A 53,697-nucleotide genomic window follows, 5' to 3' on the forward strand; every position below is an offset into this window, starting at 1 on the left:
CAACGCCCAGGAGCAGGAAATGCGCGAAGGCGCACAGATGCGCGCGGCACGCTGGGCCCTGGACGACCGCGACGCATCCGACGCGCTGCGCCGCCTGGCCGAACTGCCACAGGGCGCGGCACGCCGCACGATCGCGCTGCGCATCCGCCTGAAGGCATCGCGCCTGGCAGGCCAGACATCGACGGCGCTGGACACGGCGCGCCTGCTGGCCAAGCACCGCGCCTTCTCGCCCGCGGCCGCCGCCAGCGTGGTGCGCGGCCTGGTACTGGAGAGCATCAACGAGGCACGCGACACCACGCAGCTGCAGCACTTCTGGCTGTCGCTGGACACGGAAGAGCGCGCCATGCCCGAGATTGCGCTGCCGGCCGCATCGCGCCTCATGGCCCTGGGCGGCGAGGCCGCCCAGGGCCGTGCCTGGCTGCTGCCCGTGTGGGAGCGCCTGCTGTCCCACGCAGGCCCGCGCAGAGAATCCCACCTGCCGCGTCTGGTCCAGGTGCTGGAGCCCTGCCTGGACGGCCTGGACGGCGCCTGGCTGGCTCGCATCGAGGCGGCCAGCAACGCCCATCCGCGCGAAGCCCGCCTGCAATACCTGGCCGGCATGGCATGCGTGCAGCGCCAGCTCTGGGGCAAGGCCCAGCAGCTGTTGCTGCGCGCAGCCCCCCACCTGCAGGAAAGCGCACTGCGCACCCGCGCCTGGCAGCGCCTGGCCCTGATGGCCGAGCACCGCGGCGATGCCGATGCAGCGGCTGCCGCCTGGAAGCAGGCAGCGCAGGCCGTGGTCGTGCTGCCCGCCGATCCGACCCGGCCCTGAGCCCTCCGCGCGGCACGGCGAGCCTTCATCTTTTTTGAATCGAGCCGTCAATACCGCTGAACTCTTTTGGATTTGCCGCTTCCTACACTGCACGTTGTCCGCAGTGCACGAAGTCCACGCAGAGCGCACCGCACCCTTTCTTGCCATCCAGGGCCCCTTTGCAGGGGCCCTGAACGGTTCCAAAGCCTGCCGCCATCCATGACAGAGTCCTCAGCCCGCGCCAACGCGCCAGCAAAATCCTCCTCCAAAGCCACGCGCTACAACGGCGTGGCCATGGCTGCCCACTGGCTGCTGGCCCTGGGCCTGATCGCCGCCCTGGCCCTGGGCTGGTACATGACAGGCCTGCCGTTCTCGCCCTCGCGCCTGAAGCTCTACAACTGGCACAAGTGGCTGGGCGTCACGCTGTTGACGCTGAGCCTGCTGCGCCTGGTCTGGCGCATCACCCATCGCCCGCCCGAACTGCCCGCCGCCGTGGCCCGCGCCATGCCCCAATGGCAGCACTGGGCCCACAACGGCACCCACCACGCCATTTACCTGCTGTTCTTTGCCGTGCCCCTGCTGGGCTGGGCCTACAGCTCGGCGGCCGGCTTTCCCATCGTCTTCCTCGGCGTGCTGCCCCTGCCCGACTTCGTGAGCGCAAGCCCCGAGCTGGCCGAAACCCTCAAGCCCCTGCACGGCTGGGCGGCCTGGGCCCTGGTCGCGCTGATCGCCATGCATGTGGGCGCCGCCCTCAAGCACCAGTTCATCGACCGCGACGGCCTCATCTCCCGCATGCTGCCGGGCCGCGCCTGAGTTTTCTCCCCCAGCCAGGGCCTGCGCACCGCGCTGCGCGCGCCCCAGCCATCCCCGATCGAATGTTTCCCGACCCCCAAAGGAGTCCTGCCATGCGCTTTTCCGCCACGCTGACCACCATTGCCCTGGCCGCTGCGGCCCTGACCTCCCAGGCGGCCCTGGCCGAGCAAAAGCTCGTTCCCGCCCAGAGCGCCGTGAACTTCACGGCCAAGCAGATGGGCGTGCCCCTGCAGGGCCACTTCAAGAAATTCGACGCCCAGGTCCAGTTCGACACGGCCAAGCCCGACACCAGCAAGATCCGCTTCACCGTGGACACCGGCAGCGCCACCATGGGCGCCAAGGAAACCGACGCCGAGCTGCCCAAGGCCGATTGGTTCAACGTCGCCAAATTCCCGCAGGCCGTCTTCGACTCCACGGCCGTCAAGGCGCTGGGCGGCGGCAAGTACCAGGTGGACGGCAAGCTCAGCATCAAGGGCCAGGTCCAGAACGTGAGCATTCCCGTGCAACTGGCACAGTCCGGTACCACGACCACGGCCACCGGCACGCTGCCGCTCAAGCGCCTGCAGTTCAAGATCGGCGAAGGCGAATGGGGCGATACCTCCATGGTGGCCGACGAGGTACAGGTGCAATTCAAGCTGGTCCTGACCGGCGTGGGCAAGCTGTAAGCGGCACTCTTGCCCAGGATTGGCCGTTTTCTTTTCCGTTTCGTGCAACCCCAACCTAGGAGTTCTTTCATGCGCACTTCCGTGTTTGCCCTGGCCATTGCCGGCCTGTTCGCCACCGCTGCCCAGGCGGCTCCCGCAACCTACGCCATCGACCCGACGCACACCTTCGCCACGTTCGAGATCGACCACAACGGTGCCTCGACCAACCGCGTGCGCTTCGACAAGAAGAGCGGCACCGTGGAATTCGACCGTGACGCCAAGGCCGGCAAGGTCGAAGTCGTGCTGGAAATGGACTCGCTGAGCTCGGGCACCGCCGCCTTCGACAAGCACCTCAAGAGCGCCGACATCTTCAACGTGGCCAAGTTCCCCCAGGCCAAGTTCGTCTCCGACAAGTTCGTCTTCGACGGCGACAAGCTCAAGGAAGTCACCGGCCAGCTGACCATCCTGGACAAGACCCAGCCCGTGACCATCAAGGCCAACAAGTTCACCTGCTACCCCAACGCCATGCTGCAAAAGCGCGAGACCTGCGGCGGCGACTTCGAGGCCGTGATCGACCGCACCGCCTTCGGCGTGAACTACGGCGTGGACTACGGCTTCCCCAAGCAAGTGCGCCTGGTGATGTCCATTGAAGCGGTCAAGCAGCAGTAAGACCGCGCTGGGCAAAGCGCCTTTAGGGGCGTCGGCACCCAAGGCCCGTGAACCGGCACCCCGGTCACGGGCTTTTTTGCGTTGCGGATTGGGTCTGCCACTGACTGACCACGCCCGCCAGCCTGCGCACCCCTTGCTCGATGGCCTGCGGCTGCAGGCTCGCATAACCCAGGACCAGCCCGGCGCAGGACTGGCGGCGATGGGCATCACCGGCCGCATAGAGCGGCGAGATGGGGCGAACGCCCACGCCGCGCTCTCGCGCCAACCGCACCAGGGCAATCTCATCGCGCTGATGCACGGCAGGCACCCAGGCCACCACATGCAGGCCGGAGGCCGAGCCTTCGACCTGCACCGCGCCCGGCAGGTGCCGCTCCAGCGCCTGCAGCAATGCCGCCCGCCGGCCTTCGTTGCGACGGCGGGCAGCGCGCACATGGCGCTCGTAGCTGCCGTCGTCGATCAGCGCGGCCAGCACCAGCTGGTCCAGGCGCGGCGCATGCCGGTCGGCCAGCCGCCGGGCTTCCCGGAACACGGGCACCAGGGACGGCGGCAGCACCAGGTAGCCCATGCGCATTTGTGGGGACAAGGCCTTGGAGAAGGTGCCGACATGGATGACGCAACCCACCTCGTCAATGGACTGCAGGGCGTCGATGGGGCGCAGCCCGTAGCGGAATTCGCCGTCGTAGTCGTCTTCCAGAATCCAGGCACCCGTGGCGCGCGCCCAAGCCAGCAGCTGCTGCCTGCGGCCTATGGGCAGCACGCCGCCCAGCGGAAACTGGTGCGAGGGCGTGACATAGGCGAGCCGCGCCTGGCGCCCGGACAGCGCCGAGGTATCCAGGCCCTGTTCATCGACGGCCATTTCCTGCAGGCATGCGCCCTGGGCCTCGAACACGCGGCGCGCCATCAGGTAGCAGGGCTCTTCCATCAGCACGGTCTCGCCCGGATCGACCAGCACGCGCGCGCACAGGTCGATGGCCTGCTGCGAGCCCTGCACCACCACGATCTGATCGGCCGAACAGACAAGCCCCCGCGCCCTTCGCAGATAGCCTTGCAGCGCCATGCGCAGCGCCGGCTCGCCTTCGGGCGCGTCGTAGGACAGGGAAGACTGGCGCTGCACGATGGCGCGGTTGTAGGCACGCCGCCAGGCCAGCGTGGGAAAGTCATCAAAGGCCAGGGCGCCGTACAGAAAGTCGATCACGGCAGGCCCTTCATCCCCGGCGCGAGCGGGCTGGGCCTGCGCCAGCGCATCCACGCGCCGTCCATAGGAAGACAGGCGGGATCGGCAATCCTGCGCCGCAGCCGCAATGCGGGGCGCGCGGCTGCGCTGCTCCGCGCCAGCTGCCACGCGCGCCCGGGCGCCCTGTGCAGTCTCCAGATAGCCCTCGGCCGCAAGCTGCTCGTAGGCCGCCGTGACGGTGGTGCGCGACACACCCAGGTCCAGCGCCAGCGCGCGGGTGGAAGGCAGGCGCGCGCCCACGGCCAGGCTGCCGTCGGCCATCTGGGATTTCAGCCATTCGTGGATGCGGCGGGCGCTGGGCGCAGCCCCGGCATTGGCGGCGAAATGGGATTTCAACTGGTCTTCCAAAAAATCACGAAACTGGATTTTTCATTGTGCCAGGGATGGTGGATAGTCCTGTTTCCCCCGATGCCGGTCCACCGTTGCACCAAGCTCCATGTACACGCCCGCCCATTTCTCCCTCACCGATTCCGGCAGCCTGCACGGCCTGATCCGCAGCCACCCCCTGGGCACGCTCGTCACCCAGGCCAACGGCGTGCTGGACGCCAACCACCTGCCGTTCCTGCTGGATGCGGCCCCAGGGGAGATGGGCACGCTGAGCGCCCATGTGGCCCGCGCCAATCCCATCTGGCAGCAGTGCCGCGACGGCGCCGAGGTGCTGGTCATCTTCCGTGGTGCCCAAGGCTATATCTCGCCCAGCTGGTATCCAAGCAAGCACGAGACGCACCGCCTGGTGCCCACCTGGAACTACGAGGCCGTGCATGTGCACGGGCAAATCAGCATCCATGACGACGAGAGATTCGTGCGCGGCCTGGTCGGCCGGCTCACCCGGGTCCATGAGGCATCGCACGCCCAGCCCTGGAAGATGTCCGACTCGCCGCGTGAATTCATCGACGGCATGCTGCAGGCCATCGTCGGCCTGCAGATCCGCATCACCCGCCTGGAGGGCAAGGCCAAGCTCAGCCAGAACCGGCAGGCCCGCGACCTGGAAGGCGCCATCGGCGCGCTGCGCGAGCGCGGACAGGAGCCGCTGGCCAGCGCCATGGATGCGGCGCCGCGCATCTAGCGCCAGCCACCCTCACACAGGTTGCCACCCACCGATGTACACCTCCACCTTCACTTTCGCGCCGGGCGAATACGACGCGCAGTTCCATGCCCTTGACGGCCGGATCGCCGCGATCGCCCGCGCCATCCCCGGCTACCTGGGCGAAGAGGCCTGGGAGAACCCCGCCACAGGCCTGGTCTCCAACGTCTACTACTGGCAGACCTGGGAGGCGCTGCAAGAGCTGATGCGCCACCCTGCGCATATCGAGGCCAAGCGGCAGCAGGCGCGCTGGCTCAAGGGCTACCAGGTGGTGATCGCCCAGGTGGTGGGCAGCTACGGCGATGGCGGGATAGCGCACCCGCTGACCACCGCTGCGCAAGGCACTGCGCACCCGGCTCGCTGACCGGACCCGCTTTTGGCCCGATGATGGCGGCCATGCGATGGCGTTTTGATCCTGTTTCCCTGGTGTGGGCGGTGGCCCTGTTTGTGCTGCTCGTGCTGCTGGCCACCGTCGGCGCACGCTGGGGCTGGGTGCGCAGCTTCTTCGGCGACGTGTTGGCCGTGGCCTGGGTCTATGCCGTGTTCAAGACCGTGATCGCCGCGCGCGTGCTGACGCTGGCATCGGCCGCACTGTGCGTGGGCCTGCTGGTGGAGCTAGGCCAGTTCCTGGCATCGACCTTCCAGTTGCACATTCCCAACCGCGCCTTGCGCATCGTGCTGGGCAGCACGGCCGACTGGTGGGATGTGCTGGCCTATGCGATGGGTTTTGCAGCCGTGCTGGTGGTGGAGGCTGCGTTCCGTGGCCGCAGAGCCAGGCCTGTGCTCTGATCAGGCCCGTACAGCGCAGCCACCGGCCTTGAGCACCCGCTTCGTCGAGGCCGGATACCGCTCCAGCTTGTCCGCCGGCCGGCGCGGCCTGGCCACCAGCTCGCCACCGCAGTTGGGGCAGGCGCCGTGCAGCACATGATCCGCACAGCCGGCACAGAACGTGCACTCGAAGGTGCAGATGCGGGCCTCGGCAGACTCTGGCGGCAGGTCCTTGTCGCAGCATTCGCAGTTGGGTCGAAGCTCAAGCATCGGTGCACTCCGGGTGTGGCCCATGAAGACTGGCATCCTAGTGGATGTGCTCTGCCGGGGAGCGGTCCTCGCGCTCCATCTGCAGCGTCGTATGGTGCAGGTCGAAGCCGGCCTGCAGCCTGTCCTCGATATCGCGACGCACCTGCTCGCCGTCCGCGCCGGGCAGCAGCACCACATGGCCGGTCAGCATGGGCTTGCTCTGCGTGACCGCCCACAGGTGGACATCGTGGATCGCTGCCACGCCTGCCGTGCCCGCAATCGTCTCGCGCACCGCCTGCAGGCTCATCCCCGAGGGCACGCCTTCCAGCAGGATGTTGATGCACTCGCGCAACAGGGTCCACGTCCGCGGGAACACCATGAAGCCGATGCCCACGGCCACCGCCGAGTCGATCCACCGCCAGCCCGTCAGCCAGATCAGCGCAGCACCGGCGAGCACGCCGATCGAGCCCAGCATGTCAGCCCATACCTCCAGGTACGCGCCCTTCACGTTCAGGCTCTCGTCCTTGCCGCCCGACAGCAGGCGCATGGAGATCAGATTGATCACCAGGCCCGCGGCCGCCACCGCCATCATGCCCAGGGACTGGATTTCCGCAGGTGCCGACAGGCGGCGGTAGGCCTCATACAGGATGTAGAAGGCCACTCCCAGCAGCACCAGTGCGTTGACGGCGGCGGCCAGGATCTCGAAGCGCGCATAGCCGTAGGTGCGCAGCAGGTCGGCTGCCTTGCGGCCGGCGCGTATGGCCACCAGGGCCAGCAGCAGCGCCATCGCGTCGGTCAGCATGTGCATGGCGTCGGAGATCAGGGCCAGGCTGCCCGTGACCATGCCGCCGATGATCTCCACCACCATGAAGGTGCCGGTCAATCCGAAGGCAAACCAGAGACGGGATTCCGGCAGGGCGCGCACGTCGCCGTGCTGATGGCTGTCGCTCATGAGGTTCCTTGACTTGAAAACGGTTGTGAACAGAGGGCCGCCGCATCCATGGCGACCATGGCAAGCGGGGGGATCGGACCTCGATGAGAAAGCGTGAAGTGACTTGAAGGTCAAGTGCTGGCGGCAACTCGGCACCGCAGGTGGCCCGGACACCGCAGCGCGCATATCCCTGCATCCATCGCAACATTTCATTTAGGTAAATTGATTACGAATAGTAGAATCAAGACATCCACCAAGGAGACATTCGATGAACACAAGCGCCCGTCCCGACCTGTCCACACTGCCACCGCCCGCCGCCGTGCAGCAGCTGCACCACTACGCCTACAAGGCCCGCGATGCCGAGGAGACCCGCCACTTCTACGAGGACATCCTGGGCCTGCCGCTCTACCACATCATCCAGAGCGACTACGTGCCCAGCACGGGCGAGTACTGCCCCTACACGCACTTCTTCTTCCGCCTGAAGGATGGGTCGTTCATCGCCTTCTTCGACATCGGCGACGACGAAAAGGCCCTGCCCTCGCCCAACACGCCGCTGTGGATCAACCACATCGCCTTCCGCGTGGACACCGTCGAGGAACTGGAGAACACCAAGGCCCGCCTGGTGGCGCATGGCATCGAGGTGCTGGGCGTGACCGACCACCACATCTTCAAGAGCATCTATTTCTTCGATCCCAACGGCATCCGCCTGGAGCTGTCGGCCCAGCTGGCCGACGAAGTGCAGATGGCGCGCGAAAGCACCACCGCCCACGCCCGCCTGAACGAGTGGACGGCACGCAAGGAGCAATGGCGCAAGGAACGCGCCGAAGGCAAGGCGGCGCAGCCGCTCAAGCCCCAGAGCAACGACCGGCCCGAGTTCGTCCCCGACGCAGCGGCCTGAATAAGACCCGGCGAACAGGCAGGCGGACGGGGTCGGTAGAATCCCCGTCAAACCGTCATCCATTTCGCATATGCAGACGGCATCCCTTCAACGGATGCCGTTTTCATTTGCCAAACGCCATTCGCACAATTCCCCGCAAGCAAGCCATGAGCGACACCATTGCCCAGCCAGGCCTCGACAGCCTGTCCAAATCGTTTGAACCCGCAGCCATCGAGGCCCAATGGGGCCCCGAATGGGAAAAGCGCGGCTACGGCGCAGCCGGCGTGCGCGGCACGGGCCAGGCAGATGCATCCCAGCCATCGTTCTCCATCCAGCTGCCACCGCCCAATGTGACGGGCACGCTGCACATGGGCCATGCGTTCAACCAGACCATCATGGACAGCCTCACGCGCTACCACCGCATGAAGGGCCACAACACGGTCTGGGTTCCCGGCACCGACCACGCGGGCATCGCCACCCAGATCGTGGTGGAGCGCCAGCTGCAGGAGCAGGGCATTGCCAGCCGCCACGACATGGGCTCGACGCCTCCCGAGGCGCGCAAGAACTTCGTGAGCAAGGTCTGGGAGTGGAAGAACCAGAGCGGCAACACCATCACCGGCCAGATGCGCCGCATGGGCGACAGCGTGGACTGGAGCCGCGAGTACTTCACCATGGACGACAAGCTGTCGTCCATCGTCAACGAGACCTTCGTGCGCCTGTACCAGCAGGGCCTGATCTACCGTGGCAAGCGCCTGGTGAACTGGGACCCCAAGCTGATGTCCGCCGTCTCCGACCTCGAGGTCGAGAACGAGGAAAAGGACGGCTCGCTGTGGCACATCGCCTACCCGCTGGCCGACGGCTCGGGCCAGCTCGTGGTGGCCACCACGCGCCCGGAAACCATGTTGGGCGACGCAGCCCTGATGGTGCACCCCGAGGACGAGCGCTACCAGGCGCTGATCGGCAAGACCGTGATCCTGCCCCTGGTGGGCCGCGAGATCCCCATCATTGCCGACGACTACGTGGACCGCGAGTTCGGCACGGGCGTGGTCAAGGTCACGCCCGCGCATGACAACAACGACTACGCCGTGGGCCAGCGCCACGGCCTGCCGATGATCTGCGTGCTGACGCTGACGGCCACCATCAACGACGAGGCGCCCGAGAAGTACCGCGGCATGGACCGCTTCGTGGCGCGCAAGGCCATCGTGGCCGACCTGGACGCGGCCGGCCTGCTGGTCGAGACCAAGAAGCACAAGCTCATGGTGCCCATCTGCACGCGCACGGGCCAGGTGATCGAGCCCATGCTGACCGACCAGTGGTTCGTGGCCATGAACAAGGTCGGCGAAGGCGATGCCACCGGCAAGTCCATCGCACAGAAGGCCATCGATGCCGTCTCCAGCGGCCAGGTGCAGTTCGTGCCCGAGAACTGGGTCAACACCTACAACCAGTGGATGAACAACATCCAGGACTGGTGCATCTCGCGCCAGCTGTGGTGGGGCCACCAGATTCCCGCCTGGTACGACGAGGACGGCAAGGTCTACGTGGCCCGCACCGAGGAAGAAGCCCAGGCCCAGGCCCCCGGCAAGACGCTCACGCGCGACGAGGACGTGCTGGACACCTGGTACTCCTCGGCCCTGGTGCCGTTCTCCACCATGGGCTGGCCGAACCAGACCGAGGCGGCCGACGATGACTACAACCTCTACCTGCCCAGCTCGGTGCTGGTCACGGGCTACGACATCATCTTCTTCTGGGTCGCCCGGATGATCATGATGACCACGCACTTCACGGGCCGCGTGCCCTTCCGCCATGTCTACATGCATGGCCTGGTGCGTGACGCCCAGGGCAAGAAGATGAGCAAGTCCGAGGGCAACGTGCTCGACCCCGTGGACCTGATCGACGGCATCGACCTGGACACCCTGCTGGACAAGCGCACCCAGGGCCTGCGCCGCCCCGAGACCGCCCCCCAGGTGCGCAAGAACACGCAAAAGGAATTCCCCGAGGGCATTCCCGCCTACGGCGCCGACGCGCTGCGCTTCACCTTCGCGGCCCTGGCCTCGCTGGGCCGCTCCATCAACTTCGACAGCAAGCGCTGCGAGGGCTACCGCAACTTCTGCAACAAACTGTGGAACGCCAGCCGCTTCGTGCTGATGAACTGCGAAGGCCATGACTGCGGCCTGCTGCCCCACACCAAGGAGCAATGCCAGGCCGGCGGCGAGTTCGCGGGCTACATGCAGTTCAGCCAGCCCGACCGCTGGATCACCTCGCAGCTGCAGAAGGTCGAGGCCGAAGTGGCCAAGGGCTTTGCCGAATTCCGCCTGGACAACGTGGCCAACGCGCTGTACGACTTCGTCTGGAACGAGTTCTGCGACTGGTACCTGGAAATCGCCAAGGTGCAGATCCAGACCGGCAGCGAGGCCCAGCAGCGCGCCACGCGCCGCACGCTGATCCGCACGCTGGAGGCCATCCTGCGCCTGGCCCACCCCATCATCCCGTTCGTGACCGAAGCCCTGTGGCAGAAGGTCGCCCCGGTCGCCGGCCTGCCCGGCGAGTCCGTGGCCGTGGCCCGCTACCCCGAGGCCCAGCCCGAGAAGATCGACGAAGCCGCCATCGCATACGTGGGCCGCATCAAGCAGATGATCGACGCCTGCCGCACGCTGCGCGGCGAGATGGGCGTGTCGCCCGCACAGCGCCTGCCGCTGCTGGCCGTGGCCAGCTCGGCCGACGAGGCGCAGTTCCTGCGCACCAACGCCGCCGTGCTTCAGAACCTGGCCAAGCTCAGCGAAGTCAAGGTGTTCGACGACGAAGCCGCCTGGGCCGAGGCCGCCCAGGCCGCGCCCGTCTGCGTGGTGGGCGAGGCGCGCCTGGCGCTGTTCGTGGAGATCGACGTGGCGGCCGAAAAGGCCCGCCTGTCCAAGGAAGCCGCACGCCTGGAAGGCGAAATCACCAAGGCCAATGCCAAGCTGGGCAACGAGGCCTTCGTGGCCAAGGCACCCCCGGCCGTCATCGACCAGGAAAAGAAGCGCGTGGCCGACTTCGGCGCAACGCTGATCCGCATCCAGGAACAACTCGCCCGCCTGGGTTGAAAGATCCGTTTATGAGCACCCAGACCCGTGTCCGCAAAGCCGTGTTTCCCGTTGCCGGGCTCGGCACGCGCTTTCTGCCCGCCACCAAGGCCTCTCCCAAGGAGATGCTGCCCGTGGTGGACAAGCCGCTGATCCAGTACGCCGTGGAAGAGGCCTACGAGGCCGGCATCCGCGACATGATCTTCGTCACCGGCCGCAGCAAGCGCGCCATCGAGGACCATTTCGATACCGCCTACGAGCTGGAAAACGAACTGGAGAACGCCGGCAAGCAGGCCATGCTGGAGCTGGTGCGCAGCATCAGCCCCGCCGACATGAACTGCCTGTTCGTGCGCCAGCCGCGCTCCCTGGGCCTGGGCCACGCCGTGCTGTGCGCCGAGCCGCTGGTGGGCAACGAGCCCTTTGCCGTGCTGCTGGCCGACGACCTGATGGTGGGCGAGTCTGGCGGCCCGGGCGTGATGGCCCAGATGACCTCGGCTTTCCAGAAACAGGGCCGCTCCCTGCTGGCCGTGCAGGAAGTGCCGCTGGAGCAGACCAAGCGCTACGGCATCGTGGCCGGCGAGCCGGCCGGCGGCGCGCTGATGCGCATCGAGAAGATCGTCGAAAAGCCCGCGCCCGAGAAGGCGCCTTCGCGCATGGGCGTGGCCGGCCGCTATGTGCTGACACCAGCCATCTTCGAGGAGATCCGCAACCAGCCCAAGGGCGTGGGCGGCGAGATCCAGCTGACCGACGCCATCGAACGCCTGATGGCCCATGAAGCCGTCTACGCCTTCCAGTACCAGGGCAAGCGCTACGACTGCGGCAGCAAGGAAGGCTTTCTGCAGGCCACGGTGGAGCTGGCGCTGCAGCACGAGGACGTGGGCGCGAGCTTCCGCGAATACCTGCAGGGCCTGAGCATCTGAGGCCGGGCCTCAGAGCCGCCCCTGCCCCATGCAAAAGGCCTGCGAAAGCAGGCCTTTTTCTTTGGAGCGAGCCGCGTGCAGCCGCTCAGCGCCGGCGCAGGATGTGGATGAACTCCGCGCCCACGGTCTGCTGCTCCACCAGTTCATTGCCGGTCTGCTTGGCGAAGGCCTGGAAGTCGCGCAGCGATCCGGTATCCGTGGCCACCACCTTGAGCAGCTGGCCGCTGTCCAGTTCGGCCAGCGCCTTCTTGGCCTTGAGAATGGGCAGCGGGCAGTTGAGCCCGCGCGTGTCGATTTCCTTGTGAATTTCCATCGGATGCACCTCTTGAGCCTGGGATTCTAGGCGGCATCGCGGCTGAGGCCGGCAGCAGTGTCTTGATCGGCGCGACTCGCTTCAGCCTCCTGGGCCTGCTCGGCACGCTTCCAGAAGTCACGGATCACAGGATCATGCCCCCGGCTGCGCAGCCACTTGGCCAGCGCCATGCCCGTGCCCGAAGGCCAGGCCTGGACTTTCTCGGGCTCCAGCAGGCGGTATTCCAGCAGCTCGGGCGACAGCCGGACCTGGCCGCTGGCGCGCACATGGAAGGCGATGATCACCTGGTTCATGCGCAGGAACTCATGCACGCTGATCAGCTCCAGCGACTCGGCCTTCAGGCCGGTTTCCTCCGCCACCTCGCGCGCCACGCCCTCCTCGGGCGACTCGCCGGCCTCCATGAAGCCCGTGATCAGGCCGAAGACCTTCTCGGGCCAGGCCGCATTGCGCGCCAGCAGCACCTTGCCGTCCAGCTCCACGATGGCGGCCAGCACGGGCGTGGGATTGTTCCAGTGCGTCCAGCCGCACTCGGGGCAGCGCAGACGCGATACATCGCCGCCGTCCTCGGCCTGGATCACCCACTGCAGGGGGGTGGCGCAGTGCGTGCAATAGCGGGTTTCATAGTGCATGGGGCTGTTCCTGGTTTTTTGCTGTCCTGGCTCAATGCAAACAGGAAGGCCCGCCGGAAGGCGGGCCTGTCGCTGTATCAGGCGGGGAAGACGCCCGTGGACAGATAGCGGTCGCCGCGGTCGCAGACCACGAAGACGATGGTGGCGTTGTTCTCGCGCTCGGCAATCTGCTGGGCCACCCAGCAGGCGCCGGCAGCCGAGATGCCGGCAAAGATGCCTTCCTCGCGCGCCAGGCGGCGCGCCATGTCCTCGGCATCGTCCTGGCCCACGAGCACGGTCTCGTCGATCAGCGAGGCGTCGTAGATCTTGGGCATGTATTCCTCGGGCCACTTGCGGATGCCAGGGATGCGCGAGCCCTCGGCCGGCTGGGCGCCCACGATGCGGATGGCAGGGTTCTTTTCCTTGAGGAACTTCGCCACGCCGGTGATCGTGCCCGTGGTGCCCATGGCGCTCACGAAATGCGTGATCTCGCCGCCGGTCTGCTCCCACAGCTCGGGGCCCGTGGTCTCGTAGTGGATGCGCGGATTGTCGGGGTTGCCGAACTGGTCGAGCACCACGCCCTTGCCCTGGGCCACCATCTGGTCGGCCAGGTCGCGCGCGTATTCCATGCCGCCGCTCTTGGGCGTGAGGATCAGCTCGGCGCCATAGGCCTTCATCGTCTGGGCACGCTCGATGGACAGGTCCTCGGGCATGATCAGCACCATCCGGTAGCCCTTGATCGTGGCGGCCATGGCCAGCGCAATGCCGGTATTGCCCGAGGTGGCCTCGATCAGCGTGTCGCCGGGCTTGATGTCGCCGCGCTCTTCGGCGCGGCGGATCATCGACAGGGCCGGCCTGTCCTTGACCGAACCGGCCGGATTGTTGCCTTCCAGCTTGCCCAGCACCACGTTGCCACGTTCCTGGCGAGACTGCGCACCGATGCGCTGCAATGCCACCAGGGGCGTGCGGCCGATGGCGTCTTCGATGGTCGGATAAATTTTCATAGCCTCACACTGTGCCATAATTCGCCCCTGCGCTAAGTAGCCCGGGTGGTGAAATTGGTAGACGCAGGGGACTCAAAATCCCCCGCCGCAAGGCGTGCCGGTTCGATTCCGGCCCCGGGCACCAGAGATTACGTAGCCGAAAAAGCAGTCCGCTGCTTTTTCGGCTATTTCTTTTCCGGCCGCTGTCTTCACAGTGTCCGCACACCCCTCCTTCCTGCACCAGCCCTTTTCAGCGGCTGCACTGCAATTCAAGGCCTCCAGCCTGACCAGATCCTGCGTCCTCATGCCTTGGGCGGGATAGCCCCTGCGCGCTTTCACCCGCATACCGCCCAACCTGTGTACAACTTTGGCATCAAGCCACCGCCAAGGCGGAAACGGACTGCAATCAGGCGCATGTCCAGCCCGCCCCGAATCGCCCCCACCGCGGCCTGCCCCCAAGCCTTGCCCAGTGCGCGAAATCCGGCACCTTCCCTCTGAAAACCGGTATCTGCACCATCGCCATGCAGCCAATTTCCGGCGCGGGCACCAGCCCGGTGCGCCCGCTGCAAAAGCCTGGTGATGCCCATGAAAAAAGCCACCCTGGGGTGGCTTTTTTTCTCCACAGAACCCTTGAACAACCCTGTGGATATTCAGTGAACAGCAAGTGAACGAGGCGTCCAAGTGCTTGCATTCACTGGCCGCAAGCTAGGCTGCCTGCAAATCAGGCAGCCCCTGAATCCAAGGGAAAACCCTTGAAACCGGGGTCACCTGCCGCGCCGCGCCTCAGGCATCGGAGCGGCGGATCTGGGCGCGGCCCGCCGCCGTGATGTGCCATTGATGGCTGCTGTCCACTTCGACCAGTCCACGCTCGCGCAGCCTCTTGGACAGATGCTCGCGCGCCGCGCTTTCCAGCGACACGGGCTCGCCCATTTCCAGCTTCTTGAGCACTTCGAGTTCATCCACCGTCGGCTCGTACACGGGTGCGTGATATGTGGTTTCGGCCATCGCTACTCCTTCGCTATTCAAAGTCTCATGCCCCGGCACTGCCCAAGGCATGGGTCCCAACATAGCGTTGGCCGGGACGCCGCGCAATCGGTGTCCGCACCTTTTTTCGCGATGTGGGCGATGATGGCACGCTTTGCGACGGCGTCCCACAGGTGCCAGGGCACTGCCCTGTCCGGGAAACGGGCATCCCGCTCTCTTGCCGCCGCCCTCTGCTCTCCGCTCTTGCCATCTGCTCCAGGGATTCAGGTTTTCATGTTGTACGCCATCACCGCCTTGTTCGCCTTCCAGTTGCTGGGAGAGGCCATCGTCCAGCTCACGGGGCTGCCGCTTCCGGGAGCGCTTATGGGCACGCTGCTGCTGCACGGCCGCCTGCCCGAGTCGCTGGAGAAGGCCGCCGGCGTGCTGCTGCAGAACATGATGCTGCTGTTCATTCCCGTCATTGCAGGCGTGATGCTGGAGTTCGACCGGCTGTCGCGCGAATGGCAGCCCTTCGTGATCGCCTGCGTGGCGGGTGCAGCCATTACCTTCCTGGCCACGGCCTTCACCTTCCGCTGGTGCCTGGAGCGCCAGCGCGCCCGCGAGGCGGCCGCCAGCCAGGGAGACAAGGCATGAACGCGCTCACCACCCACTGGCACAGCGCCTGGCAGTCGCTGTCCGGCAATGCCTCCACCGCCCACCTGCCCTGGCTGGTGCTGACCATGGCCGTCTACCTGGCGGCCATGGCGCTGTACCGCCGAAGCGGCAACCATCCGCTCCTGATTCCCGTGTTCACGGCCGTCGTCGTCATCGTGGGCGTGCTGCTGGCCACGGGCACCTCCTATGCCAGCTACCGCAGCGGCGTCTCGCTGCTGGGACTGCTGATCGGCCCGGCCACCGTCGCGCTGGCAATTCCGCTGTACGCCCAGCGCGAGCGCATCCGCGCGCTGTGGCTGCCCATCAGCGTGGCGCTGGCCGTGGGCTGCGTGGTGGCGTTGCTGTCGGCACTGCTGATCGGCTGGAGCCTGGGAGCGACGGTGCAGACGCTGGTGGCGCTGGCGCCCAAGTCGGCCACCATTCCCATCGCCCTGCCCATGGCCGAGCGCTTTGGCGGGCCGGCCTCGCTGGCGGCCGTGGCCGTGGCCATCACCGGCATTGCGGGCACGATGATGGCGCCGCTGCTGATCCGCCTGGTGCGCAGCGATGACCCGGCCGTGCAGGGTTTTGCCCTGGGACTTACGGCCCACGCCATCGGCACGGCACGCGCGCTGCAGGTGAATCCGACCATGGGCGCCTTCTCGGCCCTGGCCATGGGCCTGAACGGCGTGGCCACGGCCGTGGTCATGCCGCTGTGCCTGGCCGTGCTGCCCTGGTTTTGAGCGCGATTACGGGTTTTCCCCAGAGACACCCCCACAAGCCTGTGGACAAGCGCCGCCAGCAGCAAGGATAAGTCAGTTAAGTGACTGTCATCGTTGAACAATCCAAGGCCTGCTTAATTATCAGGCAGGCCGGTGCTCCCTGGCGCGCTGCTGCAGCCATGAAGAGAACACGCGCAGGGCGGGCGCGGGCTGGGCATCGGGCGCCAGGGCCGGGGTGACCAGGTAGTAGGCGCGGTTGCCGCGCAGCGGCTGGGGGCAGGCAATGATGAGGTCGCCGCGCGCCAGCTCCTGCTCGATCAGCATGGGCGGCATCAGCGCCACGCCCAGGCCCTGGCTGGCGGCCACGGCCAGCATGGAGAACAGCTCCAACCGCATGCCATCCAGCGCGCGCGGCGCGGCCACGCCCATGGCATCGAACCACTGCTGCCAGCCGTAGGGCCGCGTGCTTTGCTGCAGCAGCGGCATCCGGGCCACGATGTCCGCCCCCACAGGCAGCCAGGCCCGGCCCGGCTCGCGCGCCTGGGCCGTGGCCAGCAGTTGCGGGCTGCACACGGGCACCACCTCTTCGTCCATCAGCCATTGCGCCTGCACACCGGGCCAGCGTGCCACCTGCTCGGGCGTGCCTGCATAGAGCGCAGCGTCGAACACGGTATCGGCAAACAGGAAGGGCCGCGTCTGCACGTCGATGTGCACCGTGACCTCGGGATGCTCGCGCGCCAGCTGCGGCAGGCGCGGCAGCAGCCAGCGCGTGGCGAAGGTGGGCACGGCCGCCAGGTTGAGCGGGCCGCCTTCGCCCTGGTGGGCCATGATGTCCAGCGTGTCGCGCTCCAGGCCGTGCAGCCAGCGCGAGACCTGCTGGGCGTACTGCGTGCCGGCCTCCGTCAGCAGCACGCCGTGGCGCGTGCGCCGGAACAGTTGCACGCCCAGGAACTCCTCCAGCGCAATGATCTGGCGCGATACCGCGCTTTGCGTGAGCGACAGCTCCTGCGCCGCACGCGTGTAGCTGATGTGGCGGGCGGCCGACTCGAAGCAGGCAAGGGCTTGGGTGGATGGCAGGGCTCTACGCATATTTCATGAATTCAATGCACTTCAGAGCCTCACATCATAGGGAATAACCCGCAACAACCCATTCATACATGCGTTTTACGCATTCATGGATGAACAAACATCGTTTGCGCCACGCGCAGGCCCGCTTCTAAGATGCGTCGCAACAACGCTCCATGGCCACAGCCTGCCCGGCTTTGGCATATGGCAGCGACCCGCCCTTGACCTCTTTGTTTTTTGGAGAAACCACGCCATGGCCCGCAACAGCTTCCAATGGGATGACCCCTTCCAGCTCGACCAGCAACTGAGCGAAGACGAGCGCATGATCCGCGACGCGGCCCATGCCTACTGCCAGGAGAAGCTGGCACCCCGCGTGCTGGAAATGTTCCGCCATGAAAAGACCGACGTGAGCATCTTCCGCGAGATGGGCGAGCTGGGCCTGCTGGGCCCCACCATCCCCACGCAGTACGGCGGCGCGGGCCTGAACTATGTCAGCTACGGCCTGGTGGCGCGCGAGATCGAGCGCGTGGACTCGGGCTACCGCTCCATGGCCAGCGTGCAAAGCTCGCTGGTGATGGTGCCCATCAATGAATTCGGCACCGAAGACCAGAAGAACAGGTACCTGCCCAAGCTGGCCAGCGGCGAGTTCATCGGCTGCTTCGGCCTGACCGAACCCGACCACGGCTCCGACCCCGGCAGCATGTCCAGCCGCGCCTACAAGGTGGACGGCGGCTACCGCCTCAAGGGCAACAAGATGTGGATCACCAACAGCCCCGTGGCCGACGTGTTCGTGGTCTGGGCCAAGGAAGTGACCGAGGACGGCCATGTGGGCGAGATCCGCGGCTTCATCCTGGACAAGGGCATGAAGGGCCTGTCGGCCCCGGCCATCCACGGCAAGGTGGGCCTGCGCGCCTCCATCACGGGCGAGATCGTGATGGACGATGTCTTCGTCCCCGAGGAAAACGCCTTCCCCGAGGTGCGCGGCCTCAAGGGCCCCTTCACCTGCCTGAACAGCGCACGCTTCGGCATTGCCTGGGGCGCCCTGGGCGCAGCCGAGTTCTGCTGGCACACGGCGCGCCAGTACACGCTGGACCGCAAGCAGTTCGGCCGCCCCCTGGCCGCCAACCAGCTGGTGCAGAAGAAGCTGGCCGACATGCAGACCGAGATCACCCTGGGCCTGCAGGCCGCGCTGCGCGTGGGCCGCATGAAGGACGAGCACCAGAACGTGATCGAGATCACCTCGCTGATCAAGCGCAACAACTGCGGCAAGTCGCTGGACATTGCCCGCATGGCGCGCGACATGATGGGCGGCAACGGCATCAGCGACGAGTTCGGCGTGGCCCGCCACCTGGTCAACCTGGAAGTGGTCAACACCTACGAAGGCACGCACGATGTGCATGCGCTGATCCTGGGCCGGGCGCAGACTGGCATCGCAGCTTTTGCCAACTGACCCCCTGAGGCGCTTCGCGCCTTCCCCCTTCTCGCTTCGCGGAGGGGGACGACGCCCTCGCCGCGAGGCGGCTCTTGCTCGGCGTCCCTGGCCTGTTCCACGCCCATGTCACACGCTATGGGTGATGGAAGCTCAAGCCCTGAGCTGAACTACCAGCGGCATCGGGCACGCTCATATTTCTTCCCTCTCATGTCCTCCACATCCTCCGCACCGGCCGCATTGGCTGGCATCAAGGTGCTTGATCTTTCCCGCGTGCTGGCCGGGCCCTGGTGCACGCAGACACTGGCCGACCTGGGCGCCGATGTGATCAAGGTCGAGCGGCCCGTGGCCGGCGATGACACGCGCCACTGGGGGCCTCCGTTCCTGCCGCGCGACGATGGGCAGGCCACGCAGGAGGCCAGTTATTTCACGGCCTGCAACCGCAACAAGCGCTCGGTCACCATCGACATGTCCACCCCCGATGGGCAGCAGCTGATTCGCCAGATGGCGGCCGGGGCCGATGTGCTGGTGGAGAACTTCAAGGTCGGTGGCCTGGCCCAGTACGGGCTGGACTACGAAAGCCTCAAGGCGCTCAACCCGCGCCTGATCTATTGCTCGGTCACGGGTTTCGGCCAGACCGGCCCGTATGCCGAGCGCGCGGGCTATGACCTCATGGTGCAGGCCATGTGCGGGCTGATGAGCATCACCGGCCATGCCGACGAGGCGCCCGGAGGCGGCCCGCTGAAGGTGGGCGTGGCCGTGATCGACGTGTTCACGGGCCTGTATGCCAGCAATGCCATCCTGGCCGCGCTGCATGCGCGCCAGGCCTCGGGCCGGGGCCAGCACATCGACATGGCCCTGCTCGACGTGGGCATGGCCGTGCTGGCCAACCAGGCCGCCGGCTTTCTGGCCACGGGCGAATCGCCGGGCCGCGCCGGCAACATCCACCCCAGCCTGGCGCCCTACCAGGACTTCGCCACGGCCAACGGCAACGTGCTGCTGGCCATTGGCAACGACGGCCAGTTCGCGCGCTTTTGCGCCGCCGTCGGCGAAGCCGGCTGGGCGCAGGACGAGCGCTTTGCCACCAACACCGCGCGCGTGCGCAATCGCCAGGCGCTGCTGGAGCGGATGGTGCCCCTCATGAAGACACGCGGCACGGCCGAATGGATTGCGCTGCTGGAAGACAAGGCCGTGCCCTGCGGCCCTATCAACACCATCGCCCAGGCCTTCGACGACCCGCAGGTGCGCGCACGCGGCATACGCGTCGAGCTGCCGCGCGAGGCCGGCGACGGCATCTCGCGCATCGCCGGCGTGGCCAGCCCCATGCGCCTGAGCGATACCCCGCCCGTGCTGCGCAGCGCACCGCCCTCCCTGGGCCAGCACACCGATGAAGTGCTGGGCGAGCTGGGCATTGCGCCCATGGCCATCCAGGCGCTGCGCTCGCGCGGCGTGGTCTGATCGCCTGCGCCAGGCAACACCGCCTCCTCCAAATCTTTTTCCTCAAGCACCGCCATACGAATGTCTTAAAAAAACCCAGCCTTCCCACCCGTCGGTGCCTCACAACAAACGCTCACAACATCCATTCAAGGAGACAACACCATGACTCACACCACTCGCATCGCGCTCGCCGGCATCCTCGGCGCCCTCGCGCTGTCGGGCGCAGCCCATGCCCAGGGCTACCCTGCCAAACCCATCAAGCTGCTCGTGCCCTTCGCGGCCGGCGGCACCACCGACCTGATCGCGCGCATCGTGGCCGAGCCGCTGGGCCGCGCCCTGGGCCAGCCCGTGGTGGTCGAGAACAAGGGCGGCGGCGGCGGCAGCATCGGCGCGGCCGAGACGGCGCGCTCCCAGCCCGACGGCTACAGCCTGGGCATTGCCACCGTGTCCACCACGGCCACCAACCCGGCGATCAACCCCAAGATCCCGTACAACGTGCTGACCGACTTCACGCCCATCGTGAACATCGCGGCCACGCCCAACATCATTGCGGCCCACCCCAAGTTCGGGGGCAAGAACTACCAGGAGTTCCTGGCCGAGGTGAAGAAGAACCCCGGCAAGTACTCCTACGCCTCGCCCGGCAACGGCAGCATCACCCATCTGATGATGGAGATGTTCAAGCTGTCCACGGGCACCGACATCACCCACGTGCCCTACCGTGGCAGCGGCCCCGCGCTGAACGACGCCGTGGCCGGCCAGGTTCCGCTGATCTTCGACAACCTGCCCTCCGCCCTGGGCTTCGTCAAGGAAAAGCGCCTGGTGCCCATCGTGGTGGCCGCGCCCCAGCGCCTGGCAGCGCTGCCCGATGTGCCCACCTTCAAGGAAGTGGGCCTGGCCCCCGTCAACCGCATGGCCTACTACGGCATCGTCGGCCCCAAGAACCTGCCGCGCGACATCGTGGACAAGGTCAATGCCGCCACACGCAAGGTGCTGCAGGACCCCGCCATCAAGAAGCGCATCGAGGAAACCGGCTCGCTGATCGTGGCCGACACGCCCGAGCATTTCTTTGAAGAGATCAAGGCCGAACTGGCGGTCTACAAGGACGTGGTGCAAAAGCAGAACCTGACGATGGATTGAGCCTGCGCGTCTCCACCGACCATCCCCGCCACGGCGGGGATTTTTGCTGGAGGGCTCGAAGGCGGGAGCCGCCAAGCGACATCCCAGCAACCTGCCTGCTTACCTGTCTTTTGCCCTGCGAGATACAATGTATCTCACCCATTTTTGCAGAAGCACACCATGGCAACCACCACCATGATCCACGTGCGCGTGGATGAAGAGATCAAGGCACAGGCCGCCGAAACCCTGGCCGGCATGGGCTTGACGGTGTCGGATGCCGTACGTGTCTTCCTGATGCGCGTGGTGGCCGACCAGCAATTGCCCTTCGACCTCAGGGCACCCAACGCCGATACGCGCGCAGCCATGCAGGAGGCACGCGCCATGCGCAAGGCACGCTTTGCCACCGCGGACGATTTGCTCCATGACCTCGAAAAAGGCAGCGAGCAGTAAGCGCGCAGTCCTTCCCCGCGCATCGGACCGGACCAAGGCTTTCGCCAAGGACTGGGTCCGGCTGTCGCATTCCGGCCGCCATGACATGAAGCGGTTGAAGGAGGCCATGCTGCTGCTGATTGCCAACGACGCCCCCCTGGAGCCTCAGTGGCTTGACCATGCCCTCACCGGCGACTGGGCCGATCACAGGGAGTGCCACGTGGGGGGCGATTTCCTGCTGATCTACCGGCTCGATGGCCAGGGCGCCAACGAATCGATCATTTTCGTGCGAGCCGGCACGCACGCCGAGCTGTTCGACTAAGACACGCCCAGCAACGCCTCGCACACCTCACACAGGCGCCCGGCCAGACGTCGACCCGGCGCCGACAACTGGGCCCGCACGTGCAGTGCCACTTCCACATCAGGCACGGGGGCGAAGCCGGCCATGCCGTCGAGCAGGCGGTGGCCGGGCCCGACCAGCCGGCGCGGCAGCAGGCTGATGCCCAGGCCCTGCTCCACGGCGGCTTCCAGGCTGGCCAGGCTGGCGCTCACATAGGCCAGGCGCCAGCGCCGGCCTGCGGCATCCAGCGCATGCGTCATCTCGCTGCGGTACAGGCCGCCCTGTGGAAACACCACCAGAGGCAAGGGATCCATCCCGTGACAGGGATGCAGCGCACTGTCTATCCAGGCCAGCGGTTCAGGCCAGCGCGCCATGCCGGGCGTGCTGCCGCTGCGCTGCTTGACGATGGCCAGGTCCAGCTCGCCGGACTGGAACTGCTGCCATATCGCCTGCGACAGCCCGCTGGTCAGCTCCAGGCGCAACTGCGGCTGGCTGCGCGCCAGCGCGCCCAAGGCGGGCATCAAGGCATTGCCGGCAAAGTCCTCTGGTACGCCGATGCGCAGCACGGCTTCGGTGGCGCCAGCCAACTGCTCCACGGCCTCGTCCATGAGCGCGAGGATGCGTTGCGCATAGGCCAGCAGGCGCTCTCCTTCCAGCGTGCATTCCACATGGCGCCCGCTGCGGTCCAGCAGCGTGCAGCCCATTTGCTCCTCCAGCCTGCGGATCTGCTGGCTGACCGTGGACTGGGTCAGGTGCACGCCCTGCGCCGCGCGCGTGAAGCTGCCGGTTTCGGCCACGGCGCAGAAGCTGCGCAGCAGGGTGGGGTCTATGGAAGAGGGCTGCATGGGGCTTGGGCGAATTTCAGTGGCTTTGTCACTGCCTGGCATTTGATCATTTAATTTTCCAATTGATGGCCCCCGTCCTAGACTGCGGCCTCAGCTCCCGATTGCCCAGCCATCCCCATGCAAGAACAAGAACACATCCGCCTGCTGCGCCATGCCGTGCAGCTGGCGCACGACAACCGCCTGCGGGGCGGCCGGCCCTTCGGCGCCCTGCTCGCGCGCGAGGGGCAGATCCTGTCCACGGGCGTCAACGAGATCGTGCAAAGCCATGACCCCAGCGCCCACGCAGAAATGCAGGCGCTGCGCGCGGGCACGCGCGCCCAGGCCAACGCCAGCCTGGCCGGCTGCACCATCTACGCCAGCGGCCACCCTTGCCCCATGTGCCTGGCGGCGCTGGTGATGGCCGGGGCCGAGCAGGTCTTCTTCGCCTTCGACAACGCGGATGCACAGCCGTATGGCCTGTCCAGCGAGGGCGCCTACCAGCGGCTGCGCATGCCGCTGCAGCCGCCACCGCTGCCCCTGAGGCGGCTGGACACGGGCATCACGGCGGCCCAGCTGTACGGCAACGCCCCCTGGGCCTGAAGCCATGTCGTCCATTGCGCCTGCGCACACCGAGACCCCTGCCGCGGCACACGCCATTCCAACGGCGCTGTGGCTGGCCACCGTCGTGCTGGTCACGCTGAACCTGCGCCCGTTTCTCACGGCCATCGGCCCGCTGGGACCGCAGATCCAGTCCGCCACCGGCATGGATCTGTCCACGCTGTCCTGGCTGACCCTGCTGCCCATGGCGTTGATGGGCCTGGGCGCCTGGCTGGCCCCGGCCGCGCTTCAGCGCCTGGGTCCGCGCCGCGCCGTGGTCGGGTCCTTGGCGGTGATTGCGCTGGGCTGCGCGCTGCGCGTGGCGGGCTCCAGTGCGGCCACCCTGCTGGCCACGGCCGCGCTGTGCGGCGCTGGCGTGGCCCTGGTGCAAGGCGTGCTGCCGGGCCTGATCAAGCGCCAGTCGCCCGCACGCATGGCGCAGATGATGGGGCTGTACTCGGCCGCGCTCATGGGCGGCGGCGCCCTGGGCGCCCAGATTTCGCCGCTGGCCGTGCAATGGGGACTGGACTGGCGCCTTGCGCTGGCGCTGTGGACTGCGCCCGCCCTGCTGGCATTGGCGCTGGCGCGGCATGCGCTGCGTGCGTTGCCGGCTCCGGCGCCCATGGCAGGGGCCAACGCCACGCAAGACACCGGCTGGCTGCGCCGGCGCCCGCGCACCTGGATGCTGATGGCCTGCTTCGGCCTCATCAACGGCGGCTATGCGGCCATGGTGGCCTGGCTTGCACCCTTCTACCAGACGCACGGCTGGAGCCCCGCGCAAAGCGGCGGCCTGGTCGCCCTGCTGTCGGTGGCACAGGCCGGCGCCGCGCTGGGACTGCCCGTGCTGGCCGCGCGCCATGCCGACCGGCGGCCATGGCTGGGGTTCACGCTGCTGTGCCAGATCATCGGCCTGGCCGCGCTGGCCTGGTGGCCTGATGCGGCGCCGCTGCTCAACATCGTCATCCTCGGCATCGGCCTGGGTGGCTGCTTCGCGCTGATGATGGTGGTGACGCTCGACCATCTTCCCCACCCCACGCAGGCCGGGGCGCTCAATGCGCTGATGCAGGGCGGCGGCTTTCTGATTGCGGCGCTGGCGCCCTATGTGATCGCCCGGCTGCACCAGTTCACGGGCGGATTCGGCGCCGGCTGGCTGGCACAGATGGCCGCCGTGCTCGTGGTCTGCGTACTGGTGTCCCGCCTGGCACCGCAGCGCTACGCCCAGGCCATGCGGGCACCCGGCGGCTGACCCGCCTCAGTGCGCCGTTGCCTGGAAGCCGGCAGACCAGCGCACGAAGGCCCAGACGCACCAGGCCAGGCCCAGCGCCACCAGGCCGCCGCCGATCCAGCCGATGTTCTGCATGCCCGCATGCATGCTGACCTGACTGCCCAGCAACGCGCCGCCGCCAATGCCGATGTTGAAGATGCCCGAGAACATGGACATGCCCACGTCGGTGGCGTCGGCTGCCAGCTTGAGCACCTGGGACTGCATGGCCAGGGCGAAGCAGATCATGGCGACACCCCAGACCGAGCTCATCACATAGAGCGAGGCCTCATGGCCCGAGGCCGGCACCAGCATCAGCAGGCTGGCCGACAGCACGCCAATGGCGGCCAGCAGAAAGCCGCGCGGATGGCGCAGGCCCCACCAGCTGAACATCACGCTGCCCACGATGCCCATGCCGCCGTACAGCAGCAGCACGGCCGTGGTCACCTTGCCCTCGAAGCCCGCGATGTCCTGCACGAAGGGCTCGATATAGCTGTAGGCCGTGAACTGCCCGGTGATCACGACCACCAGCAGGATGTAGATGGACAGCAGCGCCGGACGGCGCAGCAGCATGGGCACGCTGGCCAGGTTGCCCGCGTTCTCGCTGGGCAGGCGCGGCAGCAGCCGGGCCAGGGCCACCATGACGATGGCGGCCACCCCGCCCACGGCCAGGAACGTCGTGCGCCAGCCCAGCCATTCGCCCACGATCCGGCCCAGCGGAATGCCCAGCACCATGGCCATGGAGGTGCCGGTGGCCAGCAGGCTCAGCGCCACGGCCTTCCTGCCGGGCGGCGCCACGCGCACGGCCAGCGAGGCCGTGATGGACCAGAACACCGCATGCGACAGCGCGATGCCGATGCGGCTGACCATGAGCGAGGCAAAGCTCCAGGCCACGCCCGACAGCACATGGCTGGCCACGAACAGCGCGAACACGCCCATCAGCAGCTTGCGCCGCTCCACATTGCGCGTGAGCAGCATGAAGGGCAGCGAGGCCAGGGCCACGATCCAGGCATAGATGGTCAGCATCAGCCCGACCTGCTCGGTGGGCATGCCAAAGCTCGCGCCAATGCTGCTGAGCAGGCCCACGGGCACGAACTCGGTGGTATTGAAGACGAAGGCGCCCAGCGCCAGCGCGATCACGCTGAGCCAGGCCTGGGCGGCCGTGGGTGTGGATGACGCGGAAACGGAGCCGGCCGCAGCGGAAACGGAAGGGGGCATGGGGAACGTGGGGCCTTTTTTGTTGCAGCGCAATATTGTGCTGCGCCATGCGACCGCCTGATATCAGCTGCCGCGCAGGCCCCAGTGCCGCCAGGGAGACTCAGGCGGGCGGCAGGTGGCAGACGGCCTCGATGTTGTGGCCGTCGGGGTCGAGCACGAAGGCTGCGTAATAGTCGTCGTGGTAGTGCGGTCGCAGGCCGGGCTCGCCATTGCAGCGCCCGCCTGCGGCCAGGGCGGCCGCGTGGAAATCATCGACCATGTTGCGGTTGTCCACGCGAAAGGCCACATGGATGGGCGGCTGGTTGGGCTCGCCGCCGGTGATCCAGAAATCAGGCTTGGGCGGCTCGCCAAAGCCGGCCGTGTCGCCGTGGCCGGTGAGCTCGGCGGACAGCTCCATCAGGATCTCGTAGCCCAGGGGAGCCAGCGCCCGCGCATAAAACTCCCGGCTGCGGTCGAAGTCCGATACGAGGATTCCCGTGTGGTCGATCATGGCGGCGCTCCTGCCTGTTCGTGACAGGCACCAGCATGCCATGGAGGCCGCCTGCGCACCAGCCGGGAGCCCCCGTGCTCAGTAAGCGACGGTAAAGCGCTCGCGCAGGTGCAGGCCCTTGTCCAGCGCATCGACCAGGGCCACGGCCAGATCGGCGGCGGAGATGGTGCCGGGCTGGCCGTCGGCCTGCATCAACGGCTCATCCTTGCCCGTGCGGTACTGGCCCGTGCGCTCGCCATGGTCACCCAGGTGCAGGGCAATCGGCGGGCTCAGCATCGTCCAGTCCAGGCCCTGCTCCTTTTGCAGATCGTTGAGGGCATCGCGCGCAGCCGAGGCGCCGGGCTTGATGGCGGCCGGGAACTCGGGAGTGTCCACCAGTTGCCTGCCGGGCGCGATGTAGAGGCTGCCCGCACCGCCCACCACCAGATAGCGCTTGACGCCAGCCGCCTTCGTGCCCGCCACGATGGCGCGCGAGCCGCGCATGAAGTCCTCATAGATGTCGGGATTGCCCCAGCCCGCGTTGTAGGCGCTGACCACGGCGTCCGCGCCTGCCACGGCCCGCTGCACGACGGCGGCATCCAGCACATCGGCCTGCACGGCGTGCAGATGCGGCTGGGCCGCCAGCCTGGCGGGGTCGCGCACCAGGGCCACGACCTCGTGGCCGCGCTGCAGCAGCTCCTTCAATACCGCCGAACCCACAAAGCCGGTTGCGCCAATGAGTGCCACTTTCATCTTCATTCCTTTGCGGCGCCTGGGCGCCTGTTCACGATGGCATTGAGATTACGTCGTTCACAATCACTGCGGAAGACGGCAGTTTTCACCAACAGCTTGAAGCACCACTTCACAATACAGCCCATGGACGACTACAAACGCATGGCCGTTTTCGCCGCCGTGGTGCAGCACGGATCGATGAGCGCCGCCGCGCGCGCCCTGGGCATGAGCCCCTCGGCCGTGAGCCAGCAGGTGCGCCAGCTCGAGCGCGACGGCGGCGTCACCCTGCTGCACCGCTCCACCCGGCAGATCGCCCTCACCGACACGGGCGAGCGCTACTACCAGCAGTGCGCCGCCATGGCACAGGCCGCCAGCCAGGCGCGGGCCGAGCTGGCCGCCGCGCGCGACGAGCCCGGCGGCGAACTGCGCCTGTCGGCCACCGTGGGCTTTGCGCGCCACATCGCGCCGGCCCTGGGCAGCTGGCTGGCCCGGCATCCGGCACTGCGCCTGCACCTGGATGTGGACGATGCGCCCATCGACCTCATCCAAAGCCGCATCGACCTGGCGCTGCGCTTTGGCCGTCTGGCCGACTCAGGCTGGGCGGCCCGGCGCCTGGGCGCCATGCGCAACTGGCTGTGCGCCTCGCCCGCATGGATACAGGAGCACGGCGGCGGCGCGGCCTGGCGCCACCCGGCACCGCTGGCCAGCGCGCGCTGGCTGGGCCTTGCGCGCGAAGGCCAGGGCCAGGCCCTGCGGGCCGAGGCACGCCACCCGGCCACGGGCGAGACCTACAGCCTGCAGGTGCAGCCCCATGTGGCCAGCAACAACCAACTGTCCCTCCAGCAGATGTGCGAGGCCGGCCTGGGCCTGGCCCTGCTGGGCAGCATGGACGTTGCCGACGCGGTGGCCGAAGGACGCCTGGTGCGCCTGCTGCCCGACTGGGACTTCGGCGGCCTGGACATCTGGGCCGTCACCCCGCAGCGCCAGGCCCAGCCCGCCAAGGTGCGCCAGGCCATTGCCGCGCTGCAGGCCTATCTGGCGCAGTTGCCCGGCGTGGTCGATGCGCCGGCGCAGGCCCCGGCCGAGGTCCCGGGCCGATAAAAAAAGCCCGCACAAGGCGGGCATGAAAACGAAGGGAGGACAGGCTCTCAGTCGAGGGCCGTCTTCTGGCCGTTCTTGAACACGCTCAGCGTGTACGAAGGGTTCTTCATCTCGCCGTTCTTCTCGAAAGCGATCTTGGAGGTCACGCCCGAGTAGTCGGCCTTCTGCAGGAAGGGGATGTAGACCTTGGGGTCCCAGGAGTTGGCGCGCTTCATGGCGTCGGCCAGCATCATGGTGGCGTCGTAGAAGTACGGGCTGTAGACCTGGAACTGGCCGGGGTACTTGGCGTCGTAGCGCTTCTTCCATTCCGTGCCGCCAGGCATCTTGGCCAGCGAGGCGCCGCCGTCGGCGCAGATCACGTTGTCCAGCGGCTTGGCGCCGGCGGCCACCTTGGCCAGCTCGGGCACGCACAGGCCGTCGCCGCCGAAGTACTTGGCATCGTTCATGCCCAGCTGGGCCATCTGGCGCAGCATGGGGCCGGCCTGACCATACATGCCGCCGTAGAAGATGCCTTCGGGCTTCTTGGCCTTGATCGAGGTCAGGATGGCCATGAAGTCCGTGGCCTTGTCGTTCGTGAACTCCGAGGCCACGACCTTCACGCCCAGCTTTTCCGCATCCTTCTTGAACACATTGGCCAGGCCCTGGCCGTAGGCCGTGCGGTCATCGATGATGGCCACGGTCTTGAGCTTGAGCGTTTCGGCCGCGTACTTGGCCAGCGCCGCGCCCAGCGCGTTGTCATTGGCAATCACGCGGTAGGTGGTGTTCCAGCCGGGCTTGGTCAGGTCGGGGTTGGTGGCCGCGCCCGTGATCATGGGAATGCCGCAGTCCTGGAAGACCTTGGACGAGGGGATGGCCACGCCCGAGTTGAGGAAGGCCACGGCGCCGGCGACCTTGTCGTCGCACAGCTTCTGCGAAGCGGCCGTGCCCTGCTTGGGATCGGCCACATCGTCTTCGGCCACCAGCTGGAACTTGACCTTCTTGCCGGCGATCTCCATGCCCTTGGCATTGAGGTCGTCAATGGCCATGCGCACGCCGTTCTCGTTGTCCTTGCCGAAATTGGCCTGGGGTCCGGACACGGGGCCGATGTGGCCGATGCGGATCACCTGCTCCTGGGCCATGGCCACGCCACCCATGCCGGCCACGACGGCCGCAATACACAACTTCCGGGACATCTTCATCGCGCACTCCTCAGTTGAAACAGGCCGTCACGTTATTCCCGTCATCGCGGCTTGGCAATGGCGCGTCACGCCGCGTGACGGGACCGCGACACTCGGCCCCAACTCAGTGTTTACGAGAATCCATCCCCAGCCAAAGCTGTGCTGGGAGGCTGGCCGGCTCACGCCGCGCGCGCCTGGCCCAGTGCCTGTACCTGCGCCAGCTGGTCCAGCGCCGCCAGGCAGGCATGCGCCACTTCCACGCCCTTCTTCACGAAGTGGGCACGGAAGAACTCCACATGGTCGCCATGTTCGTGGAAATCGCGCGGCGTGAGCACGGCCGAGAACACCGGCACTTCGGTATCGAGCTGCACGCGCATCAGGCCGTCGATCACGGCCGAGGACACGAACTCGTGGCGATAGATGCCGCCGTTGACCACCAGCGCGCAGGCGATGACCGCGTCGAAACGGCCGCTGTCGGCCAGCTTCTTGGCCAGCAGCGGGATCTCGAAGGCGCCGGGCACGTTGAAGTGGCTGATGTTCTGCGCGGCCACTCCCTGGGCCTGCAGCTCGGCCGCCATGGAGTCGCGCGCCTGGTGCACGACATCGGTATGCCAGCTCGCGCAGATCACGGCCACGCGGCTGCGGCCCGCGACGGCCTTCCACGGCGTGCCCGAGGCCGTGCCGTGTGCGGAGAAGTTCAAGGAGACAGGAGTCTGATTCATGGTGCTCTTTCGAGATGAGACAAATGAATCAGGGCGCGCGCCATGGCGCCGCATGGCGCGGCACAGCCCATGGGACAACCATGGGCATGGCGCCTGCCATGCAGGTGCTGCGCGATCTCTTTCATCCGGACTGTGACCGTCGGCTCTGGCATCTCACCAGATCTGCTGACCCCGGCCGGCCTTGCGGCTAGCCGGGCGCTCGCGGGCTGCTGGACACATGCCGAAAGACAGATCCAGATACCGCCGGTGGGGAATTTCACCCCGCCCTGAGAACGCTGCTTTGCGGCGCACGGACTGCGCGCCGCCAAAGACAGCGGCCATTCTAGTCCCGCGCAGATGCCATTGCGGCGATCGGGGCGACCGCAGCCATTGCGCGCTGTGCCTGCGGATTTCATCTGGAAGCACCTACAGCACATGGACCAATTGCTATCAAAATAGAAGCTCCGCTGTCGCCGTCGTTGCCTCGCCAGGACGATCCAGGTCAACCATTGAGGCCTGTCAAACGTCATATGAAGAGATCCAGACAGGAAACACGCCTTTGCCCGGACACCACACCATGACCCGAACCAACGCCTCCCCCACGCAGCAGCGCCCGCAGCCTGGCTTGCGCCCCCTGCGCCTGCTGGCCGGCCTTGGCCTTGCAGCCCTGGTCACCGCCTGCGCCGTGCCGCCCGATGGCTATTCGGACATGGGCTCCGGCTACCCCAGCTATCCCAGCTACCCGTCCTATCCCAGCTATCCGTCGGGCGGCGTCGTCTACCCCTCGTATCCAACGCAGCCCGCCTATCCGGACAACGGCTGGTACGAGCGCCAGCGCCTGCAGCGCGAACGTGAGCGCCTGCAGTACGAGCGCGAGCGCATCCAGCAGGAACGCAACCGCGATGCCTGGCGTGACCGCCAACAACGCGAGCGTGAAATGCGCGAGCGCGACCGGGACCGTGACCGCCAGGCCCAGGACCGCGACCGCCAGTTGCGCGAGCGCATGCAGGAGCAGCAGCGCCGCGAAGCCGAGCGCCAGCAGCGGGAGCGCGAACGCGACCAGGGCCAGCAGCAGCGCGAGCGCGAACGCCAGCAACGGGACCGGGAGCAGCAGCAGCGTGATCGCGAGCAGCAGCAACGCGCCATCGAGCGCATGCAGCGTGAAAGCCAGGGCGGCGGCAACCCCTACCCCACCCAGGATCCGCGCCACTGGCGCTGAACGGCTGACCGGCGGCATTTCCAGCCCCTGGGCGCCGCACCATAATCGGCAATACACCACATCCTTGTGCCGCTTGTGATGGGAAAGGAAACCGCCATGCACCGCACCCAAGACCTTGGCCACACCGGCCGCCGTTCATCGGCGGCCGCGCGCTGGGCGCTGGCGGCGCTTGTACCGATGTTTGTACCGCTGGTGCTGGCGCTCATCGCAGGCCCGGCCTCGGCCCAGGTCATCCGCTGCACGGACGCCAAGACCGGCCGCGTCACCTACACCAACAGCAGTTGCAAGGACGGCGAAAACCGCGTGCAGGTGCAGGAAGCCCCCAGCCCCGAAGAGCTGGAGCGCGAGCGCGCGCAGTCCGCCGCCGCCATAGAGCGCAAGAACCAGCAACTGGCCCGCGAAGAGGCCGAGCGCCGCACGCGTGCCCAGCAGCAGGAGCGTGAGGCACGCAGCCGGCGCGAGCGCGAGAACTCGGCCCAGCGCGACGGCGGCGACTCCCCGGCCTGCCAGCAGGCGCGCCGCCGCCTGGACACCATCCTGGCCGAGGCCAATCCCGATCCCGCCACCTGGGGCCCGCGCAGCCAGGCCGCCCAGCAGCAGATGGAGATGGCCTGCCTGGGCCCCAAGGCCTATGAACAGCTGCAGCAATCGCGCGCATTGCAGCCCAATGCCATCAACCGGCCGTGGATCGTCGGACGCCCCGTGCCGCCGCAGCCGCTGCCGCCTTCGGCCCCCATCTCGCACTGCAACGTGTTCCGCTGCTACGACACCAACGGCGGCATCCACCCGCGCTGATTCAGGCGCGCAGCCCCTGCTCCACGGTCGGGTAGCGCAATCTCAGGCCCAGCTCCTCCTTCAGGCGCTCGTTGCGCAGGCGGCGTGACTCCCCCATGAAGCTCAGCAGGCTGGCCGGCAGCTCGCGCTGCGCCTGCTCGCGCGTGATGCGTGCGGGGCGCGGCAGTCCATAGAGATCGGCCGCAAGGTCGAAGTAGTCGCCCATGCGCAGCTGCGTATCGTCGCTGGCGTGGTAGATGCGCTGCGGCCGGCCGAGCCACAGCGCCCGCACGCAGGCGCGGGCCAGGTCGTCGGCATGGATGTGGTTGGTATAGACATCCTCTGCGGCGCACAGCAGGGGTGTCCCTCGCAGCAGGCGCCCGCGCGGCGTGCCGTTTTCCCGGTCCGGCGCATAGATGCCCGGGATGCGCAGAATGCTGGCGCGCAGGCCGCCGCGCCCGGCAAAGCGCACGGCTCGCTCGGCGTTCACGCGGCGCTGGGCACGCGCCGTGGCCGGTGCGGGCGGGCGGCTTTCGTCGATCCAGGCGCCCTCGCAGTTGCCATAGACGCCGGAGGTCGAGCCATAGACCAGGCTGGCCGGCCGGCCGCGAAGGCGCAGCACGCGCAGCAAAGCCGTGGTGCGCGGGTCCAGCCACCAGCCATCTTCGCCGGCAGGCGGATTGGGCGGCGGCGCCAGGTGGACGACGCGCGTGGCCAGGCCGGCCATACGGCGCAGCGTGGCAGGCGCGTCCAGATCGCCCAGCAGCGGCGTGATGCCGCGCCCGCGCAGATCCTGCAGGCGCTCGGCGCCACGCGTCAGGGCCAGCACGCGCGGGCCCCGTCGTGCGGCACCCGAACGGGCGACGGGCGCGCCCGCCAATGCACCAGCCACGCGCAGCCCCACGTCGCCGCAGCCGACGATGAGCACGCGTTCGCGTCGAAAGCGCGCCGGCAGCGCGCCCAATGGGTTTTGGTTTGAGGGCAAAATCCTGGCCTGTTGCGAGGGCGGCCACCCGCGCGCCGCCGGTCGCGGCAGCGGCATGTCCGTCCGGGAAAGAAGATCGCCGGCGCGCTCCACGCGCCGCCAGCGCCCCCGAGGATACCGAGAACATGACCGAGATAGCCAACGCTTCCCACGAAATCACCGTACAGCCCAGCGGCCGCGCCTTCGCCACGCAGGGCAGCGAGACCATCCTGGCCGCCGCCATCCGCTGCGGCGTGGGCCTGCCCTATGGCTGCAAGGACGGTGCCTGCGGCTCCTGCAAGTGCAAGAAGCTGCTCGGCGAGGTCACCCATGGCGCCCACTCGGAAAAAGCGTTGACCGCCCAGGAAGAGGCCGACGGCTATGTGCTGACCTGCTGCGCCACGCCCAGCACCTCGGTGGTGCTGGAGTCGCGCCAGGTGACCGATGCCAGCGCCTTCCCGATCAAGAAGATGCCCGTGCGCGTGGCCACGCTGGAGAAGAAGTCGCACGACGTGATGCAGGTGCGCCTGCAGCTGCCCGCTGCAGACAAGTTCCGCTACCACGCAGGCCAGTACGTGGAATTCATCCTGCGCGACGGCGCCCGCCGCGCCTACTCCATGGCCACGGCCCCCCATGTGCAGGACACGGCACCGGGGCTGGAGCTGCACATCCGCCACATGCCGGGCGGCAAGTTCACCGACCACGTGTTCGGCGCCATGAAGGAAAAGGAAATCCTGCGCGTGGAGGGCCCGTTCGGCAGCTTCTTCCTGCGCGAGGACAGCGACAAGCCCCTCATCTTCCTGGCTTCGGGAACGGGCTTCGCCCCCATCAAGGCGCTGCTGGAGCACATCCGCCACAAGGGCATCACCCGCTCCGTCACCCTGTACTGGGGAGGACGCCGGCCCGAGGACCTCTACCTCGACGCCTGGGTGCGCGAGCAGGCCGAGGCCATGCCCCAGCTGTGCTATGTGCCCGTGGTCTCCGACGCGCTGCCGGAAGACGGCTGGACCGGCCGCACGGGCTTCGTGCACCAGGCCGTGCTGGACGACTTTGCCAACTTGTCTGGCCATCAGGTCTATGCCTGCGGTGCGCCCATCGTGGTCGATTCGGCACGCCATGCCTATGTGGAGCAACGCGGCCTGCCGGCGGAAGAGTTCTACGCGGACGCGTTCACCTCCGAGGCCGACAAGGCTTCCTGAGTGCGCAGAAGGTGGCACGGATCAAGCAATACGCAGAAAAACTGCTTCCCATACCTGCGCGCAGCCAGGTGTCGCAATTTTTTTGCACAATAGCGCCCCTATGAACCGTAGAAACAGCCTTCTCTCGGTCATGGCGGCCGCTGCTGCCCTGGCCTCCCCGCTTGCCCTGGCGCAAGAGCCCATCCGCCTGATCGTGCCCTATGCGCCCGGCGGTCCGCTGGACATCACCGCGCGCGCGCTGGCCGAGCGGGTGCGTGACTCCCTGGGAGTGGTGATCATCGACAACAAGGCCGGCGCCGGCGGCAACATCGGCGCCGACGCCATTGCCCGCGCCACGCCGGACGGCATGACCATCGGCCTGGCCGCCACGGCCACCCATGCCGTCAATCCCTGGCTGTACACCAAGATGCCCTACGACGCGGGCAAGGACTTCGCGGGCATCACCCAGATGGTGCGCGTGCCCAACGTGCTGGTGATGAATGCGGCCCGTGCCGAGCAGCTCAAGATCCACAGCGTGGCCGACCTGATCGCCTACGCCAAGTCCCACCCCGGCAAGCTCAACTACGGCAGCGGCGGCAACGGCAGCGCAGGCCACCTGGCGGGCGAAATGCTCAAGCAAAAAGCCGGCATCTTCGCCCTGCACGTGCCCTACCGTGGCGCCAACCCGGCCCAGCTGGCCTTGCTGTCGGGCGAGGTGGACTTCAACATCGACAACCTGGCTGCCGCTGCGCCCAATATCCGCTCGGGCAAGCTCAAGGCGCTGGCCGTGACCTCGCTGAACCCCACCACGCTGCTGCCCGGCGTGCCCGCACTGTCCAAGACCTTCCCCGGCTTTTCCATCGACACCTGGTGGGGCCTGGTGGCCCCGGCCGGCACGCCCAAGCCCGTGCTGGACAAGCTGAGCCGGGCCTTTGCCGACGCACTGGCCGCGCCCGAGACCAAGACCCGCTTCGAGACCCTGATGGCCGAGCCCGTGTCCTCCACGCCCGCCGAGTTCGACAGGTTCATGGCGGCCGAGCGCGCCAAGTACCAGGCCATCGTCAAGGCCTCCGGAGCGAAGGTGGACTGAGTCGATCCACCGCGTCCCGCCTGGCAAAAAGCCGCAGCCGCCCTCAGGGCGCTGCGGCTTTTTCATTCAGGCCACTGTCGGGATTCAGGCTTGCCGGAGATGCCAGCCAGGCTTGTGCGCCAGGCAGATGCCCTGCCCCGCCACGGCCTGCAGCTGCGCGGGCGTGACGCGCTCAGGCGCGATCTCGGCCAGCGGCACGAGCACGAAGGCGCGCTCGTGCATGCGCGGGTGCGGCACGCTCAGGCGCGGCAGCGCGATGCGCTCGTCGCCCCACAGCTCGATGTCCAGGTCCAGCGTGCGCGGCGCATTGCGGTAGGGGCGCTCGCGCCCGGCCGCCAGTTCGATGGCCTGCAGCGCATCGAGCAGCGCCAGCGGCTGCAGCGTGGTGCGCACAGCGGCCACGGCGTTCAGATAGTCGGGACCGCTGGAATCGATGGGCGCCGTGCTGTAGAGCGAGGAGACGGCCAGCAGGCGCGTGCCCGTCAGGCCGCCGATGGCCTTCAAGGCCTGGCCCAGGGCCTGGCCGCAGTCACCGAGGTTGGCGCCCAGGCCGATGGCGACCCAGTGGCCTGGCTCATTCATCGCCGCCCATGCCGCCATCGCCCCCGCCCTGGGGCTTGCGGCGGCGGCGCCGCCGCTTCTTGGGCGCCGCAGCCTCCTCGCTGCCAGCCTGTGCCGGTGCGGGATCCTCAGGCTGCACGCCTTCCGCCAGGTTCACGCCATCGCGCGGCTGGCGGACCTTGGGCACGCGGTGCACCTTGGGTTCGGCGCTGCGCTGGCGGGCGCGCTGCTCGTCGCGCGCCTGGGCGATCAGGTCGTCGCGGCGCGCGTCGTCGGCATTCTGGAACTCCTGCCACCAGCTGGCCAGGCTTTCCTCGACCTCGCCGATATCGGCGCGCAGCCGCATGAAGTCGAAACCCGCGCGAAAGCGCGGCTGGGCCACCAGGCTGAACGGCGTGGCGCCCGTTCGCTTGTCGAAGCGCGGCTGCATGACCCAGATCTCGCGCATGTCGGCGGCCAGCTTGCCGCGGCCCGAGACATCGCCGATGCGCTGGTCGAACACTTCGTCGATGGATTCCTGCAGCGCGGGAAACGGGTGCTGACGCTGGTTCAGGCGGCGCTCCCAGCCGGTCTTCACGTCATGCCACAGCACGCAGGCCAGCAGGAAGCTGGGCGCCACGGGCTTGCCTTCCTCGACACGGCGATCGGTATCGGTCAGAGCGGCCTGCACGAAGGGCTGCTCGGCACGCTCGACCACCACATCCAGCAGCGAGTAGATGCCGCGCGCCAGGCCCAGGCCGCGCAATTGCTCCACCGAAGCCAGCGCATGGCCGGTCTGCAGCAGCTTGAGCATTTCATCGAACAGGCGGCTTTGCGGCACATCGGCCAGCAGCGGCTCGCACTCCACCAGGGGCTTGGCCGTCTTGGGCTCGAGCTTGAAGCCCTTGCCCGCCAGCTTGGCGGCGAAGCGCACGGCGCGGATGATGCGCACCGGATCTTCACGGTAGCGCGTGGCCGGGTCGCCAATCATGCGCAGCATGCGCTTCTTGGCGTCGTCAATGCCCTTGTGATAGTCGACCACGATCTGCGTGCGCGGGTCGTAGTACATGGCGTTGATCGTGAAGTCGCGGCGCGTGGCATCCTGGTCCTGCGGACCCCAGACGTTGTCGCGCAGCACGCGGCCGCTGGCGTCCACCGCATGGTGCATGCCGGCGAGCTGGGCCTTGCTGGTGCGCTCGTTGCCGCTCACGGCCTCGGCCGCGCTGTTGTCCAGGAAGGCGCGGAAGGTGGAGACTTCGATGACCTCGTTCTCGCGCCCGCGGCCATAGACCACGTGCACGATGCGAAAGCGCTTGCCGATGATGAAGGCGCGGCGGAACAGGCCCTTGACCTGCTCGGGCGTGGCATTGGTGGCCACGTCGAAGTCCTTGGGGCGCAGGCCCAGCAGCAGGTCGCGCACGGCGCCGCCGACGATGTAGGCCTCGTAGCCCGCATCCTGCAGCGTCTCGACCACGTCGATGGCACGCCGGTCCACCAGGTTGGGGTCGATGCCGTGCACCTGCACGGGCACCTCCTGGCGCTTGCCGAAGGGCGACTTGCGCGCCCGTGGAGCGGCCGAGGCCTTGCCCAGCAGCTTGTCGATGATGTTCTTGATCATGGTGCTTCGCCAAACAGGTCCAGAATGCGCCAGCCACGTTCCTGGGCCAGGGCGCGCAGCCGAGTGTCGGGGTTGGTGGCCACGGGGTGGTCCACGCGCTCGAGCAGGGGAACGTCGTTCCAGGAGTCGCTGTAGAAGAAGGTCTCCACGCCGCTCCACTGCAGGCCGCGCGCATCCAGCCACTGCTGCATGCGCTGCACCTTGCCGCCGCGCATGCTGGGCGTGCCACGGATCTCGCCCGTGAACCAGCCCTGCGCGTCGCGCTCCAGTTCCACCGCGATCAATTCCTGCACGCCGAGGGCGGCGGCGATGGGGCGCGTCACGAACTCGTTGGTGGCCGTGACGATGATGATCTGGTCGCCCGCCTGCTGGTGCGTACGCAGCAGCTCCAGTGCCTGGGGACGGATGGCGGGGGTGATCACCTCGCGCATGAAGCGCTCGTGCGCCTCGGCGGCCTGCTGCGCGCCACGGGCGCAGAAGGCCTCGGTGGCAAAGCGCACATAGTCGTGCACGTCGAGCGTGCCCGCCTGGTAGTGCGCGAAGAACTCGGCATTGCGGCGGCCGAACTCGACCGGATCGGTCCAGCCGATGCGCGTCGTGAACTCGCCCCACTCATAGTCCGAATCGAGCGGCAGCAGCGTGTGGTCCAGGTCGAACAACGCCAGCCGGGGCCGGAGTTGCTTCTGATCAGAGGTCATGCATATCCTAAAAAAATGGGTCCCGCGCTGCCCTTGCAACGCAGGCTCCGCCGGCTCCCGCAGTCCCTGCCCACAAGAAAATGCGGGCTCATTCGGTTTCCAGCATCGTCTTGAGCAACGGAATGGTGATGGCGCGCTTGTTGCGCAGCGCAAAGCCGTCGAGCATGTCGAGCAGCTGCATCAGGCTGCCCAGGTCACGCGAGAAGCGCTTGAGCATGTAGTCCATCACATCGTCGCCCAGAAAAACGCCACGGGCATCGGCCTCCTGGCGCAGCACCGCGCGGCGCGCGGTTTCGTCGAGCAGCTGCAACTGGAACACATGGCCCCAGCCCAGCCGCGTGCGCAGATCCTCGCGCAGCTTGAGGTCTGCCGGCGGCAGCGGGCCGGCCCCCAGCACCCAGCGCGGCGAGCCCGTGGCCGGGCTCGTCGCATTCACAAACCAGTTGAAGGCCCGCGCCTGCTGCAGCGGAGTGTAGATGTCCACATCGTCCATCAGCACTGCCGCCCAGCGCTCGTCGAAGGGCGGCGGGAACAGGGTGGAGGCATCCATCCAGCCCACCATGGCGCCCTGCTCGCGCAGGGCCTCGCGCACGGCCTTGAGCAGATGGGTCTTGCCCGAGCCCGATTCGCCCCAAAGATAAGTGGGCACTGGCGTGCGGGCCGTCTGCATGCGGCCATCGCCCACCCAATGGCGCAAATGATCGATCACCGCGGCATTGGGGCCGACGAAAAAGCGCGACAGCGTCGGGCTCGACGCCATGCTGATATCCAGAGCCAGCTGCTTCATCTGCGACATACGCGCAGCGCCCCCTTTCCTGTGTCCAGGCGGGTCCATGCGGCAAAAGCAGGCAAAGGAATCGGCAACGGCATTGGGTTGATAGCAAAGACAGGCCCGCCCTGCCGCAGCGCTGCGGCAAGGCGGGCGACGCCGGGGCGTTCCCGGGCGCAACAGGGATTTTAGTCTGCGCGGCGCACGGCACGGCGGCAGCCGGCCCGCTTGTGCAACGAAAGCCCCCTCGAAGCCCACTGGCGCGCGCGCCTGCCGGCGGCCGGCGCCGTAGAATCCCGGGGTTCCAGCCCGGCCTCGGGCCTACCGCACCGTACCCATCCATGAGCTCTTCTGCCCCCTCCTCTACCCCGATCTCCTACAAAGACGCCGGCGTCGACATCGTCGCTGGCGACGCGCTGGTCGAGCGCATCAAGCCGCTGGCCAAGAAGACCATGCGCGAAGGCGTGATGGCCGGCATCGGAGGCTTCGGCGCACTGTTCGAGGTGCCCAAGCGCTACAAGGAGCCCGTGCTGGTCTCGGGCACCGACGGCGTGGGCACCAAGCTCAAGCTGGCCTTCGAGTGGAACATGCACGACACCGTCGGCATCGACCTGGTGGCCATGAGCGTCAACGACGTGCTGGTCCAGGGCGCCGAGCCCCTGTTCTTCCTCGACTACTTCGCCTGCGGCAAGCTGGACGTGGACACGGCCGCTGCCGTGGTAGGCGGCATTGCGCGCGGCTGCGAGCTGTCGGGCTGCGCACTGATCGGCGGTGAAACCGCCGAAATGCCCGGCATGTACCCGGCCGGCGAATACGATCTGGCCGGCTTTGCCGTCGGCGCCGTCGAAAAGTCCAAGATCCTCACGGGCCAGAGCGTGGCTGCTGGCGACGTGGTGCTGGGACTGGCCTCGGCCGGCGTGCACTCCAACGGTTTCTCCCTGGTGCGCAAGTGCATCGAGCGCGCCGAAAGCCAGGGCAGCCTGCCCGACACGCTGGACGGCAAGCCGTTCAAGCAGGCCATCATGGAACCCACGCGCCTGTACGTGAAGAACGTGCTGGCGGCGCTGGAGCAGCACCCCATCAAGGCGCTGGCCCACATCACGGGCGGCGGCCTGCTGGAGAACATCCCCCGCGTGCTGCCCGAAGGCCTGGCCGCCCACCTGGATGCCGGCAGCTGGCCCCAGACCGAGCTGTTCGCCTGGCTGCAGAAGACGGCCGGCATCGACGCCGTGGAAATGAACCGCACCTTCAACAACGGCATCGGCATGGTCGTTGTCGTGCCCGCCGAGGCTGCCGAAGCCACGGCCGCCACGCTCGCGAAGCTGGGCGAGACGGTCCACACCATCGGACGCATCGCCGCACGCGGCGAGGGCGAGCCTGTCGAGGTCCGCTGACCACGGGCCCGCAGCGCATGACCCAGCACCTGCCCTCGCCCATCATCTCCCCGCAGCCCGCGCCCACGCGCGGCGTGACGCTGTCCAGCTATGTGCTGATGGCCGGCGCCCTGCTGCTGATCATGTGGCAGGGGCTGCTGCCGGGCATGCTGTGCGTCTGCGTGGGCTTTCTGGTCACGCGCGCGCTTGCCGGGCTGCTGTCACGCGCCCAGCCCAAGTCCCGGCGCGGCTCGCTGCCGCGCTGGACGCAACTGGTGGCAGCCACCATCGTCATTCTTGCGCCGCTGGCCCTGCTCAGCGGCGCGCTGTCGCACACGCGCACCTACATCACCGACGCGCCACAGCAGTACCGCGAGCTGCTCGACTATCTGGCGCACACGGTGCTGGAGCTGCGTGACAAGCTGCCGGCCGACATGGCCGACCAGCTGCCGGACGGCGCACAGGAAATCCAGCACCTGCTGGCCAGCTACCTGGCCGCCAAGGCCGGCGCCCTGGCCCATGCGGGCCGCGCCTGGCTCACCGGCCTGCTCTATGCCTACGTGGGCCTGATCATCGGCGCCCTGGCCGCCGTGCGTCCCATGGTCACGCGCCGCCCGCCCCTGGTGGCAGCGCTGCGCGAGCGCATCCGGCTCATGGGACTGGCCTTCCGCCAGATCGTGGCGGCCCAGTTCTGGATTGCGGCCTTCAATACCTTTCTCACGGCCATCTTCCTTCTGGGCGTGCTGCCGCACTGGAACCTGACCCTGCCCTACACGCCAGCCCTGATCACGCTGACCTTCATTGCAGGCCTGGTGCCCATCGTGGGCAACCTGCTGTGCAATGCGGTGATCACCATCGTGGGCCTGTCGGTGTCCCCTGTGGCCGCCGCCGCCTGCCTGGGCTTTCTGATCCTGATCCACAAGGCCGAGTACGTGATCAACGCCAAGGTCGTGGGCCAGCGCACGCACATGGGCGTATGGGAGCTGCTGGCGGTGATGTTCGTGGCCGAATCGGTGTTCGGCCCTGCAGGCCTGGTGGCGGCTCCGCTGTTCTACGCCTATCTCAAGAAAGAGCTGGAAGCCGTCCGGCTGGTCTGATCAGCCCACGCGCGGGCGGCTACAGCCCTCTCAGCCGCCGGATCACCTCGCGCACGGCCACGGCCTGCGCGCCCTGCTGGGACTGCAGGAAGCGCTCCAGGTCTTCAAGCGCACGCTCGGTCACCCCCCATTGCGCATAGGCCAGCCCCCGGTCCCGCAGGATCTCGGGCATGTCGGGCCGCAGCACGGCCAGCCGGTTGAGCACGGCCACCAGCAGCGGCCAGTCGCGCCGGGCATGGTGGATTTCCTGCAGGTTGCGCAGCATGCGCTCCAGAACGTCGCGCGGCGAGGCGCCCTGCAGGTACATGCCCAGCGGAGCGGCCTCTTCGGCCGACAGGCCCGCGCTCTGCCAGAAGGGCTCCAGCCGCTCGGCCAGGCTGTTGGCCGAAAAGGACTCGCCACTCAACGGGTCCATCACCACCTGCCCCTGGGGCAGGCGCATCTTGACCAGGAAATGGCCGGGAAAGCTCACGCCCTGCGCCGGCAGATCGATGGCCGCAGCCAGCTCCAGCCAGATCAGCGCCACACTGATGGGAATGCCGCGCCGCGTCTGCAGCACATGGTGGATGTAGCTGTTGGCGGGGTCGTAGTAGTCGTTGAGATTGCCGCCAAAGCCCAGCTCGCCGTAGAAGAACTGGTTGAGTCCGCGCAGGCACTGCAGCGGATCGGTTTCGCCGGCCAGGCGCTGGACCAGGCGCACCTGCAGCCGGTCCAGTTCGGCGCTGGCCGCCTGCAGGTCGAGATCGGGCACGGCATCCTGGGCGATGCTGATTGCCGCCTCCATCAGCGGCAGGTGTTCATCGCTTTGCACCAGCGCTGCAAAGTATTGCAGGGCCGTTGGCGTGTCGTCGTAGCTCCAGCTCATGATGCCTTGTGAATTTGCAGCGCCCAGGCCTGCAATTATGCGGGTTCGGGCTAGCGCCGCAGCAGTGCCCGCAGCTTGAGCCCGGCCGCCCACAGCGCGCCAAAGTACAGCAGGGCCGAGGCCGCCATCAGGCCGGCAAGCAGGCCCACGCGCTGCCATCCGTTGGCGCGCAGCGCAATCCAGTCGAAATGCTGGCTTCCCCAGGTCAGCAGCACGGCCAGCAGACTGCTGGCCGCAATCACCTGCAAGGCCAGCCGCCCCCAGCCGGGCTTGGGACGGTAGACGCCCCGGCGCAGCAGCCCCCACAGCAGCCAGCCCGCATTGACCAGGGCCGCCAGGCCGATGGACAGCGCCAGACCCGTATGCGCCATGAAGGGCACCAGCACCAGGTTGAGCAGCTGGGTGATGATCAGCACCACGATGGCGATCTTGACGGGCGTGCGGATGTCCTGGCTTGCGTAGTAGCCGGGCGCCAGCACCTTGATGGCCACCAGGCCCACCAGGCCGGCGCCGTAGCCCACCAGCGCCAGCGCGATCTGGCCCACATCGCTGTCCTGCAGCGCGCCACGGTGGAACAGCGTGGCCACGAGCGGCTCGGCGAAAGTGAGCAGCCCCAACGCGCAGGGCACGGAAAACAGCACCACCAGGCGCAGCCCCCAGTCCAGCATGGCCGAGTAGCGCTCCGAGTCGTCGGCCGCCTTGGCCGCGGCCAGCTGGGGCGTGAGCACCACGCCCAGCGCCACGCCCAGCAGCGCCGTCGGAAACTCCATGAGCCGGTCAGCATAGAACAGCCAGGTCACGCTGCCCGGCTGCAGATAGGAGGCGATCTGGGTGTTGATCATCAGCGAGACCTGGGCCACGCCCACGCCCAGCAGCGCCGGCGCCATCAGCCTGAGGATGCGGCGCACGCCGGCCTCTTGCCAAGCCTGGCGCAAGGCGGCTGGAGAAAACCCGATGCGCGGCAGCAGGCCCAGGCCTGCCAGCGCCGGCAGCTGTACCGCCAGCTGCAGCACGCCGCCCAGCATCACACCGCCGGCCATGGCATAGATGGGCTCTATGCCGCGCGCCTGCAGCCAGGGTGCACCCCAGAAGGCGGCGGCAATCATGGCCAGGTTCAGCAGCACGGGCGTGGCGGCCGAGACGGCAAAGCGCCGCCAGGTATTGAGCACGCCGGACGACAGCGCCACCAGCGACATGAAGCCGATGTAGGGGAACATCCAGCGCGTCATCAGCACGGCTGCGTCATAGCCTTCGGGCGACTGGCGCAGGCCGCTGGCCAGCAGCCAGACCAGCAGCGGCGCGCCGACCACGCCCAGCACGCAGGTCACGAGCAGCACCCAGAACAGCAGCGTGGCCACATGGGAGATCAGCCTGCGCGTGGCCTCCTCCCCCTCCTTGGCCTTGCTGGCGGCCAGCACCGGCACAAAGGCCTGGCTGAAGGCGCCTTCGGCGAACAGGCGCCGAAAGAGATTGGGAATCCTGAACGCGACATTGAACGCATCGGTCAGCGCATTGGCTCCGAACATGGAGGCCATGAGCAGATCGCGCACCAGCCCGGTGATACGGGAGGCCAGCGTCAGCAGGGAAACGGTGGAGGCGGCTTTGAACAGTGACACCGTGGGGAGTGTATGCGCTGGCACGGCCACCGCAGTTGCGTGCCCGGGCGGGCCGGACGGCTCTTGCACTCCGTTGCAACAGGCCCGATTGCGCGGCCTGGGGCCAACAGGCCCTGGAGGGACTGCATGCTATAATCCCGCGCTTCGCCGACAACATCCTCAGACACTAGGAATACATATCATGGCATCCAAGCCCGTAAAGAAGAACCCCCGCCTGGCATCCGGCCGCAAGCGCGCCCGCCAGGACGTCAAGCTCAACGCAGCCAACACTTCGCTGCGTTCCAAGTACCGCACCGCCGTCAAGAAGGTCGAGAAGGCCGTTCTGACTGGCGACAAGGCCAAGGCAACCGAACTGTTTGCCGCAGCCCAATCCGTTCTGGACACGATCGCCGACAAGGGCATCTTCCACAAGAACAAGGCCGCTCGCGACAAGAGCCGCCTGTCCGCCAAGGTCAAGGCCCTGGCAGCCCCCGCCGCCTAATCCACTTAGGCAACCGCACGGATGGCCCCGGCCATCTGCCGTTTGTAACGGGTGCGCTGTCAGCGAACGAGAAAACCGCCTTCGGGCGGTTTTTTTGTGCCTGGACAAAGGCGCCGCCATCGGCAATCGCACCGAAGGAAAAGCCCGGCTCCACCAGCAAAGCGCAGCCGAAAAAAAACGCACCCCAGGCGCGCTTCACATCGGGCGGGAACCGGCCCCGCAAAAAAAAGAAGCCGGCCTCAGCGGGCCGGCTCGTCCGGTATCAGGCAGGCTTCGGCAACCTGCAGGTTGTTGTCCTTGGCGAAATTCAGGCAGAAATCCCAGGCCATGGGCTCGTAGTCGCGCAGGTCGCGATGCACGACCACGCACTTGACGCCGTTGAGCGTTGTGGGAACACACCAGGGCGAGTAGCTCAGGTGGCTGCCGCGCTGGGCACCACCGGGGCGGAACTGGCTCATGACGCCTGCCAGCCGCTCGGCCCAGTCGCTGGGCCGGAAAGTCTTGCCTTCGTGGGTGATGCCCTGGATGAACAGTTCTTTGCTGGAGGGAGAGACCATCAGGATGCGCACCAAAATACGACTTGCGCAACAAGGAGCAAAACAGGCGGCTTGCCAAGGGGCCCAGCACCTTGCCACTTCCTGTTTGCGCAAGTCCTTCAAAAAAGCCAGAGCCCGCAGACAGGATCGCTGCCGGCAGGCCAAGCAGGCATTTTATCTCTTATATAAGAGCTGGACCGTTGTGCAGCGCACTAACCAAGTGTGGCGTAGGTTCATTGCATGGCTGTGATGCGCAAACCGCAACGGTAGGCCATTGCGCGGCCCCTAGAATCGGGCTTCGCTGTTTTTCAGGCATCTGCGGCGGCAACGCCCGGATGCCGTTTACTTTCCAGCTCAGGAGATTTTTGCAATGACCGCTTTCATCGAGGCTGCCTCGCCCCACGTGATGAACACCTATGGCCGCGTACCGATCGCTCTGGAGCGAGGCCAGGGCTGCCGCGTGTGGGACGTCAACGGCAAGCAGTACCTCGATGCGCTGGGCGGCATTGCAGTGAACACGCTGGGCCACAACCACCCCAAGCTGGTGCCTGCGCTGCAGGACCAGGTGGCCAAGCTCATCCACACCTCCAACTACTACCATGTGCCCGGCCAGGAAACGCTGGCCAAGCTGCTGACCGAGCGCGCGAAGATGACCAATGTCTTCTTCTGCAGCACGGGCCTGGAGGCCAACGAGGCCGCCATCAAGATCGCGCGCAAGTACGGCGTGGACAAGGGCATCGCCAAGCCGGTGATCGTGGTCTACGAGCATGCCTTCCACGGCCGCTCCATCGCCACCATGACGGCCACGGGCAACCCCAAGGTGCGCGACGGCTTCGGCCCGCTGCTCGACGGCTTCCTGCGCGTGCCGGTCAATGACTTCGAGGCGCTGCAGCAGGCCACGGCCGGCAACCCCGACGTGGTGGCCGTGATGATGGAGCCCATCCAGGGTGAAGGCGGCCTGCACCCCATGCGCATCGAGTACATGCAGCAGGTGCGCGCCCTGTGCGATGCCAACGGCTGGCTGATGATGTTCGACGAAGTCCAGGCAGGCATGGGCCGCACGGGCAAGTGGTTCGCCCACCAGTGGGCCGGCATCGTCCCCGACGTGATGACCCTGGCCAAGGGCCTGGGCTCGGGCGTGCCCATCGGCGCCGTCGTCGCCCATGGCAAGGCGGCCACCGTGCTGCAGCCGGGCAACCACGGCTCCACCTTCGGCGGCAATCCGCTGGCCATGCGTGCGGGCATCGAAACCATCCGCATCATGGAAGAAGACGGCCTGCTGGCCCATGCCACCAAGGTGGGAGACCGCCTGAAGTCCACGCTGCAAAAGGAGCTGGCCGACGTCAAGGGCGTGGTCGATGTGCGCGGCCAGGGCCTGATCATCGGCATCGAGCTGAACAAGCCCTGCGGCGCCCTGCTGGGCCGTGGCGCCGAAGCCGGCCTGCTGTTCAGCGTGACCGCCGACACCGTGGTGCGCCTGGTGCCGCCGCTGATCATGACCGAGGCCGAGGCCGACGAAGTGGTCGCCAAGCTCAAGCCCCTGATCGTGCAATTCCTGTCCGAATGAGGACCTGCCTATGACTGCCATCAAGCACTATCTGCAGTTTTCCGACTTCACGGCCGACGAGTACGCCTATGTGCTCGAGCGCGCGGCCCTGATCAAGAAGAAGTTCAAGAACTACGAAAAGCACCACACGCTCAGCGACCGCACGCTGGCCATGATCTTCGAGAAGGCCAGCACGCGCACCCGCGTGAGCTTCGAGGCCGGCATGTACCAGCTCGGCGGCTCGGTGGTCCACCTGACCACGGGCGACAGCCAACTGGGCCGCGCCGAGCCCATCGAGGACAGCGCGCGCGTCATCAGCCGCATGACCGACCTGGTGATGATCCGCACCTACGGCCAGGACAAGATCGTGCGCTTTGCCGAGTACTCGCGCGTGCCCGTCATCAACGGCCTGACCAACGAGTTCCACCCCTGCCAGATCCTGGCCGACATCTTCACCTTCATCGAGCACCGCGGCTCGATCCAGGGCAAGACTGTCGCCTGGGTCGGCGACGGCAACAACATGGCCAACACCTGGCTGCAGGCTGCCGACCTGCTGGGCTTCACCGTCCACGTCAGCACGCCGGGCGGCTACGAAGTGGACGAGAAGCTGGCCTTTGGCGGCAAGGCGCCGCGCGAGGGCTGCTACAAGGTCTTCAAGGACCCGCTGGATGCCTGCAAGGGCGCCGACCTGGTGACCACCGACGTGTGGACCAGCATGGGCTACGAGGCCGAGAACGAGGCCCGCAAGAAGGCCTTCGCCGACTGGTGCGTGGATGCCGAGATGATGGCCGCCGCGCGTGCCGACGCCCTGTTCATGCACTGCCTGCCCGCCCACCGTGGCGAGGAAGTGCAGGCCGAGGTCATCGACGGGCCGCAGTCCGTGGTCTGGGATGAGGCAGAGAACCGGATGCACGTGCAAAAGGCACTGATGGAGTACCTGCTGCTGGGCCGCCAGCCGGGCTGATCACGCCCACTCCTTTGGCCCAGGCGCATTCCCTCACACCCATGCACCTGAGCCACGAACACTCCAGACACCGCCTGCAGGCCAAGCGCCCCCAGGCGGTGTTTCCGTTGGGCGGCTGCGCATTGCGCCATCCGCACATTGCACGCCATACGCGCGTGCCCTCGTTCTTCGGGCCGCGCCGGCATTTCGCGGCCCGGGTGCGTGCGCTGTTCGTGCGCATCCACACCTTCTATCTGAAGTTCCTCCAGGGCCATACCTAGGGCCGCACCCCCTCTTCCCAGCCTTATGCGCCGCCCCGGGCACCGGGCGCGGCAAGCCTGTGCGTGCCCTGCTGTCTCCCGAAGAAGAACTTCCATGTCCGAAGCCCTGCATCCCTGCCTGAACTGCGGCGTCTGCTGCGAACACTTCCGTGTCGAATTTTCCGTCTACGAGCTGCGCTCCATGGGCGGCACCGTTCCCGATGAACTGGCCCATGAGGTCCACGGCAACCGCTGGCGCATGAACGGCACCGAGCGCCGCCCCGTGCGCTGCACGGCCCTCACGGGCCGCTGCGGCGAACAGGTGGCATGCAGCATCTACGAGCAGCGCTCATCGACCTGCCGGGAATTCGAGATGGGCACGGACCGCTGCAACGCTGCGCGCCTGGCGCATGGCCTGCCTGCGCTGGATGACGGCGCCCGCATCTGGCTGGCCGCTGCCTGAGCGTGCAACCGGCCGGCGGCCCGGCGACCGGCCTGTCGACCGACCTGGCGCTATGGCTGGCGCCTGTCCGGTGCGCAGCTGTCTCCGCCGCAGGCGCTGCAGCCGCCGCAGCCGCCCCCGTCCTTGGGCGCCAGCGACGGATGCAGCTGACCGGCCTTCAGCCGCCAACGCGCCGGCAGGTAGCGCCAGACCAGGGACACGGCCGCCACCACCACGATCACGCCCACGATGATGTTTTGCCACATGCTCAATGCCCTCCTCAGCCCGCGCCCAGCGCGAGGGCCACGCGGTAGGTGATGAAGCTGGCCAGGTAGGCCAGCGCGAACAGGTAGCCCGTCATCAGCAGCGGATAGCGCCAGCCATTGGTCTCGCGCCGCACGGCCGCCAGCGTGGAAATGCACTGGGGCGCGAACACGAACCAGGCCAGCAGCGACAGCGCCGTGGCCAGGGACCAGGTATGGGCGATCAGCGGCCCCAGCTGCTCGGCCATGGCCTCGTCGCTGGCAGCGGACAGTGCATAGACCGTGCCCATGGCACTGACGGCCACTTCGCGCGCGGCCATGCCGGGCACCAGGGCGATGGCGATCTGCCAGTTGAAGCCGATCGGCGCCAGCACCACCTCCAGCCAGCCGCCGATGCGGCCTGCAAAGCTGTAGCGGATGGCCGCTTCGGTGACGCCATCGGGCGGCGCCGGGTAGCTGGCCAGGAACCACAGCACGATGCTCACGGTCAGGATGATGCCGCCGACGCGGCGCAGGAAGATCATGGCGCGCTCGTACAGGCCCAGGGCCAGGCTGCGCGGGCTGGGCCAGCGGTAGGAGGGCAGCTCCATCAGCAGCGGCGTGGGGCCGGCGCTGCGGCCCACCAGCTTGGCCACGCCGGCCACGGCCATGGCGCTGGCGATGCCGGCCACGTACAGCGCAAACAGCACCAGGCCCTGCAAATTGAAGATGCCGCCCACCGTGCGCTCGGGAATGAAGGCGCTGATCAGCAGCGCATAGACCGGCAGGCGCGCCGAGCAGGTCATCAGCGGCGCGATCATGATGGTCACCAGGCGGTCGCGCCAGCTGGTGATGGAGCGCGTGGCCATGATGCCGGGCACGGCGCAGGCGAAGCTGGACAGCAGCGGAATGAAGGAGCGGCCCGACAGGCCGACCTTGCCCATGATGCGGTCCAGCAAAAAGGCGGCACGCGGCAGGTAGCCCGAATCCTCGAGTGCAAGGATGAACAGGAACAGGATCAGGATCTGCGGCAGGAAGACCAGCACGGCGCCCGTGCCGGCGATCACGCCATCGGCCAGCAGGCTGCGCAGCGCGCCTTCGGGCATGTGCTCGTTGACCAGGGCCGAGACGGCCGAAACGCCGCCCTCGATGCCATCCATCAGCGGCTGTGCCCAGCTGAACACGGCCTGGAACATCAGGAACAGCGTGGCCGCCAGCAGCAGCATGCCCCACAGCGGGTGCAGCACCACGGCGTCGATGCGGTCGTCGCGCCGGGTGTCCACCACGGGCTCCTTGACGCAGTCGGCCATGATGCGGGCCACCTGCTGGTGCAGGGCCAGCACCTGCTCGCGCGCATCGCCCGGGCGGGCCGAGGCCTGCAGCTGCGGCGCCGCCAGGGCGCGGGCTTCGGGGCCGTCCAGCCATTGCAGCAGTTCGCGCGCGCCGTCCTGGCGCACGCCCACCGTGGACAGCACGGGCATGCCCAGGGCGCGTGACAGCGCCTCGCGGTCGATATCGATGCCCTGGCGCCTGGCCATGTCGCTCATGTTGAGCACCAGCAGCATGGGCAGGCCCAGGCGCTGGGCCTCCAGCACCAGGCGCAGGTTCAGGCGCAGATGGGTGGCGTCGGTGACGCAGACCAGCAGTTCGGGCGGCGCCTCGCGCGCATGGCGACCCGAGACGATGTCGCGCGTGATGCGCTCATCCTCGCTGTGCGCATGCAGGCTGTAGGTGCCCGGCAGGTCCAGCACGCGCACGCGCCGGCCGCTGGCCGTGCTCAGCCAGCCTTCCTTGCGCTCCACGGTCACGCCCGCGTAGTTGGCCACCTTCTGGCGTGCGCCGGTCAGCAGGTTGAACAGCGCCGTCTTGCCGCAGTTGGGGTTGCCCAGCAAGGCCAGGCGCAGTGCGGAATCACCGCTGCCGCCGCCGCCCTGGGCAGGCTGCAGCGGCTGGATGAGTTTGGGAGAGGACGACGCGCTCATGCCACCGCCTCCGGCGCCACGCGCACCAGGGCCGCCTCATGGCGGCGCAAAGCGAACGTGGTCTGGCCCACGCGCACGGCCAGCGGGTCGTCGCCCGGAAAGCCCGCGGCCAGGATGCGCACGGGCTCGCCGGGCAGAAAGCCGATCTCCATGAGCCGCAGCAGCAGTTCCTGCTCGCTGGCATCGCGTGCGGCATGGAGCTCGACCACGCGCGCCGATACCTGGCGGGGCAGGGCATCAAGGGTGATGGCCGTGGTGGCAGCAACGGCGGCAGAGGAGGACATGGGAGGCGCGGACAGCGTGGACGGAGCCGCAGCGTCCGTCGCGGGGTTCATCGAATGCATGGCGTGTTGTATCAATTGATTTTTATTCTCATTTTGATTTTGATCGAACCCGGGCGGCGGGACCGCGCATGGTATCGGAGTGCGGGACAGGGTTTTGCGTTCCCGGCTTTGCCCCCTGGCGGGCCCAGGCGGGCGGCGCGCGGCACAATGGCGGCCGACGCCGACACGGCCTTTGCGCACTCCCCTCCCCACGCCATGACCCATCCCTGCCTGAGCTGCGGCGCCTGCTGCGCATCGTTTCGCGTGGACTTTTCCGTGCACGAGTCGCAGGCGCAGGGCGGCCGCGTGCCAGCCGGGCTGGCCGAGGAAGTCACCGACCACACCTGCCGCATGCGCGGAACCGACTGGGCGCGTCCCCGCTGCGCGGCCCTGGTCGGCAAGGTGGGCGAGAAGGCCCATTGCGGCATCTATGAATGGCGCCCCTCGCCCTGCCGCGAGTTCGCCGCCGGCAGCGATGCCTGCAACCGCGTGCGCGTGCGCCATGGCATGCAGGCGCTGGACAGCGGCCTGCTCTAGCAGCCTGCCAGGCGCCACCAGCCGTCATTCCACCGGCAGCCCCGCCAGCTGTCCCTTGAATTCCTGCAGCGAGAAATGCGTGTGCACCTGGCGCACGCCGGGCAGCCGGTGCAGGCGGCTGAGCAGCAGATCGGAATAGGCGTCGAGATCGCGCGCCACGACGACCAGCAGGAAGTCCTCCGGCCCCGAGATGCCATGGAACATCACGACCTCGGGAATGGCGCAGACCGCTTCCTGGAAATGGCGCGAGGACTCCTCGTTCTGGTGGTCTATGCCCACCATCACGAAGGCCAGCACGCCAAAACCTATGGCGCGCCGGCTCAGCGCGGCGTGGTAGCCGGTGATCACGCCCTCGTCCTCCAGCCGCTTGATGCGCCGCCATGACGGTGACTGCGACAAATGCACACGCTGCGCCAGCTCACCCGAGGTCAGCCGCGCGTTGTCCTGCAGGGCGCGGATCAGCAGCCGGTCCGTTCTGTCGATGTCGATTGGCATAAACCACCTATGAATTCATGTTTCACAGAATAACTTATCCAAGATCAAGTCGATTTAGGGATAACTACTAAACGTCCCGCGAAGGCCGTCCATAGCATCCGCCTCCGAAGCCCCCCACAGCAACGGAGACAACAACCCATGCCAGCCTTCGAAGACATCGTCCAGCGCGAAGCCGGACTCCAACAGCAGCTGTCCGCCGGACAGATGACCATGATCGCCATCGGCGGTGCCGTCGGCACCGGCCTGTTCCTGGGCAGCGGCTTTGCCATCGGCTTTGCCGGGCCCAGCGTGCTGATCAGCTATGCCATCGGCGCAGTGATCTCGCTGCTGCTCATGGGCTGCCTGGCCGAGATGACGGTGGCCCACCCGACCTCGGGCTCGTTCGGCGCCTATGCCGAGCACTACATCAGCCCGATGGCCGGCTTCATGGTCCGCTATGCCTACTGGGCCTGCGTGGTGCTGGCCGTGGGCACCGAGGTGACGGCCGTGGGCCTGTACATGGGCTACTGGTTCCCCGAGGTGCCGCGCTGGGCCTGGGTGGTGATCTTCTCGGGCGCGCTCATCGGCGTGAACATGATGAGCGTCAAGGCCTTCGGCGCCGTGGAGTACAGCTTCTCCATGATCAAGATCATCGCCATCGCGGCCTTCATCGTGGTCGGCGCCTGGGTGGTGTTCGGCGCCCGTCCGGACGGCGTGGGCTTTGCCAACTACGTCAACAACGGCGGCTTCTTTCCCAACGGCCTGTGGGGGACCTGGGTGGGCGTGATCATCGCCATCTTCAGCTACCTGAGCATCGAGATGATCGCGGTGGCCGCCGGCGAGGCCAAGGACCCGCAGCGCGCCGTCACCAGCGCCTTCCGCTCCACCATGGTGCGCCTGGTGGTGTTCTACCTGGCCACGATCGCGCTGATGCTGGCCATCGTGCCGTGGTCGGCCGCCGGCAAGGAGGGCAGCCCCTTCGTCAAGGTGATGGAGATCATCGGCCTGCCCGGCGCGGCCAGCGTGGTCAATTTCGTGGTGCTGGTGGCCGCCCTGTCGGCCATGAACAGCCAGCTGTACATCACCACCCGCATGATGTTCAGCCTCTCGCGCGCCGGCCATGCGCCCGCCGTGCTGGGCCGCGTGAACTCGCGCGGCGTGCCGCTGCCGGCGCTGCTGCTGTCGTGCCTGGGCATTGCCGTGGCCACCCTGTTCAACATCATCAATCCCGAGCAGTCCTTCATGCTGATGATGGCCGTGGCCATGTTCGGCGCCATGTTCACGTGGTTCATGATTTTCGTGACCCACCTGTTCTTCCGCATCCACTGGGTGCGCCAGGGCAACAAGCCGCTGGCCTTTCGCATGTGGGGCTTTCCGGTGCTGACGCTGCTGGGCGCGGCGCTGATGCTGGCCGCCCTGGTGTCCACGCTGTTCACCGACGTATTCCGCCTGACCGTGCTCACGGGCCTGCCCTTTTTGCTGCTGCTGGCCGCCGTCTACGCCATCTGGTATCGCCGGCCGGCCGGCCAGCCCTCCCCTCAGACCCCAACCCCAACCCAGACCCCAACATCCACCCAAGCCCAGGTTCCCGCACGGTGACATCCGGCCTCCCGTTTCTCTCTCTGCCTTAGACACATGACGACTCTTGCCCCCCTCGATACCGCCCGCGCCTCGATGTTCAGCCACGTCCCGCCCTACCCCGGAGATCCCATCCTGTCGCTGATGGAGGCCTTCCAGCAGGACCCACGCGCCGACAAGGTCAGCCTGAGCATCGGCCTGTATTTCGACGAGGCCGGCCGCCTGCCCGTGCTGGACTGCGTGCGCCAGGCCGGCGATGCCCTGGCCCGCGAGCAAAGCCCCAGCGGCTACCTGCCCATCGAAGGCATTGCTCCCTACCGCCAGCTGGTGCAGGACCTGGTGTTCGGCGCCGGTCATGAGGCCGTGCGCAGTCAGCGCATCGCCACCGTGCAGAC

At 67.4% G+C, this 53,697-nt stretch carries 60 protein-coding genes, 1 tRNA gene and 1 riboswitch (2 of these 62 cut by a window edge); of the genes, 35 read left to right on the top strand and 26 right to left on the bottom strand.

The window, feature by feature from the left end; translation table 11 throughout:
• The 4 genes from U6958_RS26020 to U6958_RS26035 form a co-directional block, all read left to right on the top strand.
• A protein-coding gene (locus tag U6958_RS26020) for a heme biosynthesis HemY N-terminal domain-containing protein (protein ID WP_074921589.1) crosses the window boundary here: on the top strand, positions 1–811 show its 3' portion. It extends 497 nt beyond the left edge of the window; only the last 811 of its 1,308 coding nucleotides appear in the window; the start codon falls outside the window, past its left edge; the stop codon is at positions 809–811.
• A 198-nt stretch (positions 812–1,009) separates the two neighbouring features.
• A complete protein-coding gene (locus tag U6958_RS26025; protein WP_074921590.1) occupies positions 1,010–1,603 on the top strand; it encodes a cytochrome b in 594 nt (197 codons plus the stop codon).
• Between the two features lie 92 nt (positions 1,604–1,695).
• Positions 1,696–2,268 (top strand): YceI family protein, encoded by a 573-nt coding sequence (locus U6958_RS26030; protein ID WP_074921591.1) that lies wholly within the window; start codon positions 1,696–1,698, stop codon positions 2,266–2,268.
• A gap of 69 nt (positions 2,269–2,337) precedes the next feature.
• The gene (locus U6958_RS26035) at positions 2,338–2,916 is read left to right on the top strand and encodes a YceI family protein (protein WP_016448945.1); all 579 of its coding nucleotides are present in this window, start codon (positions 2,338–2,340) and stop codon (positions 2,914–2,916) included.
• Positions 2,917–2,980: 64 nt separating this feature from the next.
• Here the strand turns inward: U6958_RS26035 and U6958_RS26040 are convergent, their stop codons facing one another.
• Positions 2,981–4,486 (bottom strand): PLP-dependent aminotransferase family protein, encoded by a 1,506-nt coding sequence (locus U6958_RS26040; RefSeq protein ID WP_074921691.1) that lies wholly within the window; start codon positions 4,484–4,486, stop codon positions 2,981–2,983.
• 100 nt (positions 4,487–4,586) lie between these two features.
• Here U6958_RS26040 and U6958_RS26045 point away from each other — a divergent pair, with 100 nt between their 5' ends.
• The 3 genes from U6958_RS26045 to U6958_RS26055 are packed head-to-tail and all read left to right on the top strand — an operon-like array spanning position 4,587 to position 6,023.
• Positions 4,587–5,216, top strand: coding sequence for an FMN-binding negative transcriptional regulator (locus tag U6958_RS26045; RefSeq protein ID WP_074921592.1), 630 nt, complete (start codon positions 4,587–4,589; stop codon positions 5,214–5,216).
• 34 nt (positions 5,217–5,250) lie between these two features.
• A complete protein-coding gene (locus U6958_RS26050) occupies positions 5,251–5,598 on the top strand; it encodes an antibiotic biosynthesis monooxygenase (RefSeq protein WP_074921593.1) in 348 nt (115 codons plus the stop codon).
• Positions 5,599–5,618: 20 nt separating this feature from the next.
• Positions 5,619–6,023: a DUF2809 domain-containing protein gene (locus U6958_RS26055; protein ID WP_074921594.1), complete on the top strand. Its 405-nt coding sequence runs from the start codon at positions 5,619–5,621 to the stop codon at positions 6,021–6,023.
• Here U6958_RS26055 and U6958_RS26060 read toward each other — a convergent pair whose 3' ends face one another.
• Both U6958_RS26060 and U6958_RS26065 read right to left on the bottom strand, forming a co-directional pair.
• The gene (locus U6958_RS26060; protein WP_012204142.1) at positions 6,024–6,272 is read right to left on the bottom strand and encodes a DUF1272 domain-containing protein; all 249 of its coding nucleotides are present in this window, start codon (positions 6,270–6,272) and stop codon (positions 6,024–6,026) included.
• A 37-nt stretch (positions 6,273–6,309) separates the two neighbouring features.
• On the bottom strand, positions 6,310–7,203 hold the full coding sequence (locus U6958_RS26065; RefSeq protein WP_074921595.1) for a cation diffusion facilitator family transporter: 894 nt from the start codon (positions 7,201–7,203) through the stop codon (positions 6,310–6,312).
• A gap of 247 nt (positions 7,204–7,450) precedes the next feature.
• Here U6958_RS26065 and U6958_RS26070 point away from each other — a divergent pair, with 247 nt between their 5' ends.
• The 3 genes from U6958_RS26070 to galU all read left to right on the top strand — a co-directional run bounded on the left by U6958_RS26070 (position 7,451) and on the right by galU (position 12,038).
• Entirely contained in the window at positions 7,451–8,080 is a 630-nt protein-coding gene (locus tag U6958_RS26070) for a VOC family protein (protein WP_012204140.1), read from the top strand.
• A 146-nt stretch (positions 8,081–8,226) separates the two neighbouring features.
• Positions 8,227–11,139: a valine--tRNA ligase gene (locus U6958_RS26075; protein WP_016448952.1), complete on the top strand. Its 2,913-nt coding sequence runs from the start codon at positions 8,227–8,229 to the stop codon at positions 11,137–11,139.
• An 11-nt stretch (positions 11,140–11,150) separates the two neighbouring features.
• Complete coding sequence (gene galU / locus U6958_RS26080) at positions 11,151–12,038, top strand: UTP--glucose-1-phosphate uridylyltransferase GalU (RefSeq protein WP_016448953.1); 888 nt, start codon at positions 11,151–11,153, stop codon at positions 12,036–12,038.
• Positions 12,039–12,123: 85 nt separating this feature from the next.
• Here galU and U6958_RS26085 read toward each other — a convergent pair whose 3' ends face one another.
• The 3 genes from U6958_RS26085 to cysM all read right to left on the bottom strand — a co-directional run bounded on the left by U6958_RS26085 (position 12,124) and on the right by cysM (position 13,963).
• Positions 12,124–12,351 carry a sulfurtransferase TusA family protein gene (locus U6958_RS26085; protein WP_012204137.1) on the bottom strand — a complete coding sequence of 76 codons (228 nt, stop codon included), beginning with the start codon at positions 12,349–12,351 and terminating at the stop codon, positions 12,124–12,126.
• Positions 12,352–12,377: 26 nt separating this feature from the next.
• A complete protein-coding gene (locus U6958_RS26090) occupies positions 12,378–12,980 on the bottom strand; it encodes an NUDIX domain-containing protein (protein WP_016452506.1) in 603 nt (200 codons plus the stop codon).
• 77 nt (positions 12,981–13,057) lie between these two features.
• Positions 13,058–13,963, bottom strand: a complete 906-nt coding sequence (cysM, locus tag U6958_RS26095) for a cysteine synthase CysM (protein ID WP_017407070.1) — start codon at positions 13,961–13,963, stop codon at positions 13,058–13,060.
• A 39-nt stretch (positions 13,964–14,002) separates the two neighbouring features.
• On the opposite strand from cysM, the gene U6958_RS26100 reads away from it, so the two are divergent.
• Positions 14,003–14,087, top strand: a tRNA-Leu gene (locus U6958_RS26100).
• A gap of 638 nt (positions 14,088–14,725) precedes the next feature.
• On the opposite strand, the gene U6958_RS26105 is transcribed toward U6958_RS26100, so the two are convergent.
• Positions 14,726–14,947 (bottom strand): hypothetical protein, encoded by a 222-nt coding sequence (locus U6958_RS26105; protein WP_016452574.1) that lies wholly within the window; start codon positions 14,945–14,947, stop codon positions 14,726–14,728.
• Positions 14,948–15,199: 252 nt separating this feature from the next.
• Between U6958_RS26105 and U6958_RS26110 the strand changes: the two genes are divergently transcribed.
• Together U6958_RS26110 and U6958_RS26115 are read left to right on the top strand one after the other, a co-directional pair.
• On the top strand, positions 15,200–15,559 hold the full coding sequence (locus tag U6958_RS26110) for a CidA/LrgA family protein (RefSeq protein ID WP_074921596.1): 360 nt from the start codon (positions 15,200–15,202) through the stop codon (positions 15,557–15,559).
• Positions 15,556–16,302 (top strand): LrgB family protein, encoded by a 747-nt coding sequence (locus U6958_RS26115; RefSeq protein WP_016448958.1) that lies wholly within the window; start codon positions 15,556–15,558, stop codon positions 16,300–16,302. Before U6958_RS26110 ends, U6958_RS26115 begins: the two co-directional genes overlap by 4 nt.
• Before the next feature lie 120 nt (positions 16,303–16,422).
• On the opposite strand, the gene U6958_RS26120 is transcribed toward U6958_RS26115, so the two are convergent.
• Positions 16,423–17,370, bottom strand: a complete 948-nt coding sequence (locus U6958_RS26120) for a LysR substrate-binding domain-containing protein (protein ID WP_012204131.1) — start codon at positions 17,368–17,370, stop codon at positions 16,423–16,425.
• Positions 17,371–17,599: 229 nt separating this feature from the next.
• On the opposite strand from U6958_RS26120, the gene U6958_RS26125 reads away from it, so the two are divergent.
• From U6958_RS26125 to U6958_RS26145, 5 genes are all read left to right on the top strand, one after another.
• Positions 17,600–18,796, top strand: a complete 1,197-nt coding sequence (locus U6958_RS26125; RefSeq protein WP_016448959.1) for an acyl-CoA dehydrogenase — start codon at positions 17,600–17,602, stop codon at positions 18,794–18,796.
• A 189-nt stretch (positions 18,797–18,985) separates the two neighbouring features.
• Positions 18,986–20,233 (top strand): CaiB/BaiF CoA-transferase family protein, encoded by a 1,248-nt coding sequence (locus U6958_RS26130; protein ID WP_013803646.1) that lies wholly within the window; start codon positions 18,986–18,988, stop codon positions 20,231–20,233.
• Positions 20,234–20,374: 141 nt separating this feature from the next.
• Positions 20,375–21,349, top strand: a complete 975-nt coding sequence (locus U6958_RS26135) for a tripartite tricarboxylate transporter substrate binding protein BugE (RefSeq protein WP_074921597.1) — start codon at positions 20,375–20,377, stop codon at positions 21,347–21,349.
• A gap of 159 nt (positions 21,350–21,508) precedes the next feature.
• A complete protein-coding gene (locus tag U6958_RS26140; RefSeq protein WP_074921693.1) occupies positions 21,509–21,778 on the top strand; it encodes a type II toxin-antitoxin system RelB/DinJ family antitoxin in 270 nt (89 codons plus the stop codon).
• On the top strand, positions 21,750–22,079 hold the full coding sequence (locus tag U6958_RS26145) for a type II toxin-antitoxin system YafQ family toxin (RefSeq protein ID WP_026062230.1): 330 nt from the start codon (positions 21,750–21,752) through the stop codon (positions 22,077–22,079). The genes U6958_RS26140 and U6958_RS26145 overlap by 29 nt, the downstream gene beginning before the upstream one ends.
• On the opposite strand, the gene U6958_RS26150 is transcribed toward U6958_RS26145, so the two are convergent.
• Entirely contained in the window at positions 22,076–22,942 is an 867-nt protein-coding gene (locus U6958_RS26150) for a LysR family transcriptional regulator (protein WP_074921598.1), read from the bottom strand. The genes U6958_RS26145 and U6958_RS26150 overlap by 4 nt on opposite strands.
• 117 nt (positions 22,943–23,059) lie before the next feature.
• Between U6958_RS26150 and U6958_RS26155 the strand changes: the two genes are divergently transcribed.
• Positions 23,060–23,521 (top strand): nucleoside deaminase, encoded by a 462-nt coding sequence (locus U6958_RS26155; protein WP_047217797.1) that lies wholly within the window; start codon positions 23,060–23,062, stop codon positions 23,519–23,521.
• 4 nt (positions 23,522–23,525) lie between these two features.
• The gene (locus U6958_RS26160; RefSeq protein ID WP_074921599.1) at positions 23,526–24,764 is read left to right on the top strand and encodes a cyanate transporter; all 1,239 of its coding nucleotides are present in this window, start codon (positions 23,526–23,528) and stop codon (positions 24,762–24,764) included.
• Between the two features lie 6 nt (positions 24,765–24,770).
• On the opposite strand, the gene U6958_RS26165 is transcribed toward U6958_RS26160, so the two are convergent.
• From U6958_RS26165 to U6958_RS26175, 3 genes are all read right to left on the bottom strand, one after another.
• Entirely contained in the window at positions 24,771–25,997 is a 1,227-nt protein-coding gene (locus U6958_RS26165; protein ID WP_016452582.1) for a sugar transporter, read from the bottom strand.
• 100 nt (positions 25,998–26,097) lie between these two features.
• Positions 26,098–26,487, bottom strand: coding sequence for a VOC family protein (locus tag U6958_RS26170; protein WP_016448965.1), 390 nt, complete (start codon positions 26,485–26,487; stop codon positions 26,098–26,100).
• A 78-nt stretch (positions 26,488–26,565) separates the two neighbouring features.
• Positions 26,566–27,219, bottom strand: coding sequence for an NAD(P)-dependent oxidoreductase (locus U6958_RS26175; protein ID WP_074921600.1), 654 nt, complete (start codon positions 27,217–27,219; stop codon positions 26,566–26,568).
• Positions 27,220–27,342: 123 nt separating this feature from the next.
• Between U6958_RS26175 and U6958_RS26180 the strand changes: the two genes are divergently transcribed.
• Positions 27,343–28,299 (top strand): LysR family transcriptional regulator, encoded by a 957-nt coding sequence (locus tag U6958_RS26180; protein WP_016448967.1) that lies wholly within the window; start codon positions 27,343–27,345, stop codon positions 28,297–28,299.
• 47 nt (positions 28,300–28,346) lie between these two features.
• On the opposite strand, the gene U6958_RS26185 is transcribed toward U6958_RS26180, so the two are convergent.
• Positions 28,347–29,477: a branched-chain amino acid ABC transporter substrate-binding protein gene (locus U6958_RS26185; protein ID WP_016448968.1), complete on the bottom strand. Its 1,131-nt coding sequence runs from the start codon at positions 29,475–29,477 to the stop codon at positions 28,347–28,349.
• 158 nt (positions 29,478–29,635) lie between these two features.
• Positions 29,636–30,178 (bottom strand): 6,7-dimethyl-8-ribityllumazine synthase, encoded by a 543-nt coding sequence (locus U6958_RS26190; RefSeq protein ID WP_016448969.1) that lies wholly within the window; start codon positions 30,176–30,178, stop codon positions 29,636–29,638.
• Positions 30,179–30,287: 109 nt separating this feature from the next.
• A riboswitch (FMN riboswitch) is annotated at positions 30,288–30,456 on the bottom strand.
• 278 nt (positions 30,457–30,734) lie between these two features.
• Here U6958_RS26190 and U6958_RS26195 point away from each other — a divergent pair.
• Both U6958_RS26195 and U6958_RS26200 read left to right on the top strand, forming a co-directional pair.
• Entirely contained in the window at positions 30,735–31,376 is a 642-nt protein-coding gene (locus U6958_RS26195; RefSeq protein WP_016448970.1) for a hypothetical protein, read from the top strand.
• A 96-nt stretch (positions 31,377–31,472) separates the two neighbouring features.
• Entirely contained in the window at positions 31,473–32,171 is a 699-nt protein-coding gene (locus U6958_RS26200) for a DUF4124 domain-containing protein (RefSeq protein ID WP_074921601.1), read from the top strand.
• A gap of 1 nt (position 32,172) precedes the next feature.
• On the opposite strand, the gene U6958_RS26205 is transcribed toward U6958_RS26200, so the two are convergent.
• The gene (locus U6958_RS26205; RefSeq protein WP_208607051.1) at positions 32,173–33,192 is read right to left on the bottom strand and encodes an SDR family oxidoreductase; all 1,020 of its coding nucleotides are present in this window, start codon (positions 33,190–33,192) and stop codon (positions 32,173–32,175) included.
• Between the two features lie 68 nt (positions 33,193–33,260).
• On the opposite strand from U6958_RS26205, the gene U6958_RS26210 reads away from it, so the two are divergent.
• Positions 33,261–34,313 carry a CDP-6-deoxy-delta-3,4-glucoseen reductase gene (locus tag U6958_RS26210; protein WP_016448973.1) on the top strand — a complete coding sequence of 351 codons (1,053 nt, stop codon included), beginning with the start codon at positions 33,261–33,263 and terminating at the stop codon, positions 34,311–34,313.
• 100 nt (positions 34,314–34,413) lie between these two features.
• Positions 34,414–35,382: a tripartite tricarboxylate transporter substrate binding protein gene (locus U6958_RS26215; protein ID WP_043790482.1), complete on the top strand. Its 969-nt coding sequence runs from the start codon at positions 34,414–34,416 to the stop codon at positions 35,380–35,382.
• 84 nt (positions 35,383–35,466) lie between these two features.
• On the opposite strand, the gene folK is transcribed toward U6958_RS26215, so the two are convergent.
• The 4 genes from folK to hda all read right to left on the bottom strand — a co-directional run bounded on the left by folK (position 35,467) and on the right by hda (position 39,025).
• Positions 35,467–35,982, bottom strand: a complete 516-nt coding sequence (gene folK / locus U6958_RS26220; protein WP_034365366.1) for a 2-amino-4-hydroxy-6-hydroxymethyldihydropteridine diphosphokinase — start codon at positions 35,980–35,982, stop codon at positions 35,467–35,469.
• Positions 35,957–37,540, bottom strand: coding sequence for a polynucleotide adenylyltransferase PcnB (pcnB, locus tag U6958_RS26225; protein ID WP_070080584.1), 1,584 nt, complete (start codon positions 37,538–37,540; stop codon positions 35,957–35,959). Before pcnB ends, folK begins: the two co-directional genes overlap by 26 nt.
• Entirely contained in the window at positions 37,537–38,238 is a 702-nt protein-coding gene (locus tag U6958_RS26230; RefSeq protein ID WP_016448977.1) for an HAD family phosphatase, read from the bottom strand. Before U6958_RS26230 ends, pcnB begins: the two co-directional genes overlap by 4 nt.
• A gap of 88 nt (positions 38,239–38,326) precedes the next feature.
• A complete protein-coding gene (gene hda / locus U6958_RS26235) occupies positions 38,327–39,025 on the bottom strand; it encodes a DnaA regulatory inactivator Hda (protein WP_026062235.1) in 699 nt (232 codons plus the stop codon).
• Between the two features lie 323 nt (positions 39,026–39,348).
• On the opposite strand from hda, the gene purM reads away from it, so the two are divergent.
• Both purM and U6958_RS26245 read left to right on the top strand, forming a co-directional pair.
• Entirely contained in the window at positions 39,349–40,401 is a 1,053-nt protein-coding gene (gene purM / locus U6958_RS26240) for a phosphoribosylformylglycinamidine cyclo-ligase (RefSeq protein WP_074921603.1), read from the top strand.
• 17 nt (positions 40,402–40,418) lie between these two features.
• Complete coding sequence (locus U6958_RS26245; RefSeq protein ID WP_016448979.1) at positions 40,419–41,477, top strand: AI-2E family transporter; 1,059 nt, start codon at positions 40,419–40,421, stop codon at positions 41,475–41,477.
• 19 nt (positions 41,478–41,496) lie between these two features.
• Here U6958_RS26245 and U6958_RS26250 read toward each other — a convergent pair whose 3' ends face one another.
• Positions 41,497–42,342, bottom strand: coding sequence for a SirB1 family protein (locus tag U6958_RS26250; RefSeq protein WP_016448980.1), 846 nt, complete (start codon positions 42,340–42,342; stop codon positions 41,497–41,499).
• 50 nt (positions 42,343–42,392) lie between these two features.
• Positions 42,393–43,958: a murein biosynthesis integral membrane protein MurJ gene (gene murJ, locus U6958_RS26255; RefSeq protein WP_074921696.1), complete on the bottom strand. Its 1,566-nt coding sequence runs from the start codon at positions 43,956–43,958 to the stop codon at positions 42,393–42,395.
• Between the two features lie 181 nt (positions 43,959–44,139).
• Here murJ and rpsT point away from each other — a divergent pair, with 181 nt between their 5' ends.
• A complete protein-coding gene (rpsT, locus tag U6958_RS26260) occupies positions 44,140–44,439 on the top strand; it encodes a 30S ribosomal protein S20 (RefSeq protein WP_016448982.1) in 300 nt (99 codons plus the stop codon).
• A gap of 239 nt (positions 44,440–44,678) precedes the next feature.
• Here the strand turns inward: rpsT and U6958_RS26265 are convergent, their stop codons facing one another.
• Positions 44,679–44,996: a DUF3579 domain-containing protein gene (locus tag U6958_RS26265; RefSeq protein ID WP_012204103.1), complete on the bottom strand. Its 318-nt coding sequence runs from the start codon at positions 44,994–44,996 to the stop codon at positions 44,679–44,681.
• Positions 44,997–45,345: 349 nt separating this feature from the next.
• Between U6958_RS26265 and U6958_RS26270 the strand changes: the two genes are divergently transcribed.
• The 4 genes from U6958_RS26270 (at position 45,346) to U6958_RS26285 (ending at position 48,187) form a co-directional block, all read left to right on the top strand.
• The gene (locus tag U6958_RS26270) at positions 45,346–46,542 is read left to right on the top strand and encodes an aspartate aminotransferase family protein (RefSeq protein WP_016448983.1); all 1,197 of its coding nucleotides are present in this window, start codon (positions 45,346–45,348) and stop codon (positions 46,540–46,542) included.
• 10 nt (positions 46,543–46,552) lie between these two features.
• Positions 46,553–47,485 (top strand): ornithine carbamoyltransferase, encoded by a 933-nt coding sequence (gene argF, locus U6958_RS26275; RefSeq protein WP_016448984.1) that lies wholly within the window; start codon positions 46,553–46,555, stop codon positions 47,483–47,485.
• Positions 47,486–47,526: 41 nt separating this feature from the next.
• Positions 47,527–47,745 carry a hypothetical protein gene (locus tag U6958_RS26280; RefSeq protein ID WP_016448985.1) on the top strand — a complete coding sequence of 73 codons (219 nt, stop codon included), beginning with the start codon at positions 47,527–47,529 and terminating at the stop codon, positions 47,743–47,745.
• A gap of 94 nt (positions 47,746–47,839) precedes the next feature.
• Positions 47,840–48,187 (top strand): YkgJ family cysteine cluster protein, encoded by a 348-nt coding sequence (locus U6958_RS26285; protein WP_016448986.1) that lies wholly within the window; start codon positions 47,840–47,842, stop codon positions 48,185–48,187.
• A gap of 50 nt (positions 48,188–48,237) precedes the next feature.
• On the opposite strand, the gene U6958_RS26290 is transcribed toward U6958_RS26285, so the two are convergent.
• Genes U6958_RS26290 through U6958_RS26300 form a run of 3 tightly spaced genes read right to left on the bottom strand, consistent with a single transcriptional unit; the run spans position 48,238 to position 50,734 of the window.
• Positions 48,238–48,432: a hypothetical protein gene (locus U6958_RS26290; RefSeq protein ID WP_016448987.1), complete on the bottom strand. Its 195-nt coding sequence runs from the start codon at positions 48,430–48,432 to the stop codon at positions 48,238–48,240.
• Positions 48,433–48,446: 14 nt separating this feature from the next.
• Positions 48,447–50,390: a ferrous iron transporter B gene (locus U6958_RS26295; RefSeq protein WP_074921604.1), complete on the bottom strand. Its 1,944-nt coding sequence runs from the start codon at positions 50,388–50,390 to the stop codon at positions 48,447–48,449.
• The gene (locus U6958_RS26300; RefSeq protein ID WP_074921605.1) at positions 50,387–50,734 is read right to left on the bottom strand and encodes a FeoA family protein; all 348 of its coding nucleotides are present in this window, start codon (positions 50,732–50,734) and stop codon (positions 50,387–50,389) included. The genes U6958_RS26295 and U6958_RS26300 overlap by 4 nt, the downstream gene beginning before the upstream one ends.
• A gap of 195 nt (positions 50,735–50,929) precedes the next feature.
• Here U6958_RS26300 and U6958_RS26305 point away from each other — a divergent pair, with 195 nt between their 5' ends.
• Positions 50,930–51,250 (top strand): YkgJ family cysteine cluster protein, encoded by a 321-nt coding sequence (locus U6958_RS26305; RefSeq protein WP_026062772.1) that lies wholly within the window; start codon positions 50,930–50,932, stop codon positions 51,248–51,250.
• A 24-nt stretch (positions 51,251–51,274) separates the two neighbouring features.
• Here U6958_RS26305 and U6958_RS26310 read toward each other — a convergent pair whose 3' ends face one another.
• Positions 51,275–51,745 carry an Lrp/AsnC family transcriptional regulator gene (locus U6958_RS26310; RefSeq protein WP_016448991.1) on the bottom strand — a complete coding sequence of 157 codons (471 nt, stop codon included), beginning with the start codon at positions 51,743–51,745 and terminating at the stop codon, positions 51,275–51,277.
• Between the two features lie 138 nt (positions 51,746–51,883).
• Here U6958_RS26310 and U6958_RS26315 point away from each other — a divergent pair, with 138 nt between their 5' ends.
• Both U6958_RS26315 and U6958_RS26320 read left to right on the top strand, forming a co-directional pair.
• Positions 51,884–53,323, top strand: coding sequence for an amino acid permease (locus U6958_RS26315; RefSeq protein WP_074921606.1), 1,440 nt, complete (start codon positions 51,884–51,886; stop codon positions 53,321–53,323).
• Between the two features lie 75 nt (positions 53,324–53,398).
• A protein-coding gene (locus tag U6958_RS26320; RefSeq protein WP_198818677.1) for an amino acid aminotransferase crosses the window boundary here: on the top strand, positions 53,399–53,697 show its beginning. Its footprint extends 907 nt past the window's final position; 299 of the gene's 1,206 nt are visible here — the first part of the coding sequence; it begins with the start codon at positions 53,399–53,401; its stop codon lies beyond the right edge, outside the window.

It is taken from the genome of Delftia lacustris (assembly GCF_040267515.1).
Classification (GTDB): Bacteria; Pseudomonadota; Gammaproteobacteria; order Burkholderiales; family Burkholderiaceae_C; genus Comamonas; species Comamonas tsuruhatensis.

Bases quoted from the DNA above. Each gene is read 5' to 3' on its own strand.
- U6958_RS26195 (WP_016448970.1), top strand. From the start codon at position 30,735: ATGACCCGAACCAACGCCTCCCCCACGCAGCAGCGCCCGCAGCCTGGC.
- U6958_RS26155 (WP_047217797.1), top strand. From the start codon at position 23,060: ATGCAAGAACAAGAACACATCCGCCTGCTGCGCCATGCCGTGCAGCTG.
- U6958_RS26285 (WP_016448986.1), top strand. From the start codon at position 47,840: ATGTCCGAAGCCCTGCATCCCTGCCTGAACTGCGGCGTCTGCTGCGAA.
- U6958_RS26295 (WP_074921604.1), bottom strand. From the start codon at position 50,390: ATGAGCGCGTCGTCCTCTCCCAAACTCATCCAGCCGCTGCAGCCTGCC.
- U6958_RS26130 (WP_013803646.1), top strand. From the start codon at position 18,986: ATGTCCTCCACATCCTCCGCACCGGCCGCATTGGCTGGCATCAAGGTG.
- U6958_RS26290 (WP_016448987.1), bottom strand. From the start codon at position 48,432: ATGTGGCAAAACATCATCGTGGGCGTGATCGTGGTGGTGGCGGCCGTG.
- U6958_RS26145 (WP_026062230.1), top strand. From the start codon at position 21,750: ATGACCTCGAAAAAGGCAGCGAGCAGTAAGCGCGCAGTCCTTCCCCGC.
- U6958_RS26185 (WP_016448968.1), bottom strand. From the start codon at position 29,477: ATGAAGATGTCCCGGAAGTTGTGTATTGCGGCCGTCGTGGCCGGCATG.
- pcnB (WP_070080584.1), bottom strand. From the start codon at position 37,540: ATGATCAAGAACATCATCGACAAGCTGCTGGGCAAGGCCTCGGCCGCT.
- U6958_RS26180 (WP_016448967.1), top strand. From the start codon at position 27,343: ATGGACGACTACAAACGCATGGCCGTTTTCGCCGCCGTGGTGCAGCAC.
- U6958_RS26065 (WP_074921595.1), bottom strand. From the start codon at position 7,203: ATGAGCGACAGCCATCAGCACGGCGACGTGCGCGCCCTGCCGGAATCC.
- rpsT (WP_016448982.1), top strand. From the start codon at position 44,140: ATGGCATCCAAGCCCGTAAAGAAGAACCCCCGCCTGGCATCCGGCCGC.
- U6958_RS26045 (WP_074921592.1), top strand. From the start codon at position 4,587: ATGTACACGCCCGCCCATTTCTCCCTCACCGATTCCGGCAGCCTGCAC.
- U6958_RS26085 (WP_012204137.1), bottom strand. From the start codon at position 12,351: ATGGAAATTCACAAGGAAATCGACACGCGCGGGCTCAACTGCCCGCTG.
- U6958_RS26270 (WP_016448983.1), top strand. From the start codon at position 45,346: ATGACCGCTTTCATCGAGGCTGCCTCGCCCCACGTGATGAACACCTAT.
- galU (WP_016448953.1), top strand. From the start codon at position 11,151: ATGAGCACCCAGACCCGTGTCCGCAAAGCCGTGTTTCCCGTTGCCGGG.
- U6958_RS26110 (WP_074921596.1), top strand. From the start codon at position 15,200: ATGTTGTACGCCATCACCGCCTTGTTCGCCTTCCAGTTGCTGGGAGAG.
- U6958_RS26140 (WP_074921693.1), top strand. From the start codon at position 21,509: ATGGCAACCACCACCATGATCCACGTGCGCGTGGATGAAGAGATCAAG.
- U6958_RS26030 (WP_074921591.1), top strand. From the start codon at position 1,696: ATGCGCTTTTCCGCCACGCTGACCACCATTGCCCTGGCCGCTGCGGCC.
- U6958_RS26050 (WP_074921593.1), top strand. From the start codon at position 5,251: ATGTACACCTCCACCTTCACTTTCGCGCCGGGCGAATACGACGCGCAG.
- U6958_RS26150 (WP_074921598.1), bottom strand. From the start codon at position 22,942: ATGCAGCCCTCTTCCATAGACCCCACCCTGCTGCGCAGCTTCTGCGCC.
- folK (WP_034365366.1), bottom strand. From the start codon at position 35,982: ATGGCGGCATGGGCGGCGATGAATGAGCCAGGCCACTGGGTCGCCATC.
- U6958_RS26230 (WP_016448977.1), bottom strand. From the start codon at position 38,238: ATGACCTCTGATCAGAAGCAACTCCGGCCCCGGCTGGCGTTGTTCGAC.
- U6958_RS26075 (WP_016448952.1), top strand. From the start codon at position 8,227: ATGAGCGACACCATTGCCCAGCCAGGCCTCGACAGCCTGTCCAAATCG.
- U6958_RS26250 (WP_016448980.1), bottom strand. From the start codon at position 42,342: ATGAGCTGGAGCTACGACGACACGCCAACGGCCCTGCAATACTTTGCA.
- U6958_RS26090 (WP_016452506.1), bottom strand. From the start codon at position 12,980: ATGCACTATGAAACCCGCTATTGCACGCACTGCGCCACCCCCCTGCAG.
- U6958_RS26055 (WP_074921594.1), top strand. From the start codon at position 5,619: ATGATGGCGGCCATGCGATGGCGTTTTGATCCTGTTTCCCTGGTGTGG.
- U6958_RS26265 (WP_012204103.1), bottom strand. From the start codon at position 44,996: ATGGTCTCTCCCTCCAGCAAAGAACTGTTCATCCAGGGCATCACCCAC.
- U6958_RS26070 (WP_012204140.1), top strand. From the start codon at position 7,451: ATGAACACAAGCGCCCGTCCCGACCTGTCCACACTGCCACCGCCCGCC.
- U6958_RS26305 (WP_026062772.1), top strand. From the start codon at position 50,930: ATGACCCATCCCTGCCTGAGCTGCGGCGCCTGCTGCGCATCGTTTCGC.
- U6958_RS26215 (WP_043790482.1), top strand. From the start codon at position 34,414: ATGAACCGTAGAAACAGCCTTCTCTCGGTCATGGCGGCCGCTGCTGCC.
- U6958_RS26060 (WP_012204142.1), bottom strand. From the start codon at position 6,272: ATGCTTGAGCTTCGACCCAACTGCGAATGCTGCGACAAGGACCTGCCG.
- purM (WP_074921603.1), top strand. From the start codon at position 39,349: ATGAGCTCTTCTGCCCCCTCCTCTACCCCGATCTCCTACAAAGACGCC.
- U6958_RS26200 (WP_074921601.1), top strand. From the start codon at position 31,473: ATGCACCGCACCCAAGACCTTGGCCACACCGGCCGCCGTTCATCGGCG.
- U6958_RS26280 (WP_016448985.1), top strand. From the start codon at position 47,527: ATGCACCTGAGCCACGAACACTCCAGACACCGCCTGCAGGCCAAGCGC.
- U6958_RS26205 (WP_208607051.1), bottom strand. From the start codon at position 33,192: ATGCCGCTGCCGCGACCGGCGGCGCGCGGGTGGCCGCCCTCGCAACAG.
- U6958_RS26315 (WP_074921606.1), top strand. From the start codon at position 51,884: ATGCCAGCCTTCGAAGACATCGTCCAGCGCGAAGCCGGACTCCAACAG.
- U6958_RS26025 (WP_074921590.1), top strand. From the start codon at position 1,010: ATGACAGAGTCCTCAGCCCGCGCCAACGCGCCAGCAAAATCCTCCTCC.
- U6958_RS26175 (WP_074921600.1), bottom strand. From the start codon at position 27,219: ATGAAAGTGGCACTCATTGGCGCAACCGGCTTTGTGGGTTCGGCGGTA.
- U6958_RS26310 (WP_016448991.1), bottom strand. From the start codon at position 51,745: ATGCCAATCGACATCGACAGAACGGACCGGCTGCTGATCCGCGCCCTG.
- hda (WP_026062235.1), bottom strand. From the start codon at position 39,025: ATGAAGCAGCTGGCTCTGGATATCAGCATGGCGTCGAGCCCGACGCTG.
- U6958_RS26300 (WP_074921605.1), bottom strand. From the start codon at position 50,734: ATGCATTCGATGAACCCCGCGACGGACGCTGCGGCTCCGTCCACGCTG.
- U6958_RS26210 (WP_016448973.1), top strand. From the start codon at position 33,261: ATGACCGAGATAGCCAACGCTTCCCACGAAATCACCGTACAGCCCAGC.
- U6958_RS26035 (WP_016448945.1), top strand. From the start codon at position 2,338: ATGCGCACTTCCGTGTTTGCCCTGGCCATTGCCGGCCTGTTCGCCACC.
- U6958_RS26115 (WP_016448958.1), top strand. From the start codon at position 15,556: ATGAACGCGCTCACCACCCACTGGCACAGCGCCTGGCAGTCGCTGTCC.
- U6958_RS26160 (WP_074921599.1), top strand. From the start codon at position 23,526: ATGTCGTCCATTGCGCCTGCGCACACCGAGACCCCTGCCGCGGCACAC.
- U6958_RS26135 (WP_074921597.1), top strand. From the start codon at position 20,375: ATGACTCACACCACTCGCATCGCGCTCGCCGGCATCCTCGGCGCCCTC.
- U6958_RS26125 (WP_016448959.1), top strand. From the start codon at position 17,600: ATGGCCCGCAACAGCTTCCAATGGGATGACCCCTTCCAGCTCGACCAG.
- U6958_RS26245 (WP_016448979.1), top strand. From the start codon at position 40,419: ATGACCCAGCACCTGCCCTCGCCCATCATCTCCCCGCAGCCCGCGCCC.
- U6958_RS26190 (WP_016448969.1), bottom strand. From the start codon at position 30,178: ATGAATCAGACTCCTGTCTCCTTGAACTTCTCCGCACACGGCACGGCC.
- argF (WP_016448984.1), top strand. From the start codon at position 46,553: ATGACTGCCATCAAGCACTATCTGCAGTTTTCCGACTTCACGGCCGAC.
- U6958_RS26105 (WP_016452574.1), bottom strand. From the start codon at position 14,947: ATGGCCGAAACCACATATCACGCACCCGTGTACGAGCCGACGGTGGAT.
- U6958_RS26120 (WP_012204131.1), bottom strand. From the start codon at position 17,370: ATGCGTAGAGCCCTGCCATCCACCCAAGCCCTTGCCTGCTTCGAGTCG.
- cysM (WP_017407070.1), bottom strand. From the start codon at position 13,963: ATGAAAATTTATCCGACCATCGAAGACGCCATCGGCCGCACGCCCCTG.
- U6958_RS26170 (WP_016448965.1), bottom strand. From the start codon at position 26,487: ATGATCGACCACACGGGAATCCTCGTATCGGACTTCGACCGCAGCCGG.
- U6958_RS26165 (WP_016452582.1), bottom strand. From the start codon at position 25,997: ATGCCCCCTTCCGTTTCCGCTGCGGCCGGCTCCGTTTCCGCGTCATCC.